Below are 57671 nucleotides of genomic sequence, written 5' to 3' on the forward strand. Positions count from 1 at the left end.
TCTACTTCCTGAACAATTTGAAGTTTTAGCGACAGGCTATAGTCTCGCTGTGACCGCCTTGAATAATTAGTCTTTTCTTCCATAACGACTCTTTTTTGTGTATCGCTATTTCAGGACGTGACAACTGAATCAATTAAAAGGCCTATGAGAGAGTCATAGGCCTTTTAATTTTTTTAATCTAAGCCGCCTTTGCGTGTCGGAGATCTTTTGGCTGGCCATGTGCCTGGCTCTCCTTTTGTATTAAGTGGTAAAATGCTTTTTTCCGTTGAAGTTCTGGCAGGGTCTTCACTGGCTTCATAGGCTAAAATTGCTGCCAGAATAGCATTATTTCGTACATCATCAAAAACAATCTTATCATAAGTATCACGGTTAGTATGCCATGTATAAGTGCCATACGACCAATTAAGCGAACTAAGTGAGAATCCTGGAGCACCGGCTGCTACAAAAGAAGCAAAGTCAGAACCTCCTCCTCCAGGTGCGCCAGGGAAACGAGTCTCTAATCCTTTTTTATATTCAGCAGGTACTTTTGACAGCCAACGGCCAATATAATCATAAGCATGTAAATATCCCTGCCCGGTAATATTTACTACTCTGCCTGTGCCATTGTCCTGATTAAATAACGCTTGCAGGTTTGAAACAATTTCAGGGTGGTCTTCTACAAATGCTCTCGAACCATTTAGTCCTTGTTCTTCACTACCCCAATGGCCTACTAAAATTGTTCTCTTCGGGTTTGGATAAAATTTCTTCAAAAGACGCATTGCTTCCATCATCACTATAGTACCAGTGCCATTGTCAGTTGCACCCGTACCACCATCCCAGGAGTCAAAGTGTGCAGATAGCATTACGAATTCATTTGGTTTTTCAGTACCTTTTATTTCAGCAATGGTATTAAATGTTGGTACAACGCCTAATTCTTTAGAGTCAGCACGAACACTAATTTTAGGTTTAATGCCAGATTCAGTGAGTCTATATAAAAGGCCATAATCCTCTAAGGAAATATCAATAGTAGGGATAGTTTTTGTATAGGCTCCAAAAATTTTATTAGCTCCAAATCCTCTTGACCAGTAGCACATTACTATGCCAACTGCTCCTGCTTTTTCTAAAGCTAACGGAAGCGTGCGGTTACTGAATCCTGTTTTATTAATGCGTTTTGTCCATGCATCAGTTTGTGAAGTACGGTCAGATTTCATTTTTTCAAATGAGTCTTTGGTTGCAAATTCTTCCCAGTTGTAATCAGGACGACCAGTAGGCTGGTTCATCGAAATCATGACAAATTTGCCTTTTACGTTCGGTAACCATTTCTGAAAAGCCAGAGAATCGGCCAGATCAGGAATAATAACTGTTTCAGCAACAACAGCTTGCCCTTTCGTTCCAGGGCTCCATGCCAATTGCATACCTTCTAAAGATTTAACCCGTGGAGAAACCATGTCAATATGGGATACGCCTCTTTCCCATCCACGCCATTCTCCCCACTTTTCGTTTCTGGCCGGGATTCCCATTTCTTTGTATTTAGTAACAGCCCAATCGTGTGCCTGCTGCATTTGTGGAGAGCCTACCAGGCGTGGGCCGATACCGTCCATTAATTCATGAGCAATTTTTTCGAGCTGAGAATTCTCATTGGCCTCCTTAATGATGTTGGCTATTACAGGATCTTTGGGTGTTTCTTTTGTTTGAGCAAAACCAAAGCTACCTGATAGCATCAGTGCAATAATGAGAGAACGGGTTGTTTTTTTCATGTAAGCGTTTGTTTGTGATGTTAATTGAGAATCCTAAATTAGGTAATTCTGGTTAATTTTAATTAAAAGTATCAAAAGATGCCTTTTTTTAGAGAAAAAAGAGACGATTCATGTAAAAATAATGATAAACGGCTGAATCAATTATCTCATTGGTTTGTAGGTTTCAAAACTCTTGTGGAACTTTGTAATTATGTAATGATGCCTCTGGTATCGTCTGTTCTCTTCATTTTTAAGCCTGTATTAAATGAATTTACAAGAAAACGTCCGGGAAGGACTTCGGTCTATACAAGGAAATATGCTTCGTACGGTTTTGACAGCATTGATTATTGCAATTGGTATTACTTCTTTGGTGGGTATCCTTACTGCCATTGATGGTATGCAAAGCTCCGTAGATAATAGTTTTGCTGGTTTGGGGGCCAATTCATTTGATATTAAAGGTCCAAGACCCTGGAGACGAAGAAGCGGGGGGGTAAACGATAAAGATTTTCCTCCTATCGATTATCGACAGGCGAAGTTGTATAAAACTCTGTTTCAGGGTAAAACTCCTGCTACTATCAGTATTTATACTAATGTTGCTGGAGCTGCTCAATTAAAATACAAGTCTGTCAAGACAAACCCAAATACACTGATACGTGGAATAGACGAAGATTTTTTAACTATTAAAGGTTATAAACTTCTTGCAGGTAGGGATATTAATAAAAATGACATCGACTTTACTAATAATGTTGTGATTTTGGGAAGCGAGCTGTCGACGTTATTATTTCCTAAAGAGAATCCGATTGATAAGGACATTACTTTACTTGGCTTAAGGTTCAAGGTAATCGGTGTTTTAGAGAAAAAAGGAAGCATTAATGGTGGTGGTGATGATAGGGTTGCATTGGTGCCTTTAGAGACCGGCCGACAAATAGCAGGAAACAGAACACTTACGTTTGATATTACCACCTCAGTACCAAATGTATCAGATATGGACTATATCTTAGGGGAGGCTGAGGCGGTAATGAGGAGGGTAAGAAAAGACCCTATAGGTAGGCCGATGTCATTTGAAATAGAGCGTTCTGACGCCTTAGCGAAAGATTTTGAAGAAGTAACAGGTTACTTAAGAGTAGGAGGTTTTGGAATCGGAATTATTACTCTTTTAGGTGCTTCTATCGCATTGATGAATATCATGATGGTTTCGGTTACAGAGCGTACACGCGAAATTGGTATCAGAAAGGCAATAGGGGCTACACCTTTCAAAATAAGACTTCAGTTTCTGATGGAAGCCATTGTTATCTGCATTTTGGGAGGTTTAGGAGGTATTATTTTGGGTATATCTGTCGGCAATGTGATTGCTAAAGTTATTAGTGATAAAAGTAGTTTTATTGTGCCCTGGGGCTGGATGATTATGGGAATCATTGTTTGTGTAGTTGTCGGAATTATCTCAGGGATTTATCCTGCCTACAAAGCCTCAAAACTGGATCCTATTGAATCTCTTCGTTACGAATAATATAGGTATTTAATGAATTATGAAGGGGGTAGAAGCCAATTCTATCCCCTTTATTATTTCAAGGATTTGCATAAGGAAAAGATAGTTTTATATATTTACCTTTGATATTCATTCAGAGGAGTTTATTCAAAAAATTTATATTGCCTTATTGCTACTATGGAACGGATTCAGATTATAACTATTATTGTTAATTTCTTTTTTCTTCTTTCTATTGCCTATTTAATTGTAAAAGGGAAACTACGGGAAGAATACGCAATTGTGTGGTTAGTATGTACGTTATTTTTAGGGATTTTTTCTATCTGGCGAAATGGACTTGAAGTTTTTTCGAGATTATTTGGCGTTTATGAAGCACCAAATCTGGTTTTTACAGGTTTTATTTTTATTATATTAGTTTATTTATTACATCTGTCAATAGTCAATTCAAAACTACAGAAGAATATGACCAAGCTGGCACAAGAAATTGCTTTACTGAAACAGGAAAATGAAGAGAATGCAAAAAAAGAATCATCTACAGAGCCCATGTCTGATTAAAAAGCTCTCAGGTAGAAAATAAATTATAAATCAAAAGCCCTGATAACAATTTATCAGGGCTTTAAAGTATTCTTATTACTAATGTTATTTCTGCGGTTGTGCAGGGGTTGTGTTAGCCGGGGTCTGAGCCGGAGCTTGTGTTGGTGCCGGAGTAGTGGCAGGACGGGTTTGTGTTTTCTCAACGTTCAGGCCATTGTCTTGTGTACCAGCTGTTCCGGTTTTGTCGATAAAAATCCCTGAAACTAATGCTCCAACAACAATGAAAGCAAAGAAACCCCAAGTAAGCTGCTCTAATAAATCTCCTGTGCGCTGCACGCCAAACATCTGTGAACCAGCACCACTAAATTCGCTTGATATGCCGCCACCTTTTGGATTTTGAATTAATACGATTAAAACTAATAAAATGGCAACAATAACCATCAAAACTAAAATTGTAGTGTACATTTTTTCAATTAAAATTAACTTTGAATAATATTTATTTTGAAACAAAAACCTCTTCTGTTAAAGGTTCTTCTTTTCTAATTCCACGATTTTTGCTGCAAAGTAACTACTTTTTTCGGGATTTTTTGCAATAAGTTTATGATAAACTTCTATGGCTTGATCAAAACGCCCCTGGCGGGATAAAATCTTGGCATAACTCTCTGTTAGCAGAGGCCCTTTCATGGTAGTGCTACGTTCACTCAGGTCTTCGACTTCTTCGGTAGTGATGTTTGTGCGTATAGGTTGAATACGGGGTTCTTTTTTTATAAATTGCTCAATAAGAGCCAATTGTTCTTCCTGAATATTACGTAGAGCAGGTTTGGCTATAGATTCTATCAATTCTTCTTCCAACTTTTCACGGTTTAGTTCTTCCTCAATGGAATCGGGCGAAAATTTAACTTCAACAGGTGTATCAATTAATCGGGCAGTAATATTGGCATTCCAGTCAATATCGTTTTCTATCACTTTACGAAGGGCATTTCTGCTGAGAGCATAAATAGCTGCTTTTCTGATAGCATCGTGGGCAATTTCGGGGGCTTTTGTATAAATTCCTTTAGCAATCATGGTATAACCCAGTTGAAAATATGGGTATTTTTTGGTCATATTCTCCATGAGCATAATATCGTTAAGACTTAACGACTGCGGATTGTTCAGGAAGTCGATAAAGTTATTCTTGTCAAGCATTTGTAAGCACGTTTATAAGAAACAATCAGGGGTATAGCTTATTGTCAGGATTCTTAATCAAATTTACGAATAAAACAATAAATTTGGATGATTTGTTTTAATAATTATATATAGAAAAGAAAAATCTCGCAGATATTTCGCTACGAGATTTTTTATATGAAAAATCAGAACTCAATCTTATAACAAGTAATGACTTAGATACTTAACGTACTTAAAACATTATTCATGTTTCTTACTGCGTCAGCCGATTTTGCAAAGGCGGCCTGCTCTTCTTTGTTCAGACGATAGTTAACGATTTTTTCCCAACCATTTCTTCCTAAAACTACCGGTACACCTAAGCAAATATCTTTTTGGCCATACTCGCCATTCAAAGATACTGAAGCAGGTACAATACGTTTTTCGTCACGGATAATTGCTTCAACCATTGAGCATGAAGCAATACCCGGTGCATACCAAGCTGATGTACCCAAAAGACCAGTTAAAGTAGCACCGCCAACCATTGTGTCGGCAGCCACTTTAGCTAAAGCTTCTTTTGAAATGAATCTGCTTGCAGGGATACCGTTCCAGGTGGCTAAGCGGGTAAGGGGTATCATGGTTGTATCACCGTGACCACCAATTACGTTTGCATGCAGGTCTCCTTGTGAAACACCCATTGCTTGTGACAGGTAATAACGGAAACGAGAAGAATCTAATGCTCCTCCCATACCAATTACACGTTTTTTGTTAACACCCATAGATTGCGCTACCTGCAACGCAAGGTAGGTCATGGTATCCATTGGGTTAGATACAATTAATAAAATAGCTTTTGGTGAATGAGTAAGAATCTGCGTAACTACGCCTTTTACAATACCTGCATTGATACCTATCAGTTCTTCACGTGTCATACCCGGCTTACGCGGAAGACCAGAGGTGATAACAACTACATCAGACTTGGCCGTTTTGGCGTAGTCATTAGTTGAACCTATAATTTTGGTATCGAAACCTTCTAATGAAGCAGTCTGCATCAAATCCATTGCTTTTCCTTCGGCCACTCCTTGTTTGATATCAAGCAATACTACTTCATCAACTATCTGTTTACGAGCGATGTTATCGGCGGTGGTTGCTCCTACAGCACCTGCACCAACTACGGTTACTTTCATTTGATAATAATACCCCTAATCCGTACCTAACGGAACTTATTTGGTTAGAAACTTATCATGCTTTGGGGTAGAATTTATTGACATGAAGTTTCATAAATATGTTAAATAGTATTATGTAATAATTGAGCCACAAACTTAATCATAATAATTTTGTTATATAACTTATATCATCAATGAATTTAAGCGGACAATAAATAATTGCCTTAGAATTCGTTTCAAATTTATTGGACAAAACCAATATAATACAAGGTTTAAGGTTGTTTTTTTTGTATTTTTCCTTAAAGTCTAACTTTTTTTTAGATTTTTTACGTTTATATTAAATATAACAGCTTTATAATCTCAAAATGGCATCAGAAACCGGAAATCTGCTTTCACGAGTATTAGAATCTGCATTTTATAGAACTGCTTTAGGGAAAGCTCCAAGATTGGCAAAAAATGCAGGTAGTTTGCTTAAACTTTTAAAAAATGCGCTTGTCAAAGTACAAGGATTAGGAGTGGGAGCAACTTTTGATGTACTTCGGGATAAAGTTGTTTTATTAGGAGGGTTATTGAAAGCTTATGCCACTGGCGAGTATAGAAATATTGAATTCCAGAATCTGTTAAAAGTTATTGCGGGTTTCGTTTACTTTATCTCCCCAATAGACTTGTTACCAGATTTTTTGCCTTTTGTCGGTCTTACCGACGATGTAGCTTTACTGATGTTTATTATTAAAAGTATCAGTGATGAGATTGAAAAATTTGAACAATGGAAAAAAACTGCTCTACTGCCAAACTAAAGGTTTAAGAGGAATTTAATTTTTTAATTGTTTGAATTTCGTTTATATTTGTATTAAATTATTGTAGAAAACATTTAAACTTATTACGTCATGTTTGGTCTTGGAACAACAGAGATGGTTTTGATTTTGGTAGTAGTCCTTTTCTTTTTCGGAGCTAAAAAACTTCCTGAGTTAGCTCGTGGATTAGGTAAAGGTATCCGTGAATTCAAAGACGCTTCTCGTGAAGTAAAAGAAAATATCGAAAAGGCAGCTTCAGAAGATACAAAATAATATTTTCTCATTCAGCCCTAACCATAGAACAATAGCATTCGTGTTTTTGCATGATTTGCTATTGTTTTTTTGTTTGCCTTCTACTTCCCTTACAATTGCCCTGAGCTTCTCCCCTTATTTCTATTTCGTTTTTTCGCATCTAAGATTAGTTTAACTTTTGGACACAATTCAGGAGGTAGCCTAATCATCATGTTTCTTTATTTATGTTTTTTTTCTTGAAAAAATTACATTTTACTGTTGGTGAATAGAATATCTTAATAAACCTTGTTTAAGATATTTTTGATTTTTTTTAGGCCACATAATTGTTTTTGAAACCAGTTTTTGATGATTTGTAAAAATAATTATTGTATTATTCTAATATTAAAAGATAAATAATTTAGATTAGTATCAGAATATTATTTGGTAATAGTATAATTTTCCAAAATTTATTTTAAAATACTTGACAAATACTTAATAATTATTTTACATTTGTACATCAAACAACAAAATCATGAGAAATAATATAGACAAAGAAACTTACATATGGGCAGTTAAAGTATTTGGTCTTCTTGGAGTCCTACTTTTATTAGTAAATATTTACCTTTACTTCTCAACGAATCCTGCCCATATAATGGCGTTTAAGTTTTCAAGTGCTGTCATGTTTTTGTTGTTAGCCGTAGTAGTATGGCTGAGAATGGAATATCTCAAAGTATTTAAGGTAGCTGTTTACAAAGCCCGCAGAGTTCCTATGTGGGCATCGATTGTTGTTTTTGTAGCAGTTGCGTTTGCAAGACTCTTCTAACAAACTATAAATTAAATAAGAAAATTAAGCAGGATTTTGTCTTGCTTTTTTTTGTTTATTAAGTAAGCGTTTTAATTGGTTAATAAATACTTCGTATTAATACTATCAATCTTTTCCATTTTTGTTAAGACCTGATTTAGTATAGCTTTTCTTACTTCAATTGTCAAGGTGCAACGGTTATCATAAGTCTGGTTACTGATTTTCAAGCCAAACTCTTTCACCACTCGCATCACATCATTCATTGCCTCAAAATCAAAACTAATTTCATATAAATCGTTTAAGGTTTTTTGTATAAGTTCTGCACCAGTTAATGCCTCGATTGTAGCAGATTTATAGGCATTAATTAAACCCGGTACTCCTAGTAGCGTTCCGCCAAAATAACGAACCACTACTACCAGAATATTCGTAACATCTTTTGACAATAGCACATTTAAAATTGGCCTGCCAGCCGAGCCAGATGGTTCTCCATCATCATTTACCCTGAATTGGCTTCTATCAATACCTAACCGATAAGCATAGCAATGATGATTGGCTTTAGGATGTAATCCACGAAGTGTATCTAAATACTTTTTAACCTCCTGTTCATTAGTAATTGGGTATGTGAAAGCTAAAAACTTACTTCCTCTATCTTTAAATAGCGCTTCTGTCGCTTGTTTGATGGTGGTGTATGTATCGTCGAAAAGCATAGTGGTCTGGAATAAATGCCAAAATTGCTAAAAATGCCTGAGTATTGGCAATAAAACTGCCTTTTTGTCTTTCTGATTTATTCAAAAAGTATGATTTCCTGTCAATTTTTCCGAAAAAAAACTGTCTGCACATTTTTTGTTGATGTATCTGCAAATACAAAATTGTTGAATCATGAACTTTAACCAATATACCATAAAAGCTCAGGAGATTATCCAGCAGGCTGTTCAGATTGCCCAGGGGAATATGCAGCAGGCTGTTGAAACCGGGCATTTGTTAAAAGCATTATTAGAGGAAGATGCCAATACATCATCTTTTTTATTGAATAAGCTAAATATCAATGGAAACTTATTTACCAATCGCTTAGAGAGCATTGTTAACGGCTATCCGAAAGTTAGCGGCGCACAACCATACTTGGGAAATGATTTATCGGCAGCCCTGGCAAAATCTCAGAGCTATCTGAAAGAATTTAATGACCAGTTTGTGAGTGTCGAACTACTTTATCTGGGTTTGGTGGCTGGAAAAGATGCCATTGCAAACTTAATGAAAGAAGTAGGCTTTAAAGAAAAAGAACTAAAATCCACTATACAAGAACTTAGAGGTAAAAACAATCCAGTGAAAGACCAGAACGCAGAAAACACTTATCAAGCCCTTGCACGTTACAGCAAAAATCTGAATGATTTAGCCCGCCAAGGCAAAATTGACCCGGTAATCGGCCGTGACGAGGAGATTCGTCGTGTGTTGCAGATATTGTCACGCCGTACTAAAAACAACCCGATTCTATTAGGCGAGCCAGGTGTAGGTAAAACAGCGATTGTAGAAGGATTGGCACAAAGAATAGTATCAGGCGACGTACCCGAAAACCTGAAATCAAAAACCATTGTATCATTAGATATGGGTTTATTGATTGCAGGAGCAAAATATAAAGGTGAATTTGAAGAACGTCTGAAAGCAGTTATCAAAGAAGTAACAGATTCAGAAGGAGAGATGGTACTGTTTATTGACGAAATTCATACTCTGATTGGCGCAGGTGCAGGTGGCGAGAGTGCAATGGATGCAGCCAACTTATTGAAACCTGCCTTATCACGCGGAGAATTGCATACCATTGGCGCAACCACTCTGGCTGAATACCAGAAATATATTGAGAAAGACAAAGCCTTAGAACGTCGTTTCCAATCAGTAATGGTAGACGAACCAAATGTACCTGATGCTATTTCAATCTTACGCGGTATCAAAGAAAAATATGAATTGCACCATGGTGTACGTATTCAGGACGATGCTGTGATTGCAGCCGTTGAGCTATCAGACAGATACATTTCCGACCGTTTCTTGCCTGATAAAGCCATCGACTTAATGGATGAGGCCGCTTCGAAATTACGTCTGGAAATGGACTCAATGCCGGAAGAACTCGATGAATTGAACCGTAAGATTATGCAGTTGGAGATTGAGCGTGAGGCCATTCGTCGGGAGAATAATAAAGATAAGGAAAGCATTCTGAATAAGGAAATTGCCGATTTGAGCGAAAGACGTAACGAATTGAAGGCCAAATGGGAAAACGAAAAAGGTTCAATTAATGAATTACGCAGTTTGAAAGAACAAATCGAGCAATTGAAATTAGAAGCTGACCAGGCTGAACGTGCAGGTGATTACGGAAAAGTAGCGGAGATACGTTACGGAAGATTGTTAGAAGCGAATAATAAACTGAATGAAATTCAAAAACAAGCAGATACTACGCATTCAACTCTATTGAATGAAGAAGTATCTGCCGAAAATATCGCTGAAGTAGTAGCCAAGTGGACTGGCATTCCGGTGGCTAAAATGCTACAAAGCGAACGTGAAAAATTATTATACCTTGAAAAAGAATTACACAATCGTGTAGCGGGGCAGGATGAAGCTATTCAGGTGGTCGCCGATGCAGTGCGTCGTTCACGTGCGGGCTTACAAGACCCTAAACGCCCGATTGGTAGTTTCTTATTCTTAGGGCCTACAGGTGTAGGTAAAACAGAATTAGCAAAAGCGCTTGCCGAATATCTATTTAATGATGATAATGCACTGGTCAGAATAGATATGAGTGAATACCAGGAGCGCCATGCTGTAAGCCGTTTGGTGGGAGCCCCTCCGGGATATGTAGGCTATGATGAAGGGGGACAATTGACAGAGGCTATTCGTCGCAAACCGTATAGTGTTGTTTTGCTCGACGAGATAGAAAAGGCTCACCCAGACGTTTGGAATATTTTGCTACAGGTGCTTGACGAAGGGCGTCTGACAGACAATAAAGGTCGTGTGGCAAACTTCAAGAATACCATTATTATCATGACCTCAAACATGGGTAGTAATATTATTCAGGAGAAATTTGCCGAAAACGAGGGTTGGAACTATCATTTAATTTTAGAGGAAACCAAAAACGCGGTTTTAGACCAACTAAAAGCCTTTGTAAGACCTGAATTCCTGAATCGTATTGATGAAATTGTCTTGTTTGAGCCTTTAACTAAGGAAAACCTACATAAAATTATCAGTATTCAATTCAAACAAATTCAGGCGCGTGTGGCAGAACAGGGGATCACTTTAGAAGCGACCGATGAGGTATTGGCTAAATTAGGTGATGAAGGATATGACCCAAGTTTCGGTGCACGACCTTTGAAAAGGGTATTGCAACGCAAAATCCTGAACGAACTCTCAAAAGACATCCTGGCGGGAAAAGTGCATAAAGATTCGGTGATTATGATGGAACTGGATAACGATGGCGAGATAATCTTTGAGAATGTGGGGAATGGTGCGTTGGAAATAGAATAGTTGGGTGCCGTATAATAATAACAAAGGCAGGTTCTTGCAAGAACCTGCCTTTGTTGTTATATTCGGTTCTTATTATCTTGATTATTTTTGAGTATCCCAAAACATCTTTTGAACACCTAAATTATTACCTGCTATGATAAGTTCTCCTATGTTAGATGTTATCATTTCGATGATATTCATCTATTTCCTTTTCTCTACACTAACCAGTTCTATAGAAGAGCTCTGGGCAAGTTATTATAAAAACAGGGGTGAAATGCTTAAAAAAGCAATTCAAAAAGTTTTGAATGACCCTCTGAATAAGCATTTTGGTGACTTAATATATATGCACCCTGCTATTGATATTCTGGGCGAAGCCAATAAAAGAAAACCTGCCTATATTGAAGGTCGTAATTTTGCTACCACACTGATTGAATTAATTTCGAGCGAAGCTCATCAGGTTAATTATATGCAAGATGAAGAAACCGGAAAAATGACTTTTGAAATTGAGCAATCAGGCAAGAGCCTTATAGAGAGATTTAAAGCCGGAGTAGATAAACTAAGATATAGTGATTTGACAGTACTTCTCTATACTTTCCTTCAGAATTATGAAAAAAAAATCGATTCAGACGTGAAATTTACTCAGGAAATGGACGAAAAACTTATTTCAAATATTGAGACCTGGTATAATAATTACATGGATCGGGTTACTGGTTGGTATAAAAAAGATGTTAAGAAGAGTATATTTTTAAAGTCTATTATCGTTGCACTAATTTTTAATGTTAATTTCTTTATCATTTTAAAGACGGTTTATACTAATACAAGTTTAAAGGGAGCAGCAATTGGTAGTGCTTCAGTATTAACAAAAGATAGTGTAAAGAATCTTCCTCCTGATTCTGTAAAAAATGAATTAAATAAACTATATGAAATAGGTTTGCCAGTGGGTTGGGATATGTCGGGATTAAAAGATACCACCTCGTCATTGAGTCTGAATTTTATTCCTACAATACATCACCAAATCAGAAATTCAGGAGGCTATACTTATTCAATTATTGGTTGGTTAATTTCGGCCGTAATTATCAGTTTTGGTGCGCCTTTCTGGTTTGATGTATTGAAGAAGCTGGTAAATGTAAGGAATGGAGGATTGAAGCCCTGATTAGAACTTCCAAATTGGGTTAAGAAATTTAAAACAGAATATCATGGAAAAAAACATTATTAATTGTCATACACACGCCTTCAATTTTACCTGTGTACCCGACGCTTTTTTAAGTAATTATGTACAACGAATTATTGCTCAGATTGCTGCAGGTCTGCTACGGGTAAGGTGGTTGTCAAGGCCTGTTTTGTTTTTGGTGAAAGCTTTGGCAAATAACAAAACAAAGAAAATGATTGATTTCTTATTAATAGGAACTTCAAAAAGTGTTGAAGATGTTTTTACTGAATTAAGAAAGGGTTATCAGGGTATCTACCCTAATGCCAGAATGGTAATTTTGACGATGAATTTCGATTACATGACTCAAAAGGGGAGTAGCGGTCTGTTTGAAACGCAATTGGCTATGATCAAGGATTTAAAGCGAAAGTATCCTGATGTCTGCCTTCCTTTTTTAGGAATAGACCCTCGAATGGAAGAGCATGGAGTAGAACTGATTTCGTATCTTCATTCTTACTTCAATAAAACAAATTATAGTGGTTTTGTTGGATTAAAACTGTATCCATCTTTGGGCTTTTATCCATTTAATCCTCAATTAGAAAAAGTGTATAGTTTTGCGGAGGAACATAGTATTCCTATGATGACACATTGTACTCCTGACGGGGCGTATTATGCAGACTCAAAAGTGCCTGAAAGTTTACAAATACCTGTAAGTTTCAATTACTTAACTCAATACTCTGATTTGCCGGATGGCGTATTTGAGGCTATTCAGGAACTGAGGCAAACTATAATGCATAACCTTGATAAAAAACCTGCGGATTTTTGTGATTTTTTCCTCCACCCGCTTAACTATTGGGATGTATTAGATAAATTTCCAAAGTTAAAAATATGTCTTGCACATTGTGGCGGAGAAGAAACGATTGTAGGAGGCAATAAAGGTACAACTGCCGAGAGATGGTATCAGAATGTAAAAGAAATTGTTACCCGCAAAGCTTTTGCAAATACCTATGCAGATGTTTCATTCGTGCTTTATCGTGATGATGTGATTGAAGCAATACGTAAAGATATGGATGCGAATCCTTTGCTTTCTCAAAAACTGCTTTTTGGTACGGATTTTTTTATGACTACCAGATATGTGAAAGAATTTGATTTGGTGGAAAATTTCAGAAAAAAAATCGGCGAAACATACTGGCATCAATTAGCTATTGTAAACCCAAGAAAATACCTGACTTCTGATTTCTTTAACGCACAATTGATTTAAATTCTTGATGATAAGTGGAGTAGGAAAATTGAATTTTCACTACACCTATTTTAAACACTAATAGTTATAATATTAACCTATAGATTTTTAATGAAATCCCCTTAGGCAAAATATAATTATCTGGTACTAAATCATTACTTATCAATTCAAAACCATTTCGCTCATAAAAGCGATGAGCCGCATGAGTAACCAATGGGGTGTCTAACAAAATTTCTCTAAATTCCTGATGTTTGGCTTCTTGTAATAAAATGTCAAATAATTGCTGAGCTAAACCAATGGGTTTGCCTCTATATTCTTTTTTAATAAACATCTTACGCAAAACAGATTGTTCATTATTAAGCCTTTCCAAACCAATAGTACCAACAACCTCGTCTTTTTTGTTAAGAGCTACCCACAGCCAGTTGCCTTTATCATTATAAAAAGCTTTCAGATTATGTAAATCAGGCTGTCTTTGAGCGGTTAACCCTAAATTAAACTCTCCATTCTGGATAGACAATACCATATCCTCTACTTGTCGCTGGTATTTTTCGTCAAAAATTTTGATTTCAATAGCATTTTCTCTCATTTCTTTGAAAGTCTCATAATATTGCTTTTTGAAATCATTATTATCCAGAAAATGCTCAAATTCCTCTAAGGCCAGAAGAATATTCTGTTGAGAAGCACGAATAATTTTTGCATTATTCTCTCTGAAACTAACCCACATTTCTTCCAATTGAGGTAGGTTTGCCCACGCTTTTTCAGACAGCTTTAAATGCCTTTTTCTGGCATCCTGTCCCGATTTTTCCGAAACTATCCAGCCAGCTTTTTCCATTTCTTTGGCTAGCTGAATCACACCTGGATGAGAAATATTGAGAATTTCCGCAATTTCCATTATTCCTTTTTCACCCTCCTTACTTAATAAATAAAACAGAGGAAACCACTTCGACTCAAAGTCAACACCCGAGTTTCGGTATATTTCCGAAACCGATTTCATCATGCGGTCGCTTAGTCGTTTTAAACGACTACCGAGTGCCAAAGCACCCAAATCTGATATTAAATCCATAATAGGTAATTAATTACGTAATTAGTTACGCAAATATTTGGAGAATAAATTTATAATGCAAATTTTTGTGAAAAATTAAAGAATGATGGAAATTATAAATGCTACAATTACCGATTTAAACACCTTAATGAGCTTATATGATAGCGCCATAGCGCATCAAAAAGAAGTAAGTGATTTAGTCTGGAAAGGCTTTAATAAAGCAATGGTACTAAAAGAAATTGAAGAAAACCGCCAATGGAAAATTATAATTGATGGGGAGATAGCCTGTGTATTCATGACAGCCTTTAATGACCCTCATATCTGGGATGAGCGAGATAAAGATTCAGCTATTTATGTACATCGCATCTCAACTAACCCTGATTTCAGGGGTAGGGGATTTGTGAAATTGATTACGGACTGGTCTATTAATTTTGCCAAAATCAATCAGATAAATTTCGTCAGATTAGATACCTGGCAGGATAATGCCAAACTACACCAGATATATCTTAATGCCGGATATACTTATGTTGGTATAAAACAGATAGTTCCTACAGAAGGCTTGCCTGTCCATTATTGGGGTGTTACCTTGGGTCTATTTGAAATCAAAGTTAATTGATAACTTTTAACTTATCGAAATGTCATATTTATCTAATAAGCCTGCAACGCCCTGTAAAGAGAATCTGGCTTTCTTAATCTTATTTCTTTCAGGATCGATTGAATAATTATAGGCAGTTCTGAAATCAGTTTTTTCCAGATTGGTATTATTAAAATTGCTTCTTGTTAAATCAGAATTGTCGAAAACAGCACTATTTAAATCGGCATCAGAAAAATCTACTTCATGTATAGTACAATCCTTAAATTGGGTCTTTTTAAGATTCAGGTTCTGAAAAGTTGAAAGATTAAGCAGGCAGTTTTCAAAATGCACTTCAAAAAGAAAAGGATTACATTCATCAAAATGAACACCCAGAACCTTACAAGATTTGAAATTCACATCTTTAAATGATGTATTTTTTGTGCGTGCCATACTTAAATTACAATCCTTAAAGGTACAATCTGAAAAAATATAACCCGACAAATGAACCTCAGCGAAATTGCAGTTGCTGAAAGTACAGTTTTCATATTCACCTTTGGCAAGGAGAGTAACAGCAAAATCAACTTTATCAAAAGAGAGTTCTTCAAAATAGGCTTTATTCATAAACTGATTATTTTCTTCGCATTAAGTTATCTAAAACAATAGCTGTGGCAATGCCCACATTTAATGACTCAGCATGCCCGAATCTTGGAATCGTTACTTTATCAGTTACAAATTTTTCAACCGCTTCGCCAATCCCATTCGACTCATTCCCTAAAATGATGTATCCGGCATTCGGGAAACTAAATTTATGTAGATTTGTGTGATTCAGAAAAGTACCTATTATAGCGGGCATATGCGTTGAAATCTGCTCAAAATAGGCTTGCAGGTTAGTATAAAAAGCCTGGATTCTTGTAAATGAACCCATCGAGGCAGCAATTACTTTAGGGTTATAGAGATCAACGGTTGTATCAGAACAAACGACTTTTTTAATACCATACCAATCGGCAATACGCAAAATCGTGCCCAGATTACCAGGGTCTCTAATATCATCTAAAACCAAAACAAATTCGTTTTCGGTGGTTTTTAAATATATATTGGGTTTCATTTTTACTATTGCTACCGCTGAATCATTACTTTTCAGCGTACTTATTTTCTCAAGTTCAGTTTGAGAAATTTGCTCAACTGATATTTTTTTTATTTTTTTTTCGTTTTCTTCAAAGAATTTAGATGTACATAGTACTAACTCAATCCCGAAATCAGAATCTATTAATTCAATGACACTTTTAGCACCTTCTACTAAAAAAGAATGGTGTTCTTGACGATATTTTTTTATTTGTAAGGATTGAACGTATTTTTGTTGCTGTTTAGAAAACATATCAATATTAATTTATGCGTTTTTATTATTTATCATCAAGACATACCGGAGCCCAAAAAACACAAACAAATGTCGTGAGTGATAAAATTAAATATCTGCTTCCATTCCTATTTATATTCTTCTTTTCATGTTCACGAGAGGTACAATTAGAACGAGACGAATATCGTTTGCATAGTCTGGCTTTCAAAGGTAATAAACAAATTTCAACTGAGGAATTAGAATACCTGATTCCACCTACTCAAAAGCCCAACCGACGGCCTTTTAATCTACCAGTTACACCCTATGTAGGATTATATAATTTAGGAAAAGCATTTTACGATAGTACTAAAATTAAAAAAAGACTAAATAAATGGGATATTAAACTCAAGACCTTACCCAGCACAGGAAATTTTGATGCAGATATAGAGAAAAAGAGAGCAAGGTATCAAAGAAAAAAAAGTATTTACCAGGACAGGTTAGACACCAAAGAAAACTGGTGGATGAAAAACGTAGGAGAACCACCTGCAAAAATTACAGAAGCATCCATTAAACATACATCTGAAACAATTCAGAAATATATTTATAATAAAGGATATTTTGATAATACAGTTACTTATCAGATTGATTCTACCACTAATAACAGGGGTATAAAACTCACATATCTGGTAGAGGAAAGGAATGCCTATTATATTGATAGTGTAAGATATGATATTAAAGACCCACGTATAGATAGCATCTTAAAGGTTACAATGGCTGCCACAATGCTGAAGGCAGGAGAAAGGGTAAATATGGACAATATTACCTTAGAAAAAGGTAGAATAGAATTATTATTGAAAGATGAAGGATATTATAATTTCATAGCAAAAAACTACATTTCGACTGAAATTGATACGACAGACTATATTAAGCGGAATTATAAAGTGAATGTAAAGATGTTGGTTAGGAACCCATTGTTAAGGGAGCAACATGAGCAATTTTATTTTGAATCGGTAAACTTTATTTCGGCTGATCCTTCAAATGACCAAACCATAGGAGGCGATACCACTCAAATCAGGTATAGCGGTATTAATTATACTTTTATTGGTAAGCGGTTTCCTACAAGATTGTTAGATAAAAAGATTCTGATTCGCCCTGATCAGCTGTTCAGAATTTCGTTGGTGAACGAAACTAATCGACAACTTTACGGCCTTGATCAATTTGCATTTGCCAATATCCGTTTTACGCAATTGCCTGATAACCGTCTTAGAACGGATATTATTGCACCTACTAACCCTAAATATACTGCCTCGTATAATTTCGATGTTAATAATATTAATGGCATCCTGGGTGGCGGGGCTAATGTTTCTTTGCGTGCGAGAAATCTGCTAAGTGCTTTAGAAACGACAGAATTAGGTTTAAGAGCTAATCTGGAAGGGCAACCGGGATTAGATACTACTGTTCAGCGAAGCCGAGAATTAGGGGCTAATCTTGCGTTTAACTTTCCTAAAATTATTTTTTTTAGTAGGGTTGCTAATCTTTTGAGTTTGAAAAGTCCACGTACGCAATTGGCTTTAAGTTATAATAATTCTGCTCAACAGCTTTATCGGAGACAGGTTTTCAGATTAACAGGCAACTACGCATGGCTCAAATCAAAATATGAAACCATTCAGATTTCGCCCTTTGATATAAACCTGATTAATACTCCTTATAAAAGTTTTGCCTTTGACTCAATTCTTACTTATGAAGCTCAACGGGGGAATAATCTAAAGGTTTTATTTGATCCTCAATTTGTTTCGAGTATCAATGCCACCTATATTTTTAATAATCAGGAGCAAGGTAAAAATATCAAAGCGAGGTATCTGAGAGTTTTCGTTGAATCAGGCGGTACAACTCTTAACTTTTTCCCAAATAAAAATAAAATCAATTTTATCGATCAGGTATTTCCATTAGATACTATTCAGCGAGCTTATTTCAGATTTGTAAAGCTGAATATAGATTTCAGGAAATATTTTCCGATTAATGCAAAAGATTCCTGGGCTTATCGCCTAAACGTCGGAGTTGCTCATCCTTACGGTGACAATCAGGCTTTACCATTTGAAAAGAACTTTTTTATTGGTGGACCTAATAGTATCAGGGCCTGGAGACCACGTTCTTTAGGGCCGGGTTCTGCACAAGGGGTAACAGTCGGCAATCGGTTCTTTCAACAGCCTGGAGATATTCTGTTAGAAGGCAGTATAGAATACCGCAAATATATGTTCAGATTTATTGGAAACTGGAATGCTGGTCTTTTTATCGATGCCGGAAATGTATGGAAATGGTATCAGATTAACTCTAAATACAATGAGGCCAATTTTGACTGGAATAGATTTTACAAAGAATTTGCCGTCGGTACTGGAGCTGGTATCCGTTTAGATTTGGATTATTTTGTCGCCCGTTTCGATTGGGGTGTAAAAGTAATAGACCCCTCAAGAGACTCGGGTGACCGCTTTGTTTTAGATAAAACCCGATTAGGTAGAAATAACGATTATTATCCTGTTTTTCACTTTGCCATAGGTTACCCTTTTTAACCAATAAAAGTGTTTAAAGCCATTACCCCAGCTAATCCTGATATTGATACAAGCGTTTCCATAATAGACCATGTTTTGAGTGTTTCAGTCATAGAAAGCTGAAAGTATTCTCTGAAAAGCCAGAATCCCGAATCATTTACGTGTGAGAACATCATACTACCTGCGCCAATGCTAAGTACCATCAGGTGTGGTTCGGTATGTGTAGACGCTAATAAGGGAGCTACGAATCCAGCTGTGGTAATACCCGAAACGGTAGATGAGCCGACAGCCACACGAATAATAGCTGCCATTCCCCAAGCTAAAACAAGCGGGTGTAAAGAAGATGCCTCCATCATGGATGCAATAGATTGATTTACTCCTCCATCAGTCAACACTTGTTTTAATGCACCAGCACCACCAAAAATCAAGAATAACATAGCTACTTCTTTGATGGAGTTTCCTAACAGAGTAGTTATTTCATTCATTGTTTTATTCTGCTTAACTCCCAAAGCGTAAATAGCAAATATTACTGAAATAAACATACTCACAATAGGATCTCCAACAAAGGTAACGACTTTAAATAGAAAAGAATCTTTGGCAAAGTATGGTAGAATAATGGTTGATAGGCCGATAAGCAGAATCGGTAATAAAACTGAAATAAAACTCATTGACGTTGAGGGCATTTGGTCATCTTTGAGTTCGGGTGCGATAAATGCCTTGTTTGGCATGGTCAGGTATTTTTTTAAAGTGCTGCCAAACAACGCGCCTGAAACTAAAATGGCTGGAATGGCTACTATGATACCATAAAAGAGTGTTAAACCCATATCTACATTAAACTGTTTGGCTATAGCCAAAGGTGCAGGATGAGGGGGTAAATATCCCTGTGTAACTGAAAGGGAAGCTAACATAGGTATCCCTATATAAACCGCTGGTAATTTATAACGATATGAAACGGTAATTACTAATGGAGCTATGAGCATAAAGCCCACAGAATAAAAGAGTGGTAAACCTACAATAAACCCTGTAATCATAAAAGCCCAGCGTACATAACCCGTACCAATAATATCTATCATTTTGGTTGAGATTCGTTGTGCTGCCCCACTTTGTGCTACTAATTTACCTAACATAGCACCTAAGGCAATAATAGCTACAATAGAGCCGAGAGTTCCACCGATACCTTGCTGAATAGCTGTTAAGATTTGATCTGGGGGCATTTGTAATGCCAAACCGATACCTAAAGCAACAGTTAAAAAAGAAAGAAAAGTATGAAGCTTGAAGTAAGAAATGAGCACAATAAGTATAGTAAGCCCAAAAATTGTGATGAGCAAAGGCATAAGGGCAATAGTTTTAAGGTTGAATGAGCAGCAAATTACAAAGGATTATTGAGAATAAGTAGTTTAAAAAAATGGATTGTGGTTATTTTAACAATAAATAATTGCGATTATTCTGACATTATGGCAGTATTGTCGTAAATTTGTGTCTTAATTAAGTAAGCCTCCTGAAAAGAACAAGAACTTTATTTTTTTCAATGAGGTTGTGTTTGATAAATCAAGGTCAATATCATGAGTTTAGTAACAAGCAGATTAGAGATTCTGAAAGAAGAAGATAAAAAAGATTTAGATGTAGCGCGCATTAGTGTAGATGAAGAAAGCGATGCCAAGCGTAAACTATATATAGAGAGCTATGGATGCCAGATGAACTTTGCAGACAGCGAGATTGTAGCTTCTATCTTGAGAGAAAATGGTTTTGCAACAACTTCTAAAATAGAAGAAGCAGAATTGATTTTGCTGAATACCTGTGCAATCAGAGAAAATGCTGAGCAAAAAGTCAGAAACCGTCTTCAGCATTTAGTACCCATGAAGAAAAAACGCCAGCAAGTAAAAATCGGTGTATTAGGCTGCATGGCAGAGCGTTTGAAAACCAAGTTTCTGGAAGAAGAGAAAATTGTGGATATGGTGGTAGGACCTGACGCCTACCGTGATTTGCCAAATCTGATTAATGAGGTAGAAGACGGGCAAAAGGCTGTTAATGTATTTTTATCAAGAGAAGAAACCTATGCTGATATTACACCCATTCGTTTAGATTCAAACGGAGTTACCGCTTTTATAAGTATAATGCGAGGTTGTGATAATATGTGTAGTTTTTGTGTTGTACCTTATACTCGTGGACGTGAAAGAAGTCGTGATCCATTTTCAATTGTAAAAGAAGCTACTGAACTTTATGAGCAAGGCTATAGAGAGGTTACATTGCTTGGCCAGAACGTTGACTCGTATAAATGGAAAGGAGTGAATGGGGAATTAAGCACCACCAATTTTGCTAATTTATTAGAAATGGTAGCGTTGATCAATCCTGATTTACGTGTACGGTTCTCAACTTCTCACCCCAAAGATATTACAGACGACGTGCTTTATACTATGAAAAAGTATGACAATATCTGTAAATATATTCACTTGCCAGCTCAAAGTGGCAGCAGCCGTATTCTTGAACTAATGAACAGAACCTATGACCGTGAGTGGTATATGGGTAAAATAGATAGAATACGTGAAATTTTAGGTGAAGATTGTGGTATTTCTCAAGATATGATTACGGGTTTCTGTACTGAAACCGAAGAAGATCATCAGGATACGCTTTCTTTAATGGATTATGTAAAATATGACTACGGATATATGTTTGCCTATTCAGAAAGACCAAATACACCTGCGGCCAAGAAACTGACCGACGATATACCGAATGAAATAAAAAACAGGCGACTAACAGAGGTTATCAACAAGCAGCAATCTCACTCATTGTCGCGTAATCAAATGGCTATCGGTAAAGTCCATAAGATTTTAGTTGAGGGGTTCTCCAAACGTTCGACAGAGCACCTATGTGGCAGAAATGACCAGAATAAAATGGTTGTTTTTCCGAAAGAAAATTTTCAAAAAGGCGACTATGTGAACGTATTAGTAACTGAATGCACAGCGGCTACCCTGATTGGTAAAGCAGTTGCAGAAGTTTTAGTTTAAAATTACAATGACCAACAACGCAGAAATACAATCAGTCAAGAATAGGTTCGGAGTTATTGGCAATGCTCCTGCATTGAATTATGCTTTGAGTATTGCCGTACAGGTAGCCCCAACCGACCTGACAGTATTAATAACAGGAGAGAGCGGTAGTGGAAAGGAATCTTTTTCAAAAATAATTCATGCATTAAGTAGTCGTAAGCACGGGCCTTTCATAGCAATAAACTGTGGCGCTATACCAGAAGGTACTATAGATTCGGAGTTATTCGGGCACGTGAAAGGGTCATTTACAGGAGCCATCGACGACCGCAAAGGCTATTTCGAAACTACTAATACGGGTACAATTTTCTTAGATGAAATAGCCGAATTACCTATTGGTACACAGGCACGTTTGTTGCGTGTATTAGAAAACGGTGAGTTTATTCCGGTCGGGTCTTCAAAAGTAAAGAAAACAGATGTGAGAGTAGTTGCGGCTACTAATGTGAAACTTTTAGAGGCAGTTGAAAGAGGGAAATTCAGAGAAGATTTGTATTATCGATTAAATACAGTTCCAATCTATGTGCCGCCGCTTCGTGAAAGAGGGTATGATATTGACCTGCTTTTCAGAAAATTCTCTTATGATTTTGCTGAGAAAAATCATATCCAACCTGTTGAGCTTACGGAAAGTGCTACACAATTGCTGATGAGTTTTCGTTTCCCAGGAAATATCCGTCAATTAAAAAATATTGCTGAACAGATTACTATCTTAGAAACAGACAGATTAGTTTCGGCAGAAGTATTAGCAAAATATCTGCCACGTGAACAGGTAAGTGGGTTACCTGCCTTGTTAAAAGGAATGAATGGAGGGAATGATGGGGGTATATCTGAAAGAGACCTGTTATATAAAGTTTTATTTGATATGCGCAAGGACATGACCGATTTGAAAAAATTAGTTCTGTCTTTAATGCAGGGAGGGCAGATAAACCCAGAAACGATGAAACAGCATAGTGAATTGTTTAATGGTATTCACACGGATGAGAGCGTTTCATTAGTACCTCAAACAATGTATGGCCCGGTTGCCAGTCCTTTCCAGTCATATCAACCAGTCGATGAGGGTGGGTTTATCAAAATTGATGACATTCAGGATGACAGGAATAATGTGGAGGATATTTCGCACGAAACGCAGGAAGATTCGTTTTCATTAGAGAAACAGGAAAAGGAAATGATTATCAAGGCATTAAAGAAAAATGGGTTTAAGCGTAAATATGCCGCTTCTGACTTAGGTATTTCTGAAAGAACATTATACAGAAAAATCAAGCAATATGATATTGAAGACGAATAAATTACCTGAGATAAAAGCGGGCATCGTATTAAAGAGATATTTGTTTCTATCTCTTTTTTTATGCGCATCAGTTATGCTTGACTCCTGCAAAATATATTCTTTTACTGGTACTACGTTATCCTCAGATTTAAAAACCATTACGATACAGAACTTCGTAATGAATACTGCCGGTGGCCCAGCTAATCTTACGTTGAATTTCACTGAAAAACTGAAAGAGTATTATCAACGAAATACGAGCCTGAAATTAAAGCCTAATGATGGGGATCTGTTTTTAGAGGGTTCAATTACCGGGTATGAACTTACACCTGTGGCAGCTACGGCCAGCGATAAAGCTGCCCTTAACAGACTAACCATTAGAGTAGAGGTAAGATTTGTGAATACCAAAAATGAAGATGAGAGTTTTGAAAAGGAATTTTCTTTCTATCAGGACTTTCCTCAGGAACAAACGCTTGCACAGGTAGAGGGGTCATTAGTGCCTAAAATTCTTGACCAACTGGTGCTAAATATCTTCAACGATACGGCAGCGCAATGGTAATAAGGTCTTTGGTTTTAATAGGATATTTTAATCTTTTTTTTGCACTTTTATAAGGTATTTTCAATCTATCAATGGTAAAATAAAAAATCTATATTACCTTTGTTCTTCGATTAACGAATCGAAACCCCTTCACAAAAAAAATGCCAAAAAATCCCAATATTAAGTCAGTTCTTATCATAGGCTCAGGCCCCATTGTCATCGGTCAGGCGTGCGAATTTGATTACTCCGGCTCTCAGGCAGCAAGATCCATTAAAGAAGAAGGTATTGAAGTGAGTTTGATTAACTCAAATCCGGCTACAATCATGACGGATCCTATCAATGCTGATTACGTGTATCTGAAACCATTAGAGAAAAAATCCATCATAGAGATTCTTGAAAAACACAAGTCGATGGGTAAACCGATTGATGCTGTTTTACCAACTATGGGTGGACAAACCGCACTTAATCTTGCGATTGATTGCGATAAGGGTGGAGTTTGGAAGAAATACGGTGTACAGATTATTGGTGTTGATATTAAGGCCATTGAGACAACAGAAGACCGTGAGAAGTTCAGACTAAAAATGCTCGAATTAGGCATTGGCGTATGCAAAGGCCGCACTGCCCGTTCGTTTCTGGAAGGAAAAGAAATTGCGCAGGAAATTGGATTTCCATTAGTTATTCGTCCGTCTTTTACATTAGGTGGTACTGGTGGTGGATTTGTGCATAGTCCGGAAGATTTTGATAAAGCACTTAATCATGGTCTACATGCTTCTCCTGTGCATGAGGTATTGGTTGAACAATCAATCTTAGGTTGGAAAGAGTTTGAGTTAGAGTTATTACGAGATAATAAAGGTAATATTGTTATTATTTGTACTATCGAGAACTTTGACCCAATGGGTATTCATACAGGAGACTCGATTACCGTAGCACCAGCCATGACCTTGCCGGACACCATTTATCAGAAAATGCGTGATATGGCCATCAAAATGATGAATGGGATAGGACAGTTTGCCGGAGGGTGTAATGTACAGTTCTCGCTGCATCCTGATACAGATGAAATCATCGCTATTGAAATTAACCCTCGCGTGAGTCGATCATCAGCGTTAGCCTCAAAAGCTACAGGGTATCCGATTGCAAAAATTGCTGCAAAAATGGCTATTGGTTACAATCTTGATGAGTTAATAAACCCGATTACCGGAAGTACTTCTGCCTTTTTTGAGCCTGCCATCGACTACGTAATTGTAAAGGTTCCACGATGGAACTTTGATAAATTTCATGGGGCTGACCGTTCATTAGGCTTACAGATGAAATCTGTAGGTGAAACGATGGGGATTGGTCGTAATTTCCAGGAGGCCTTACAGAAAGCTTGTCAATCGCTTGAAATTCGACGCAATGGATTAGGTGCAGATGGCAAAGAATTGAGAGATCAGGAGGCGTTAAAGAAATCTTTGGCTAACCCGTCATGGAATCGCTTATTCCATATCTACGATGCCTTTAAAGCGGGGCTTTCTTTCAAAACGATTCAGAATCTTACCAAAATAGATAAATGGTTTTTGAGGCAGATTGAAGAACTGATATTGTTGGAGAAGGAAATTGAGAAGTTTTCAATTGATGATTTACCAAAAGATTTATTGTTGGCTGCCAAGCAAAAAGGCTATGCTGATCGGCAGATTGCTCATCTGTTAACCTGCAAGGAAAGCCAGGTTTTTAATAAAAGAAATGCTTTAGGTATTAAACGGGTATATAAATGTGTTGATACCTGTTCTGCGGAATTTGAAGCAAAAACTCCTTATTATTACTCGACATTTAATTCAAATCAGGAAAACCCTGATAATGAATCGGTAAGCTCGAATAAAAAGAAAGTATTGGTATTAGGTTCTGGTCCAAATCGTATCGGGCAAGGGATTGAGTTCGATTATTCGTGTGTGCACGGAGTATTGGCTGCCAAAGAATGTGGTTATGAAACCATCATGTTAAACTGTAATCCTGAGACCGTTTCAACCGACCCCGATATTTCGGATAAATTATATTTTGAGCCTGTATTCTGGGAGCATGTATATGATTTGATACAGCATGAAAAACCAGAAGGGGTAATTGTGCAATTAGGTGGGCAAACTGCCCTGAAAATGGCAGAAAAGCTTACCAAATATGGTATCAAAATAATAGGTACTTCTTATGATGCTTTAGATCTGGCAGAAGATAGAGGTAGATTCTCTGAACGTTTAAGAGAGTTGAATATCCCTTATCCTTTGTTTGATACTGTTCGTAGTGCAGATCGGGCGGTTGAAGTTTCCCGAGAGTTGGGCTTTCCGCTTTTAGTACGCCCAAGCTATGTATTGGGAGGGCAAAGTATGAAGATTGTTATTAACGAACAGGAATTGGAGCAACACGTAGTAAAGATTCTGAATGATATTCCTGATAATAATATCCTGATAGACCATTTTCTTGAAAATGCCATTGAAGCTGAAGCGGATGCAATCTGCGATGGTAAAGATGTGTATATTATTGGTATTATGGAGCATATTGAGCCGGCAGGCATTCATTCAGGAGATTCTTATGCTCTTTTACCACCGTTTGATTTAAGTGAAAATGTAATAGCCCAGATTGAAGAATATACCAAGAAAATTGCAGTGGGCTTGAATACTGTGGGGCTAATTAATATTCAGTTCGCGATTAAAGATGAAAAGGTATATGTAATTGAAGCCAATCCAAGAGCATCTCGTACGGTACCATTTATTTGCAAAGCCTATCGTGAGCCTTATGTGAATTATGCAACTAAGGTGATGTTAGGCGAGAAAAAGGTAAAAGACTTTAAGTTTAAACCTTATAAAAAAGGTTATGCTATCAAGATACCGGTTTTCTCATTCAATAAATTCCCGAATGTAAATAAAGAATTAGGACCTGAAATGAAATCGACAGGAGAGGGTATTTATTTCATTAAAGATTTAACGGATGACTTCTTTTTACAAGTCTATTCAGAAAGAAATCTGTATTTGAGCAGATAATATTAAGAAATGTTAAAATAAAAGCCATTCTGAACAGAGTGGCTTTTATTTTTGTTTATTTAAGAGAGTAGGGTTTTCGTTATAGAAAACTTTGAAACCAATATTAAAGCGAATATGTGGCTGAGTTTTAAAAAGTTTATTAAATACTTTTTTCTTGTATTCTTCATACTCTTTATCGGATTTATTGCCTTCAATTTCGATGCTGCGGTATATGGCTTTCGTCAGGCTAAAGGACAATTGAAAATTATTTTTAATACGCGTCCTGTTAAAGAAGTCATGGAAGATAAAACTTTTCCTGACTCATTAAAGAAACGTATTGAACTGATTCAGGAAATTAAACGGTTTGCTGTTGATTCTTTAGGGCTTAATTTATCAGAGAACTATACCACATTTTATGATCAGCATCATAAGCCTATTTTATGGGTTATGACTGCTTGCGAACCATTTGAGTTAAAAGCGAAAAAATGGCGGTTCCCGATTGTAGGTGCTTTTAGCTATAAAGGATATTTTGAAAAAGAATTAGCAGATAAGGAAATAACTGAATTAAAAAAGCAAGGATTTGATACTCAATTAAACGAGGTATCTGCATGGAGCACTTTGGGGTATCTGAAAGATCCTATACTGAGTTCAATGCTTTATTATTCTGATGCCCGCTTAGCGGCCCTTATTATTCATGAACTGACACATGGAACACTTTTTGTGAAAAATAACCTTGAGTTTAACGAGAATCTTGCCGATTTTATCGGCGAATATGGAGCTATCAGGTTTTTAGCGTATAAACACGGCAAAGATTCGGGAGAATTAAAGAAGTATGAACTTTCAAAGAAATTTGGCGATTCCTATACTGAACATTTAATCAGAGGGGCAAAACTATTAGACAGTTTATATCGTAATTTTAATAAAAACTTAACAATTACTCAGAAAACTTCGGAGAAATTTGATTTAATACAAAAAATAATGGCTTCGACCGATACGTTGATGAAAGGAGAGATGCAATCTCTCAGAAAAAATCGCAATCGTACTTCTGAGGTAAACAATGCCTATTTTATCGGTTATCTGACCTATCAGAGCAAGCAAAATCAGTTTGAAGAAGAATTTAGAACAAAATTTAATCAGGATTTTAAAAAGTATCTGGCATACCTAAAAAAAGCGTATCCAAGTAGTATAGTTTTCTGATATTGGCATATTTTTTTATACCCTTTGTTTAGAATAATTAAGGATGAAATATATCTTAAAAATATTAATCGTTTGTTTTTTATTAATTACCTCGTCATTTACTTTAGGAGATACTTACCGTTTTATCCCCAATACAAGTTTTAAAGCGGGAGAATATTTTGAGTATAAGGTAAAATATGGGATATTACCAGTTGGAGAGGCAACGGTAGAGGTAAGTCCTCAGATATATTCGGTGAACAATCGCGCTTGTTACAGAATCAATGTTTTTGGTCGTACTACGGGTATAACAGACCTTTTTCATATTCGTAATACTTATCGTTCTTACTTAGATACTGCCGCTATTCTGCCACAGAAGTTTTTAATGAGTTTACAAGAGAATAGCTATAAGAAAGATCAGGTTATTTTGTTTGACCATTTTGCAAATTCTGCCTTAAGGGAACAAAATAATGAGAAGAAGTCTTTTAACCTGCCAAACAATATTCACGACGTAGTTTCGGGCTATTATTTTTTACGTACATTAGATTATTCAAAGATGAGAATAGGTGAAACTATATCATCGCCTATGTTTTTTGATGATGAAATATATTATATGAAAGTCAAGTACAATGGGAAGGGTACAGTAAAAACAAGATTCGGAAAAATTAATGTACTTAAACTAACTCCTATTTTGCCGCAGAATGAAATGTTTAAGGGGGAAGATGCGATAAAAATATGGGTATCAGATGACGGTAATCGCGTACCAATCAGAATTGAACTGGAATTCCCAATTGGTAGTGCCAGCATGGAAATTAAAGGTTATAAGAATACAAGATATGATTTTAACTGGCGGTGATTCGATAAATAAAATAATTGTCTTAACAATTAAAATATAAAATTATCTTTCTAATATTGCCTTAAAATAAGAAACAGGCATGAATATTCCTCTCTGGACTCCTTCTTCCACGTATATAGAGCAATCAAATTTAAGGAAATACGAATCCTGGTTACAGAATAGTAAAAATCTGATTTTCAAAGATTATCAGGCTTTATGGCAGTGGTCGGTTGATAATATTGCTGAATTCTGGGAATCAATTTATCAATTTTTCGAGATTCAAAGCAGCTCAGGGGTAATTCCGCCCTATCTGAATGTGCTAAACCAACCATCGAATGAAATGATTGGTACGAAATGGTTTGAAGGTGTAACTTTAAGCTATGCAGAGCATATCTTCCGTCATAAAAATATTGATAGACCAGCTATTATATACCAATCTGAAACACAACCTTTAACTGAGATTTCCTGGAAGAGCCTGGAAAGCAAGGTTTTAACAATACAAAATTATTTACAAGAAAAAGGAGTTCAGAAAGGTGATAGGGTAGTTGGGTATTTACCGAATACTCCAGATACAGTTGCTATATTTTTAGCAGTAAACTCTGTTGGGGCAATCTGGTCTTGTTGTTCACCTGATTTTGGGGTCGAGAGTCTGGCTGAACGCTTTCAGCAGATAGAACCAAAAATTCTTTTTGCTTGCGATAGCTATCATTATGGTGGGAAAATCTTCGATAAATTAAGTATTGTAAAAGAACTATCAAATCAATTACCGTCATTAATAGATACTATCATTGTAGATAGTACAGCCTGGGAACTTATAGTGTCGGCTAAACCTAAACAAAAGTTAAATTTTACGGCCGTTGAATTTAATGACCCGATCTGGATACTGTATTCATCTGGTACTACCGGAAAGCCCAAAGCCATTACTCATAGTACGGGCGGAAATCTGATAGAACATCTGAAAGCACTTGCTTTGCATCAGGATGTACAGGTGGGTGAACGATACTTCTGGTACTCAACAACCGGGTGGATGATGTGGAATTTTGCGCTTTCTTCTTTGGCATGTGGAGCAACCTTATGCCTCTACGATGGTTCTCCTGGATACCCGGATATTAATATTTTATGGCAATTTGCTAAAGAAGCAAAGGTAGACCATTTTGGTTGTGGAGCAGCATTCTATATCAATTATATGAAGCAGGATACCAACTTTTTTAAAGGTAACTTACTTAAGATTAAAACGTTGGGTTCAACAGGATCTCCCTTGCCATCAAAGGCTTTTGAGTGGATATATAAGCATATTTCTACAAATGTGCATTTAATTTCATTGAGTGGCGGAACGGATGTTTGTAGCGCATTTATGGGAGGCTGCCCGTATTTGCCTGTCTATTCGGGTGAAATCCAGTGTCGGATGTTAGGAGCTGACATAGAAGCATTGAATGATGAAGGAAAGCCTGTGTATGGGGAAGTAGGAGAACTGGTAATTAAAGAGGTAATGCCTTCTATGCCTCTGTATTTCTGGAAAGATGTAGAAAATCAAAAGTATAGAAGCAGTTATTTTGAAAAATATACTGGTGTCTGGACGCATGGCGACTGGATAAAGATTACCCAAAACTTAGGAGTTATTATCTATGGAAGATCAGATACCACTTTGAACCGCGATGGGGTTAGAATTGGCACAGCGGAAGTGTATAATGCGATAGAATCATTACCCGAAATAAAAGATAGTCTGATTGTTTGTATTGAAAAAACAGATGGGAGTTTTTTTATGCCTTTGTATGTAGTTCTGCATGAAGATCAGGAATTAAACGAGGAGTTAAAAAGTAAAATTAAGGCTCAGCTCAGAATACAGTACAGCCCAAGACATGTACCTGATGCAATTTTTGAGGTTCCTGAAATACCTTATACCATTAGTGGTAAAAAAATGGAAATGCCCATCAAAAAAATCCTGATGGGCACTTCTGTTGTGAAAGCGGTTTCTCTTGACGCTATGCGAAACCCTCAGTCAATAGACTGGTTTGTAAACCAAAATATCAATTAATATCTGCCACGATGATTACGGCTACGACTATTGTTATAATGACGTCTGTCGTTATGGTGGTGATGTCTGTTATATTTTGGAACTACAACAACTCTTGTTCTTGGCTGAACTCTATAATAAGGACGATGAACAACCGCAGGCCTGTCATAGTAGCGAACTGGTCGACCACTATACACACAACTTGAAAGCGACAAAGTAAGTAGGGCAAAAAGTCCTACCAAGGTTAGTGAACGAAATTTTGATCGATTTTTCATAATTTTTATAATCATTTTAATTCTTAGATTAATTAAAACCTAAATGGTTTAATTAATCTATCTATCTTACAATTAAAACGAGTATTTCCCTCACGATAATATATAGAAATTACTTAAATTGCTTATAAATCCTCCAGAAATAAAATTGAATTATGGCTCGTACTGAATCAACTATGCTTCCGATAGGGACATTGGCTCCTATTTTTATATTGCCTGATACTATTTCCGGACAATTACTTTCGATGAATGATTTACGTTCTGAAAAGGCAACAGTAGTAATGTTTATCTGCAATCATTGCCCGTATGTTCTCCATGTGAAAGATGAACTGGTTAAACTGGCAAGAGATTTTCAGCCCAAAGGAGTCTCATTTGTTGCTATAAGCTCAAATGATGCAGAACAGTATCCGCAGGACAGCCCGGAATCTATGAAGGTTTTTGCCAGAGAATCGGGCTTTACCTTTCCATACTTGTATGACGAAAGTCAGGATACTGCCCGTGCCTATGAAGCAGCCTGCACACCTGATTTTTATGTGTTTGACGGAGCATTGACTTTACGTTACAGAGGTCGCCTGGATGAGTCCCGACCCAAAATGGAAAACCCTAAGCCTGTAACCGGTAGTGATTTGAGAGGGGCTTTAAATGCGATATTAGCCAATCAATTGGTCTCAGAGATTCAGTATCCAAGTATGGGTTGTAATATTAAGTGGAAACAATAGGGGAAATATTCAATAAGCATCTATAATAATATCATTTATTTTAAGATTTAATACTACTATTTCCAGCATAACTATAATATGAGGCTGTTTAAACTTATATAAAAACTATACAATTGATGCTTGTTCTTAGCCTTACTTTTTGTCTTGATACAAAAAGTAACAAAAAAATCAAGAAAATTTAAACTCGCTGACGCTCAAACAGTAAATTTTCGGGCTAGGCTTCTAAAAAAAAGAAAAGTTTAAACAGGTTCTATGAATATCTGGAGTATATTCAAACGTTTGCAACCTTTTGTTAAGCCTTACCGGGGCTTGATTTATCTTGCTTTAATACTCACTTTATTAGGCTCAATCACTGCTCAGGTAAATCCGTGGGTATTGCGTTATACCGTTGACACTATTCAGGGAATGTTAGATAAACATCTGACGATTCAACGAGGCTATCCGCTACTATTAGAAATTACCTTGATTCTTTGTATCAAAGAGGTAATTAACTCCTTTATCACATTCGGACAGAAGTTCTATGGAGAAAAAATAAGGATAAATATCTCAACTGATTTATCTCAAGAGGTAGTTAACAGGATACTAAGCTATCAGATGGCATTTTATGCAGATAGTGAAAACCAGAAAGGTAAATTACAGACCCGAATTGATAGGGGAGTTGAAAGCCTGACAAAATTGGTACAAAACTTTTTTATTGATATTCTGCCACTCTTTGCCAATTCGATCATGGCACTAATCGTGATGTACACTGCAAATGTTTACGTAGGTATAGTCGCTACTATGATTTTACCTGTCTATTTCTGGATAAGCTATGTGCAGGCAGATAAGCTTCAAGGAGTAAGAAGAAAACTAAAGTTTCAACGGGAAAATAAAAGCAACGGCATTATTAACCTGATAGAATCAATAGTAGTCATTAAATCTTTTGTGAGAGAAAAATATGAAGAGACCAAGCAATATGGCCTGCAGATGAAACTCATGGATTTGCAATTGACCACCCGCAGAACCAACTTTTTATTTGATGCCATCAAGAGTTTTGTAGAACAGATAGGGGTGGTCCTGATTATTATTCTGACGGCCTATCTGGTTTTAGACCGACAGATTTCAATAGGGGCCATTATGTTTCATATTATGCTCTTTAATAGCGTATCTGCTCCTATCCGTCAGTTACACCGTATTTATGATGAAATGAACGATGCACTGACCTATTCAGAGGGCTTCTTTGATATTCTGGATAATAAAAGAGCACTTGAAAAAAGTGGTACTTTTCAGCCTGTTCATATCAAAGGAGACTACTTATTGAAAAATGTAGATTTCACTTATCCGAATGGAACAAAGGCATTAAATGATATTTCTATTGAAATTGAAAATGGCAAAACAACCGCTTTAGTCGGCCTTTCTGGGGCAGGGAAAAGTACTTTAATAAATCTATTAGTGAAATTTTATGCGGCCGATTCAGGACAAATATTATTAGATGGCATAGACTTAACTAAATATGATACCCAATTTCTTCGTGATGATATAGGAATGGTTTTGCAGAAGAATCATATTTTTAGAGGCAATATCGAAGAAAATATTCGCTATGGCAACATGATTGCCACTAAGGAAGAAATCATGGAAGCGGCTAAACAAGCTTCTTTACATGAACAGATTATGGAATTGCCGGACAAATATGAGTCAGACGCCCAACTATTGTCAGGCGGTCAGCAACAAAGAATTGCCATTGCCAGATTGTTTCTAAAAAATCCACCAATCATTATTTTAGATGAGCCTACCGCCAGCCTTGATGCCATTGCTACCGAGCAAATCAAGAATAGTCTGGACGATATTAAAAAAGGACGCACAGTTGTCATTATTTCACATAGCTTATCACAGATTATTGATTCAGATAAGATTATTGTGATGAAAAAAGGAAGAGTAGTAGAGCAGGGAGTTCATCAGGAATTATATGATAAAAATGGTGTCTATCGTGAAATTTTCAACGCCTCTGCCCGAAGCCTGAATCTGGAAAAAATAGCCAAGACTTTTGATATTGATGAGCAATAAAAATAGGCAGACTTTCGCCTGCCTATTCGTATAAATGTAAAATACTCCTAAACCTTTTTCGGATCCGGATGGATATAAGGCTTGCGATAAGGGCGTGCCAAAAGACCGTTGGCTTCCCGGTCGCCTACTATCTCGCGTTTTACCGGGTCATAGACAATTGGCCTGCCTATTTGCATAGAAACATTTGCTAATAGACAACTTGCTGTTGAAATATGACCTTGTTCAATATCTGCTACTGGTCTTCCTTTACTTTCAATAGCCGAAAGAAAATCTAACATATGGAGGCGAGTTGCAGGAGCTGCATTCAACTCTATTCTTTCTTCTGTTAAATCCTCCGGATATTTTTCTCTTTCATAAATTACATCTTTATGTATTTTATCGCCTTTACCTTGTGGAACAAAATCATAAGCCATTGTACTTGCCCATAATGTGCCTTTCTCACCATATAGGGTAAATGACCAGGGATAATCAGGATTATTTGGCGTGCCCCATGTACGGTGTTGCCAGACGCAATTCAGTTCAGGATATTCAAAAATTGCAGACTGTGTATCTTCGATATTAGATTTTCCCTCTTTTTGTACATAGATGCCTCCTGTTGAAGAAATTTTCGTTGGCCAGCCTAATTTCAACATCCAACGTACTGTGTCGAACATATGAATACACATGTCACCCATAATGCCGTTGCCATATTCTTTAAATGTCCGCCACCAACGGATATGCGGTAAGCCATCATACGGACGCATAGGAGCGGGACCAGTCCACATTTCATAATCCAGAAAATCTGGTACTGCTTCTACCGGAGGATTTCCATTGTTTCTCATATGAAAATAGCAGCACATTTCTACATGTGATACTTTGCCCAATAAACCGGCATCAACGATATTCTTTTTTGCTTCAATTAAGTGGGGGGTACTTTTACGTTGTGTGCCTACCTGCACTACTTTATTATATTTACGTGCAGCTGCGACCATTGCCTCGCCCTCCATTACATCTACACTGATAGGTTTTTGTACATATACATGGGCGCCTGCTTTTACTGCATCAATCATATTAAGGGCATGCCAATGGTCAGGAGTACCCACCAATACTATATCTAATTGGTTGTCAGCCAATAATTTTCGATAATCAGTATAAAGTTTAGGAACTTTGCCAGATTTCTGGCGTTGGCTTACGAGCTTTCCTGCCGCTTCAAGCATATTTTTGTCCACATCGCAAAGAGCTACTACTTCAACAGGAGCGACCTGAATGAGGCGGAATAAGTCACTTTTGCCATACCAACCTGTACCGATTAATGCGACACGATAAGCAGTTGGTGGATTGATAATGTCCATGCCTCTTGCGCCAAAAGTAGATAAAGCCAAAGAAGCAGACGCGCCTTGCATGAAGCGTCGTCGGTTAATATTAAAGTTATTCATTAGAAATAGAGGGGTTGACTTTGATGTTTTTAAAATCTACCAAGTTTAAGAATTTTTCTTAATACTTTTATAAATTTTAGCAGATACTTGCAAAAAATAATACTCAAATATAAGCCGGAATCGCAGACATTCAATGGCATTCTTTACAGATTACTGGCTAATATAGACTACTATACAATATTCTACAACAAATAGCTTAGATAAGTTGGAATAAGTTATAATTGTGGAATAATAAAAAAGGTCATAGAATTTCTACGACCTTTTCGCTCGGGGTTTGAATTTAACCTAAAAGATTTTATTGTTTCTTTACCAACTTATATTCTATTACTGGTTTACCGCGCTCACCACCATCAGATCCAAGCCCCATGCTCACAAATTTCAATTTATATATATTACCCAATGGGTCTTTCACGACATAGAAACGATCTTTTCTGATACCTGTAGTACCACCAGGTGCGGTTGAACGCCATTTGCTACCAATGGCATCTCTTGTTTTAACAAAGACAGTAGAAGCAATATTTGCTTCAACGTAATTAGCGTAGGTAACCGTACTTTCAAGAACTTCAGCTGCTTCTGCTCCGGCAACATAATTAAGCAATACGAAATCCTGAAACCAGTAAGGCGATGGAGGATTTGTGCCTGCGTTTGAAGTACTATATCCCCACTGAATATCCCAGTTAGTTTTACGAGGCTCTACAGTAGCAGTTTTACCGGTTTCTAAAGACAGGAAAGTAAAATTAACATCAGCATTTTTAGCAATATCAACTGTCTGGATAGTTGTTTCGCCAATTCTTGCAAATTGTACTTTATAGCCTTCACCATTGCGATTTACCTTTACTTTAAACCATTGCTTTTTAGCTTTGCTTCCCTGGAAACACACCAGATACACTTTGTTTTGAGATTCTGTAGCCGAAACCTCTGCAAAAGCAGTTTTAGTAAGGTCACCATCCCATGCGTCAGTTAAAGCTGCGGTGTTCTGATCTACTCCTGGAATGAATTCCAGATTTGGTACTGAAGAAGTATCAGCTAATGTTACGGCAGTAATATCTGTTTTAGCAGTAGCTGCAGCAGAAGACTCATAACCCGGATTTAGGATTACCCTAAACTGACCACCTTGATAAAATCCTAAATTCCAGCTTCTTCTGTCAACAAGCGTAGTAGCGTTAGCGCTTAGGTCTACATAAACAGCATTCGTATAATTTGATTCTGAGGTTTTACCCTCGAGCGTCAAGGTACTTCCGGTGGAAGTAATAGCGGCGAAACTTAATTTTAATTCAGTATTTGTTCCTGTTAATACAGGGCTACCGACTGCATTTATTTTCAAAGTAAGTGTTTCATCACCATTCAAAAATACATTTGCTTTTTTCTTTACCTTGAAAGAAACCCCAAATTGTCCTGATGGAATTGTCACATTGACCACATTGTTAACAGCTGCTGGCTCTGTCACAAACTCCTTATCATAAGTAACCAATGCTGGAGTTAATTGAATACTTATCGGAATTGCTATGTCAGTGGAGCGACTTAATGATATCTGGATGGTTGCTTCTTCACCATCAATGCCTTGTTGTGTGGTAGTAAATCCTGCTAAGTTGTCAGGCAATTCTACTTCTTCTTTGCATGCTCCCAGCATTATAATGCCGCATACAATCAGAAATTTGTTGAATAATCGATTCATTGGGTTTAAACTTTGGTTTGTATTGGATAAAAATATTAATGCTTTGTTAATTGTGCGGTCAAGCCGAGAAAATAAGAGCGCCCATAAGACATAGGTACAGATCCTCCACCCGAACTGTGTGCTCCTCCGCTGTCAACTGCGCTATTAGTTACCCTTGTGACATTAAACAGGTTTTTGATGCCTGCAAGGAGCGAGAAATTTTTGTAAAATACCTTATTAAATGTCAGGTCAGATGTATGGAAACCAGCAGTTTCAGCGAGCCGTGTTTGGACTCCTGACTCTATTGAAATAGCTTGATAGCCCGGTTGCTTACCAGTAAATTTGTAGAATAAGCTTATGCTTGTGGCAATTTTAGTGAAAGTATAACGGATGTTGGTATTTACTTCGCTCGACCATGTAAACTCAGGCAGGCTTTCAGTAGTTGAAAAACGATTGAAACGGCCTATATAAGAATATCCCAATGTAGCTTGCAGATTTTCCCAATAAAATGTATTATTAAAGGTAGTACCAGTTGTTTTGTACAGGTCTACGTTAAGGTAGGTAGAGACCTTTGGATCATTAGGGTCAACGCCAATTGAAATAAGGTTATTAAATACGTTATAAAAGACTCCTAAAGTAGAGTTCAGTCGAAGTTCAGGTTTTTCAATGAGTTGATAAGATAGAAAAGCATTGAAACTATTTGAGTTTTCCGCCTTCAGATTTGTATTTCCTCTGATCGAATGATTACTATCAAAAAAAGTAAAATATAATTCACGAAGGGCAGGTGACCGGAATCCACGCGCATAAGCTATTCTTAAATCAAGGCCGTTTGCTAAAGTAAATTTTGTATTGATAGAAGGAATTACTGGTGGCGCATCGTAAATAGAATTTCTGATGAGTCGTAATCCTGGGCGAATGTTGATATTGGAATTGAGTTTTAATTCAGAAGAGGCAAAATAAGCAAACTCATTAATGGTTGGAGTCCCCTGTATCCTCGCTCCAGCACTTGAATTGATATTGGCTTCTAAGCCATGTTGTAATGATACTTTCGGCGAGAACTTGTGCTGACCTGTTAAGCGTGCAAACGTAGTTTGAAAAATGGCTTTATCCTGTGAGCCATCAATTAAAGACAAGGTTCTTCGGTCTCTTACCAGATCAATATCAGTAGTTTGAGTATTTCGGCTATAATCTGTGTAAGAAGCAGCCAGATTCAGGCTATTTGAGGCATTGAATTGGTATTCGCCCTGCATCTGATGAAACCAGCGGGTTGTAATATAATATTGGTCAGTTGCAGAAAGATTATTGGTTTGTGTACTAACGTAGGTGTTTCCCAAACTTTTTAGTGTTTCATTAGTGCCATTAAAGCGATACCATCCATTAAATTTCTGCGTTCGGTAAGAAATGCCTACCGTAGTAAGATACTGTTCTTTGGGCATCCATTCTTTAGAGCGTCCGGTTGAAAGCCCTTGCCAGCCTCCGAAGAAGTTACGGGTGAAGTTCCCCGATATCTGTAAGCCTTTTTTCTGCCAAGCTAAACCTAAAAATTCATTATGAGTACCTTCTCCCTGAAAAGCCTGATATTCGTTGCCTGACGTTTCTTCCTGGGCTCGTGCAGTAAGTATCCAATTAGCGCCATCTTCACCCTTTTTGGTAATGATATTAATTACCCCTGCGAGGGCATCAGAACCATAGGTTACAGACATAGGTCCTTCTACAATTTCAATTCTATCTATAATATTAATATCTATCTGTCCGATACTTTCACGAGTTGCACCTCTGTCTACCAATGGAACACCATCTAACAATACTTTTACATTCTGACCGGACATACCCATTAGTTGCACATCAGTTGTTCCTAAAGTCAAGTCATTTGAGAAACGCATTCCCAATTCGGTATTCAACACGGTCTGGATATTAGTGGCTCCACGCAATTTTATTTGTTCATTGGTAATGGTACGAACCTGATAAACAGAATTCCTGACAGATTGTGGTCCGAATTGCCCAGTGACTACTACATCTTGTAAATCATTGGATTTTTCATTTAAAGTAATATTTCCAAGCGAAACAAGTTTTTCACTTTTTATATCTATTTCTTTCTCAAAAGACTGAAAGCCCATAAACTGTATAACCAAAATTTGCTTCCCTGGAGGAGAATTGAGAGAAAAACTGCCGTCAGCCAGAGTCAACTGACCCAAGTGAGTATTTTTAATCGCTACTGAAGCACCTGCGATAGCCCCATTGTTATCAATTACCCTTCCTTCAACTTTTCCTGAACGTTCTTGGGAATAAATAGTAAAAGCTATCGCGTAAGCAAATATGAACAGATAAAGAAACCTCATTCTATATTTTATTTTTATTTAGACTTAATATAAATAACATACAAATGTAATAGTTTATTTAGACTAATTCCAAATAAAATTCTTACTTATTTATAAATTCTATAATTAGTCTCAAGAAAACGGCTAAAATCAGAGATCGTATAAAGGTTTGTTAATTCAGTAATTTAGGAAGTACACTTGAGTGGAAAAACAACGGCATCGCTCCAGATGAAGCGATGCCGTTGTTACAAAGGTTTTGTGAGGACTATAAATTCTTGTTTGTTTGACTGCAATTCATGGTGATTAACGATTTTTTGCTAACGTTGCACCACGGTTAATTTGTGTTTTGATAACAAAACTTTGAGATACTTTTTCAGTTGGTGTTTGAATAACGAAAGTGTACTCACCATCAACTAGATTATTAAGGTTAAATGCTTTGGCGTATTGAGCATCGCCTGATGCGTATTCGTTGTAGTAAACAATGTTATCGTTATCTACCAAAAATATCTGCGCTTTTTGTTTTGTCGGATTTTCGAATGACAATTTGAAACGTAGGCCACCTAAATTCTGAACATTAAGGTTGGCCACATTCTCTGATGCACTTACTTTCCCGTTTGAAGTGCTTTTGTTTGTTTGAGCAAAGCTTGTGCTTGCTGATGTTGCGATGATTGCGATTGCTACAATTAGTGCTTTCATAATTTTCTTTGAATTTTGTTTTCTATTGGAGTAAATACTTAAAAGATTAAACTAAAAAAAGTTATACCATTTATTGCCTCCACTGAAAACCTTTGTTGATGCAAAGTTATGTAACTAATTGAATACAAGTCAATTAATAAATTGTTAATTCGTGAAAGTTGTTTTAATAATATACCTCAATATGAGAATAGTGCAATGTTTTTAGGAAAACTACAAGAGAAAGTTTAAATAATCCTATCAAAAAAGTAGACTAATTTTTCGGTCAGAATTTTATTTGGGTAGAAATGATTAAACTGAAGCTATGAATAGTACAAAAAGCTAAAAAACAGTAGAAAATGCCTATTTTTAAGTCTATAAGTAAATAAATAATTTATCAGGGATAATTCATAAAAATTTATTTCTTTCGCATAAAAATTGTGTTGTCAAAAACATGCTTAGCATTAAGAATTTTCTGAAAAGTTATAATAATCATAGGATTTTAGAGATAGAGGAGTTAGAAATTCCGGAAGGTATTCATTGGTTTAAGGGTAATAATGGCTCTGGTAAATCGACACTTTTCAGATCGATTGCTGGTATTTTACCCTATAGAGGTGAAATATTATTCAACGGTTTGGACTGCCGTAAAGATGTAGTGGCTTACCGGTTATTAGTAAACCTTAGTGAAGCTGAGCCTATGTATCCTGACTATTTAAGTGGGTACGATTTACTAAAATTTATTGCCGACGCAAAAAGAACTCCGACGGAACAGTTAAATCATTTAGCTGAGAAATTGAGTGTAAGCCAATACTGGAAATCACCAATCGGCACTTATTCGAGCGGTATGCAAAAGAAAATATCTTTGCTTTCGGCGTTTTTAGGCAACCCGAGGTTAATAATGCTTGATGAACCACTGATAACTATAGATGACCGCAGTGTACAAGTTGTTTATGATTTAGTAAAAGATTATTACGAAAACCTTGGTGTAAGTTTTTTATTATCCTCACATCAGGATTTTCGTTTCGAGAAATTAGCCATTAAAAATATGTATCTTGTACAGAATCAGGCCGTAAAACTGCAATGAAAAGTTTATTCAGAATATTTAATCTGACAATTATTAAAGAATATTACAGACAGAATGCAGTATTCATCTTTGCAGTCATGCTCTTTGCCTTTGGTTTTTTAAGAGCTGTTGAGCATATTACATTCATAAAAAACGCATTAAAATATTCTTCTTTATTGGGGTTTATATTTGTAGCATGGGCATTGCATGCCCTTAAAGTTATTTTATTTACCTTAAGATTGCTTGAATCTAAGCAAAATGAATTTCTGTTTCATGCAAGATTATTTTCTCTACCGAAAAGATTTCTTGCATTTTGTCTTTTACAATTCAGTCTGATTCAAATGACTTTTCTATATTCACTTGCCATGATAAAATTTGGTATTGAAGACAAGAGATGGTGGCAAGTTGGGTATATTATAGTTTTTAATATAGCGTTAATATTAATAGGCGCTTTATTTTATGAATACAGAATAAGAAGACCAAATTCGGAGCAGATAAGAAATAAACCCATTCAAAAATTTATTTCGCGCTTTCAGACTCCAGCTTACTTTTTTTTTGTCAGATACCTTTTTTCGAAACAACCGGTTTTGTTGTTATTAACAAAATTATTTTGTTGCCTTGTGCTCACAGGTATTTGTAATCTTTACCCAACAGATGATTATGATGAAAGGCTACTGGCTTTAGGAGGCTTATTTGTGGCGGCCGGGCATACAGTATTCTGTCAGCAATATTTCATATTTGAAAATAGATTTTTATTAATTACCAAGAACCTGCCACTCGGTTATTACAAGCGGTTATTAAATTATTTATTGACATATTTTATACTTTTATTACCTGAGATAGTTGTATTAATCAGAAACTTACCCGATGGCACAAGCTATCTGTTTATAAGTTTTCTGTTAATATTCGTCTTATCATTGATATTCCTTAATCATCATGTTCAATATATCAACAATATTTCACACGATGCTTTTATGCAAAGATTGTTTTTTACAGGGATTCTCTTTTTAGTATTGATAATGTTTAAGATTCCTGTAATTTTGATGGCTCTTATTAATTTTTTAATCGCTGCATTCGTTTTCAGGAAGCATTATTTTTTGTCAGAATTCAATCCATAACACTATGATTCGCATATTTGCTTTATTATTATTTATCACTGCCAATACATTTGCCCAGGGTCCATTCAGAATATCAGCGGAGGTTCAAGATCCGACAGAAAAAAGAGCTATTTTAGTCCTTCACCGTGATTGGGTAAGCGCTGAAGAAGAATATGAATTAACTTTGAATAACGATAACAGATTTAGTTTTATCACCACCCTTAAAGACCTTGCCTATATAGATTTTTATTATGGAGATCAGAGTCTGCATTTCTGGATTGTAGAGCCTAACGATGAGATAACACTTAAATTTAATCCTAAAAACTTCTGGAAAACCTTACAGGTAACCGGGCAGGGTTCAGAAAAAGGGAAATATTATACCGAGCATCAGAATAAATTTGAAATAGTTAATGACTGGGAATTACAAGTTGAAACTTGGAGAAGACTTCCATTGAAAGCTTATTTTGAAAAATTAGATGAAGAACAGGCAAAGCAGATTGATTTTTTAGAGAATTATCAGAATTTATCTCAGAACTTCAAAGATACCCGTAAAGCAGATATTACAGGTACAATTCAGAATTACAAAGTTGAAACTCTCTCAAGCGAAAAATATGCCTCCTGGTCCCAAGATAGTATCAGAAATAATCTGAAAATGGGAGAAATTCCACCAGTTGCACAAGCGGCTTCTTTGGAATATGGCAATACTTATCTTAATCTGATAGATTTATTTATTGCCAAAGAAGCGGTTCGGAAGAAAAAAAATCTGACTGAAGCCGATGAATATAATTTTATAAAATCGCTCTATTCTAAAAAACAAATTTCTCAGGAATTAGCCGAACGTGTATTGGGCTTTAAACTGCAAAATGCAATTGAAGCTAATGGTGCTATTGGGAAGATTTTGACTCCGGCGTATGATTATTTGGCTTTTGTCCAGAATAAGGCATATAAAAACTATATCAACCAACTCATTAATCTGCAAAGAACTTTAGCTAAAGGCTCACCTGCCAAAGATTTTTCTTTAAAAGATATAGATGGTAAGGAAATTTCATTAAAGGATTATAAAGGGAAAGTGATATATCTTGATTTCTGGGCAAGCTGGTGTGGACCTTGTATTTTTGATATGAAATTTGCAGAAAAGATAAAAGAGCATTTTAAGAATAAAGATGTGGTATTTATTCAGATTTCGATTGATAATGAAACTGAGTGGAAAGAAGCTGTGAAATTGTATGAGTTGAAAGGCATTAACGTTCGGACAGATGATAATAGTGCGATAGTAAAGAATTACGCTGTTTCTGGAGTTCCTTCTTATTTTCTGATAGATAAAAATGGCAATTTCGCTGTCTCAAAAGTCGTTGATCCAAGCGATGAAGAGGGTAAAACATTAATACAGCAGATTGAAGAAGTATTAGCCAGAAATGAATAGTTTACCGGGAACTTATTAACCTAATGAAGTCTTTATAATAACTCTTACAAATAGGGATATGCAAGGTTGAGTCTGGTGAAAAAGGCTTGTTATCAGAAGAAGGAAAAAAGGCCATGGAAATTTCTAATTTTGTAAAAAAACGGAATGGATTATTGGTTAAGGATGCCACGAAAATCTATGGTTTTTACCACCAGGCTGAGGGCATGAACGAATCAGAAATGACAAAATGGTTCTTTGGAGTCAATTTCTATTCGAATGAATTTCAGAAATTGTCAATTTTCCCTGCTGATTTATAAAGATGGATGCTGTATTGATAGTAGCACAGAAACAACGATATGTGTAAAATAGAATTGATCGAGCAAAAGCCAATGGTTTTAAGAAGGTGGTGGTTGATATGTAATGTTTTATAGTTTGAGTAATATTTAAAAGTAAACCTTCTTGTACAGGTTTGCTTTTTATTTTAAAAAGCGAGATTAAAAATTAATTTATTCGATAGAAAAGGTAAGAATAGTTTGAGCCATCAAGAAAATGTGAAATACTTAGGTATTTTTAATGAGAAATTTAGGCTTAAACCATCAATTACTCCCATTTTTTAGCGTTCTTTGCGGTATATATAGATGTAAAACTTTTTGTATGCTACACTCAATGACTGGTTTTGGCTCGGCAACCCTCGAGAATGCCAAAATCTCTGTTACCGTCGAAATAAAATCGCTCAACTCAAAATTTTTTGATATTTACTGCCGTATCCCAAGAGGTTATTCAGAACGTGAAGTCGAAATAAGAAACATACTTACGCAGGAGTTGGAAAGGGGCAAAGTAGAATTTATGATGACCATTACTGCTAAAGATGAAGCTGCGGCATCTACTGCGGTTAATCGTGCGCTGGTGAAAGCGTATTTTAAAGATTTAAAAGAAACTTCTATTGAATTAGGGTTTGAACCAAGCCCAACAGAAATACTTAGAATGGCAACCATGATGCCTAATGCGTTTAATACTGATGGTTTAAGTGAGGCAGATGCGCAGGAAGAGTGGGGTTTAATTAAAAGTGCAGTTACATTAGCTATTGCCAAATGTAAGGAATTTCGCCTGCAAGAAGGTAAAAATACCGAGAATAAATTCAGAGAGTATATTGAAAGTATTGATGGCTTGTTAGCACAAGTAGAAGAGCAAGCACCTAAGCGTATTCCGATGGTGCGTGAGCGAATTGAAAAAGCCGTATCAGAATGGATTCAAAATGAAAACTTCGATAAAAACCGCTTTGAGCAGGAATTGATTTATTATGTTGAAAAATTTGACATTTCGGAAGAAAAAGTACGCCTAAAAAACCACCTTGAATATTTTATTAAAGAGCTGAAAACGGCTTCTAATGGTAAACGCTTAAATTTTATTGCTCAGGAAATCGGCAGAGAAGTGAATACGATTGGTTCTAAAGCAAATGATTCGATTATTCAGCGATTAGTTGTGCAGATGAAAGACGAATTGGAAAAGATTAAAGAACAAACAATGAATATTGTTTAAAATTCTCTTTACTTTTGTGCCAAATTATTAAGAAATTACAGGTTTTTTTACTGATTTCATATATTTTTTACCAATACTCTAAATTATTATGAGCCAAATTGTTCGAGTACACGCCAGACAAATTCTTGATTCAAGAGGAAACCCTACTGTTGAAGTAGATATCCTAACCGACAACGGTTATTTGGGACGTGCCGCTGTACCTTCAGGTGCCTCAACAGGTGCACATGAAGCAGTTGAATTAAGAGATGATGATCCTAAAACTTACGTAGGTAAAGGTGTATTGAAAGCCGTTGCGAACGTAAATAATACAATAGCCCCTGAAATTTTAGGAGCAAATGTTTTTGAGCAAGGATTGATTGATAAAATCATGATTGAGCTTGATGGCACGCCAAATAAAGGCAATTTAGGAGCCAACGCTATTTTAGGTGTTTCGTTGGCAGTAGCCAAAGCGGCTGCTTTTGAAGCAGGTTTATCATTATTCCGTTATTTAGGCGGGGTAAATGCTAATACTTTACCAGTGCCAATGATGAATATCTTAAATGGTGGCTCTCATGCAGATAACTCAATAGATTTCCAGGAATTCATGGTAATGCCGGCTAAAGCTGATTCTTTTTCACGAGCGCTTCAAATGGGTACTGAGATTTTTCACAACCTGAAAAAAGTTTTGAAGTCGAAAGGTTATTCAACTAACGTAGGTGATGAAGGTGGTTTTGCACCAAACATAAAATCGAACGAAGAGGCTATCGAAATTGTATTGCAATCAATCGAGAAAGCGGGTTTCAAACCGGGCGAAGATGTATTTATTGCAATGGATGCGGCTGCTTCTGAATTCTACAATGCAGAAACAGGATTGTACACCTTCAAGAAATCAGATGGTAAACAATTGAACTCTTCTGAAATGGCAGGATATTGGGAAACCTGGGTAAATAAATATCCGATTATCTCTATTGAAGATGGTATGGCAGAAGACGATTGGGGTGGCTGGGCTGAACAAACCAGATTGATTGGTGACAAATGCCAGTTAGTAGGCGATGACCTGTTTGTAACCAACGTAACACGTTTACAGGAAGGTATAGACAAAGGTATTGCTAATGCTATCCTTGTTAAAGTAAACCAGATTGGTTCGTTGACTGAAACCATCAATGCAGTTAATTTAGCACATAGAAACAAATACAAGAGCATCATGTCTCACCGTTCAGGTGAAACAGAAGACTCAACTATTGCTGACTTGGCAGTAGCATTGAATACAGGGCAAATCAAAACCGGGTCGGCTTCACGTTCAGACCGTATGGCTAAATACAACCAGTTACTTCGTATCGAAGAAGAATTAGGCGAATTGGCTTATTTCCCTGGGTTGAAGTTCTGATACCTGATAAATAAATAATCAAAAAGCACCGGGCAATAAAAATTGTTCAGGTGCTTTTTGTTTTTTTGCTTTGAATATTTATTTTTGACACAAATTCGTGCTTTAACTATTTCCTAATTCAAATCTTTGGGCTAAACATTACGTTTATTCAAAGAGGCCAATCTTTATATGTCTATGAAAATCTACATCCCTGCTTTTCTTCACAAGTACCGTTTTTATGTACTTACTACTTTCGGTTTATTAATCTGGATCGCTTTTTTTGACGGCAGTAATTTTATCGCTCAGTTTCGACTCTGGCAAAAGTACCGTGAACTCGAAAATGAAAAAGAATACTATGTGGATGCCCTGAAAAAAGTGAAGCAAGAAGAAAAAGAAGTAATGGGCAATGCCGATGCAATGGAGAAATTCGCCCGTGAAAAATACCTGATGAAAAAGACTGGAGAAACTGTTTTTGTGATAGTTGATGAAAATAATCAATCTGTCGAAAAAGAAGAGTAATCAAAAGAGCCTTCAAGCACGCACTTAAAGGCTCTTTAATTTATCTGATTTCTACTCTTGCTGTCTTTTGACCGGAGGCGTTTCGAATAGCCACTTGTTGTGCTAAAGCCTCTGCTGTAGATTTGAATGCTTCGCTGGTTATAGGTTCGTTATCCATCATAACCGGACGCCCCTCATCACCACCTTCTCTAATGCTCTGAACAATTGGGACTTGTCCTAATAATGGTACATTATATTTATCTGCCATGTCTTTTCCTCCATCTTTCCCAAATAAGAAATACTTATTGTCGGGCAATTCAGCAGGGGTGAAGTAGGCCATGTTTTCTACAATGCCTAATATTGGTACATTGATTTGTGGTTGGCGGAACATCGAAATACCTTTATTTACGTCAGCTAATGCCACTTTCTGGGGAGTAGTAACTACAACTGCACCAGTAAGCGGAACCGTCTGAACCAGTGTTAAATGTATATCACTTGTTCCCGGAGGGAGATCAATTAATATATAATCCAATTCGCCCCAGTCTACATCGCCAAAAAATTGACGCAATGCCTGACTTGCCATAGGTCCACGCCAGACAACAGCACTATCAGGAGGGGTAAGAAAACCAATAGATATCATCTTTATGCCATATTGCATAATAGGTGAAATCATATTTTTGCCATTTTTCTGTGAAATCAATGGCTGCATACTTTCTGCTCCAAACATCAAAGGAATGGAAGGCCCGGAAATATCGGCATCAATAATACCTACCTTTGCCCCTGATTTTTTCAGTGCCATGGCTAAATTGACGGTGACTGTCGATTTACCAACACCACCCTTACCGGATGAAATAGCTATAATATTTTTTACACCATCTAAGAGGGGAGCGTTATTTCTGATAGAAGTAACGTCTGCCGTCATATTGATAGTTACCTGTATATCTTTACTAAGCAAATTATGAATGGCGTCTACGCAGCTTTTTCTGATAAGCTCTTTTAATGGGCAGGCTGGGGTAGTGAGAACGACTGTAAATGAAACTTGATTGACTCCGACAACAATGTCGCGAATCATATTAAGCGTAACCAGATCTTTTTTTAAATCCGGCTCTTCAACCGTACTTAGGGCTTGTAGTATTTTTTCTTTGGTGATAGTAAATTCTCCCATGCAATGGTAATTAATTCGTAAATACTTTGTCGTACCTCTCTAACAACAAGGAAAGCAGATTTTTAGTTTATTGTTTTTCCTTTTAAGACTGCTATTTCAGAGCCTTCGGCTAATAGGACAGAAGTAGGAGTAATGTTTTTTAAAAAAGCAAAATTATCCCCATAAAGTTCACTGAAATGGCATTTTATAGAATAATCTCTTAAAGGATAAACATTCCAGCGTGGGTGTGTTACCTCATACTCGTTAGTCTTTTTATCAGAATATCTGGCATAGCCCCAGTAATGTTCAGTAATAAATTCTTCTTCACTATCAGGCAAAATGGCATGTGATTGATTACTTGCACTGGCTTGCAGGTAATTCCAGCCACTTCGTGATTTCCAGGAATATTTTACAAATAGCTGCGAATCGCTTTCGGATATTTCGTGCTTACATCGATGCGTTGCATAATTTTCGTTATAGACTGTATTTGCTACAAGCGTAATCATAAACTTGGGCACAATTTCTTTTATAAAAACCACACCTCTTTTCCACTCTCCATTATCATTATAGCGCACATAAAACCGCAGATTCACTTCTTCAAAATTCGTGTGAAAAGGAAATTTAATACCCAACACTTTGGTCTCTACAAAAAGGAATCCTACCAGACTTACATAGCAGCGGTTATTCCACAAATCTAATTCAGTTTTATAGGGCAGATACTTTTTTAGAATTTCCGGTGAAACCTCATAATTAACCATGAGTAGTTTTCTCCATTGGGCATCCAAAAAAGTAGTTTTTCCAGAAGATTTCTCTTGCATTGCCGAGACTAAGGATAGATTAATACAAAAACTGACATATCTCCTCACAAAGATAAGTAAGGATATGTCAGTTTTTGTAATTGTATAGTAAAAATTAAGCCGCTACCAATTGAGAACGCACCTTTTCTTTCTCGCTTGATACATCAAATTTATCACTGAACCCATCTAATTTCTCCAGCAAGTCTGCCAAGAACTTTTGATGAGCGGGTGTGTCGGTCTGGATAGGACGGTGATTTAATGACATTCTTACCTTATACCATTCTTTCAGAAAGCTATTGAGATCTTCAGTAAAATAAGTTTCAGAGAATTTTTCAAAGATGTACTTTTCTGCTTGCTCGTTAGGGTGAATCATATCAGCTTTATAGAAACGGTAATCCCGTAAATCGTCCATCATGATTTCATAACTTGGGAAATAATGAACATCGGGGTAGTCCTGTTCCATGTGATAACATGCGGTACGAAGAATACTTTTACTGACGGAGTTGAGCTGTAAGGTTTCTCGTGTATGCCTTACCGGACTAACAGTCAGTAAAATTTTAATTTTATTATTGTGCATTTTTAATAACTCATACATTGAGCGGAAACGCATAATAATATCTTTTATACTTAGTATATCTTTCTTGAAGTTAGAAGCAGGTGCTTTGTGGCAATTGGCTACTGCAAGTCCATTTTCTTTCAGTTGATGTACAATGGCAGTACCTAATGTAATAATCAAGAAGTTAGCTTTTCTTAAAAACTGCTGCGCTTTTTTATTGGTTTGATTCAATAAACTTTCTAATTCTTCTCTTGAACCGGCAAAAAACTTTGAATGGTAATCGTAATGCTGCCAAATACCTGAATTTTCTACCATCAGATGTTTGTAAACAGGTTGATTTTGCAGACTATTGCTGACTAATTTGAAAATTGAAGAAGGATTAAAAACAGTCCCGTAGGGATTACATAAGCATTGAATCTTATTATCAGCTAATTGACTTCCAATGACCTCGGAAAAACAAGAACCAACAGTCATTATTCTGGAGTCAGTGCCGATACGGAAGCGAGAAGGACTCACTTCAATTTCAGTACGGAATTCCATTTCTTTATACTTTATTAGGGGTTAGTTTTAGGGACAGTTAAGTATTTGATAATCAACTATTTGCGAAAGTATATTTTTCAATTGATACTCGCAAACTTTTTCTGAAAAAAAGATTAAAAATAATATTCAGGAGAAGATTCCTTAAACTATTGTATATATACTAAGAAATAATTGCAAAATTTATATTATAATCTATTATCCAGAACCAGTCTCAGTCAATTCCCATATCTCTCTGTACCAAACTACCTTTTTATTAATAGATACTTTAATTAATAGCGAATTTTCACAACTATTTATTGCATTCCACTACTCAAGAATTGATTAAATGGCAAAAGCCTCATTATTTTATTTAGAATAAAGCCATAAAAAAATCCATGGCTTTAATTAGATGTAAGATTGACTTTTAAGAATTATAATTTCAATTTATAAGTAAGTTGGAATGTAAAGTCATCTAAATCTTTATCCGAAAACTCTTGAGAAATAAATCCTCCGATTGTGAAAGTATTCTTTTTATTGATTTTGTAGCTAACTTCCGATTTGTATCTGATCTCATCGAATTCTTCTCCCATTCTATAAAATAAGTCAGCCGATATAGCCGGGGTAAATTTAGTTTTGTTCGGGTAAGAGAGTTCGGCTCTATTTCTCAGATAGCTTTTGTCATTTTCGAGCGTACCATTATCGTCCTTAAATTGATTCTGATAACGTAAGCGGTAAGCAAACTTCAGGAATGCAATTTTATGGTCATAGATAAGATTTGCATAAAAACGATGATAGGGTTTAAAAATGTGAATCTCTTCTCCTTTATCATACTTCCTACGCGTAATGAAACGGTAAAATGTCATAATTTCCCAATGCTTATTGAATTTATACCCCGCACCTAATTCAGCGATGTAAGCATTTGAAGTAGTAAGATTATTATTTATACGCCATTGAATATCTGCCTCTAAAGATATTTTCTTGGTAATACTTTTGCTTGCATTAATGCCCGCCCAGAGATTAGTACTTCTTTCCTGTGAAAATCCAAAAAGGGGTAGTAAAAGAGTTATAAGAAAAAAGTAATTTTTCAATGATAGAAACAACAGAAATTCACAATTAATAAATGGGTTTTGTATGTGTACACGAATTGGCAGTTTTTTCATTTTTTTATGTAAATGGTTGTTATTACTTCATAGACGATAGATGACTATTATTGGTAACAAAGTAGACGAAATTTGCTTAATTATTCAGATTATATAATCCCGATCATCATATCATTATAAAAATAATCCTTATTGATTATCTACACAAATGGCATAGTAATATACAGATTATCTTTTTTCTGCTTTTACTTATATCATTCTGTATTAGTTTAAGGTTTGATATTTTGTACCTTAAACTCTCCTAAATGAAATTCCTTAAACGCTACTCGATATGGCTTCATATTATTGGTTGGATAGTTTTTGTTATTATGCCTTTTTTGACAATACCTAATGGTAATTTTAATGCTTTTCGCCAGGCTAATTTTCAGTCATTTGTTATTTCTCAATTAATTAATGACATTATGCTGATAGCTATTTTTTATTTCAATCTGAATTTCCTTACACCAACACTGTTTATCCGGAAAAATATTGCAGCCTTTGTCTCGTATATGGTTGCCATTTTTATTTTGATGCTATTGCTTAATAAATTTACTTTTGACACTTTCGTAAAACCTAATTTTCAAAGATTTCCCCGATCTGATATACAAGTGTTTCAGCATAGAGAATCTCCAAGATTTTTATTTATTCCCTTCCCATTCTTTTTCAGAACAACATTGTCTTTTTCTTTAGTCATATTAGCGAGTTCACTATTAGCTCTTATAAAAGAACATGGTATTCATAAAGAGGAGAAGCAGCAGATAGCATTAGAAAAAACCGCAGCAGAATTAGCGGTATTAAAATTACAAATCAGCCCGCATTTTTTGTTTAATACACTTAATAATATCCGTTGGTTAGCCAGACAAAAATCAGATAAGACAGAAGACTCTGTTGTAAAATTGTCTCAATTGTTAAGATACATGATTTATCAGGCCAAAAATGATAAAGTATCATTAACGCAGGAAATTAATTACCTGAAGAATTATATTGAATTACAGAAAATGAGACTTGCTGAAAAGAATGAAGTAAGGTTTACCTATGTGGGAGATATTAAACAGTGGAACATCGAGCCGCTTTTGTTTATACCGTTTGTAGAAAACGCTTTTAAATATGGTTTACACAGCCAACAAGAAAGTCTTATTGAAATAATTCTTAAAGTTGAAGGTAGTACACTCAACCTCTTTGTTAAAAACCCCGTCTTTGCCAATAACTCCCTTTCAGATGCAGAAGATTCAGGTATTGGTATCCAGAATGTTGAAAAACGTTTAATGTTACATTATCCTGAAAGACATGAGTTGAACATCGTGAATATAGGAGGATATTTTAGTATAGATTTAACCATAATACTAACAGATGTTGAACCAACCGAGTAACGAAAAAGTCAGGTGTATAGCTGTTGAAGATGAACCATTTGCCTTACAAATAATAGCAGATGATATTAGGAAAATACCATTTCTTGAATTAGTAAAAGTATTTTCTAATGCCATTGATGCCCAAAATTTTTTAAATGAAAATACGATTGATTTAATTTTTCTTGATATTCAGATGCCCACCCTTACGGGCATTCAGTTTTTAAAAAAACTTGAATACGTGCCAATGGTGATTTTTACGACTGCTTATGAGCAATACGCACTTGAAGGCTATGATTTAAGTATCCTTGATTATTTGTTGAAGCCAATACCTTTTGAGCGTTTTTTAAAGGCAGCAAATAAGGCTTATGAACTACATTTGCTAAAACTAAGAGAAATAAAACCAGTTGAAAATGAAGAGCGTCTATTTTTCTTTATCCATTCTGAATACAAGCAGATAAAAATATTTTATGATGAGATTTTATATATTGAAGGCTTAAAAGATTATGTAAAAATATTCACCAAAACTTATGCTAAACCTATCCTTACCAGACTGAATCTGAAAACAATTGAAAATAAGCTGGCTAACGATCAGTTTTGTCGGGTACATCAGTCATATATTGTTTCATTAGATAAAATTGTATCTTTTCAAAAGACAAAACTTATGATTGCTCAACAGGAAATTCCGATAGGAAGAAGTTTTATTGATACATTCAGAACAAAATATCAGGATAGCTAAACGGTAATAGCCAATACTTAATCTACACAAATCTTATGATTCTCTACACTTCACAAAAGACAGGCATCTGAAATTGTGGCGTTTGCGTCCTTAGCAATGAACAGACCAAATCGCCTATATGAGAAAAAGACTATCCTACTTTTCATTAATTGTAATATGGATTTGCCTTGCAGAGGAAGCCTATGCACAGAATTCAAAAAAATCGACTGTAAATAACCCGATAATCAAAGATGAATTTTTTAACAACATTCCTTTAGCCAATGTTCTGGCAGAGATGGAAAAAAAGTATCCAATTAAAATAGTATATGATAAGATTGAACTAAAACCCTACAATATTACCTATTGGTTTGCTAATGAAACCTTTCAGGAAGGGTTGAAGGCTATCTTCAAAAAACTGCCATTGAAATTTTATCTGGATGAAAACGATGTAATACATATAGTAGGTAAAAGTAAAAAAATTGAGACAATAGCTGATTTTAAATTCGAGGGACAGCCAATTAAAATCGATTTTACATTAACCGGCAGGGTAGTTGATGCTACCAATGGAGAGAACCTGCCATTTGCTACTGTAACTATTAAAAACGCCAAAACTGGTAGCCAGACTAACGTTGATGGATATTTTACTTTGCTAAAAGTGCCGTCAGATACAGTTACACTTGAAGTAAGCTATGTAGGTTTTGTTACCCGCCAGTTTCATTTGAATCCAAAACTAAATATGGAAGATTTGAAAATTGAGATAGACCCGGCTACGGGCATACTGGAAGAGGTAACTATTACAGAAAAGAAAACAGAAGTGCTAAAAGCAAATGAAGTAGTGGGTATGATTAAAATGACTCCACGCAATATTGCCAGATTACCTAATGTTGGTGAAAGAGATCCTTTCCGGGCTTTTCAGCTTATGCCGGGTGTGAGTGCATCAAATGAATCGTCTTCAGGTTTATATGTAAGAGGAGGAACTCCAGACCAGACTCTGGTTTTATATGATGGCTTTACCGTTTATCATGTTGATCATCTTTTCGGCTTCTTTTCTGCCTTTAATTATAATGCTATCAAAGATATTCAGCTTTATAAAGGTGGGTTCGATGCCAAGTTTGGAGGAAGAATTTCGGCTGTTGCAGAGATAACAGGGAAAGAAGGCAACAAAAAAGAATTTAATGCTGGAGCCGATGTGAGTCTGCTAAGTGCCAACGGATATATTGAAACACCAATTGGCGATAAATGGACTTTTTTAATAGCTGCACGTCGTTCGTGGAAGGGGCCACTTTATAAAAAACTATTTGAAAGATTTACTTCCGAAAATACCAACCAGAATACACCAATGGGTAACTTACCTGGCGGCACAGGTCGGAATCCGTTTGGTTCTTTCGGTCAAGAGCAAGTAGCAAGTTCTTATTTCTATGATTTAAATTCAAAACTTACTTTTCGTCCTACTAAAACTGGTATCCTTTCACTGAGCCTTTACAATGGTACTGACAATATGGATAATTCGAGTAGTTCAAGTCTGACAGGTTTCGGCCGGCCGGGAGGAGGGGGAGGATTTGGAGGAAGGGGTTTTAATACTGCGACAAATGATATTTCTAACTGGGGGAATTTAGGAGGAAGTCTGAAATGGTCAAGACAATGGAATGAGAAGTTCTATAGTAATGCTTTAATTAGTTATTCAAACTATTATAGTAACCGGGATAATAGTCGTTTGATGACCATTACCAGAGATAGTGTAGATACAGATGTGCGAATAGGGCAAATTGAAGATAATAGTTTAACTGACATTACTGCCAAAGTAGATTTTGAATGGAAGCCAATACCGAATAACCAGTTTGATTTTGGTTTACAGGCTACGAGAAATACTATTAGATATACGTACAGCCAGAATGATACTATTAAAGTTCTTGATAGAGATGATACAGGAAACCTTTATACGGCTTATATTCAAGACCAGGTAAGGGTTTTTGATGCCAGACTACATATTAATCCGGGTATCAGAATGACGTATTTTAGTGTGACTCAAAAGAGTTATTTTGAGCCGAGAATCTCAGCCAATTTCAATGTTAGTCCTAAACTTAAACTAAAAGGAGCGGCAGGCATCTATTACCAGTTTGTGAAGCAAATTAATCGTGAAGATATTTCACAAGGGAACCGGAATTTCTGGGTATTATCTAATTCTACAACACTTCCTGTTACACGTTCAAAGCACCTGATAATTGGGGGTAGCTATGAAACTTCCGATTACTTGTTTGATGTTGAATTCTACCAGAAAAAAAGTACAGATATTACGGAATACACGCTAAGATTTGTACCTCAGCTAAACAGGATGTTGGCGGCCAGTGAAACTTTTTTCAATGGTGATGAAACTATTAACGGTGTAGACGTTTTAGTACAAAAGAAATTTGGTGATTTTAATGGCTGGATAGGCTATACTTTAGCAGAAGCTAAACGCAGTATTGCAGCTTTTTCAGATAAGCCCTATTATTCAGACCAGGATGTAAGGCATCAGTTTAAAATCATAGGTTCGTACAAATACAAGAAATGGGATTTTGCGGCTACCTGGATTTATTCAAGCGGCCGCCCTTATACTTCTATTTTAGGAGCCTATCAGGTTACACTTTTAGACGGAACTGTCAGAAATTTCACTAACCCATCTGATAAAAACGCTAATCGTTTCCCTGCTTATCATCGGATGGATATTTCAGCAACATACAATTTTAGCCCAAGATTTAATATAGGTTTTTCAGTTTTCAATTTATACAACCACACCAATGTATGGTATAAGAGATTTCAGGTAATTACGGATGATGATTTGACAGTATTACAAACAACAAATGTTAATTACCTTGGTTTTACCCCTAATGTAACGGTATCGTGGAAACTCAAATAAGCCTTTAAGACAATGATAAAGATATTTAATATTCTATTTATTTTACTGATTCAGACCTTTATTTCCAGTTGTACGGATACAAATGATGTTGTAAACCCGGGAGAGAAACCTATAGTAGAAGCTTACCTTGCACCCGGACACTCGGTTAGCCTGAAAGTTTTTACTGAAATACCTTATGCCGAAACATCGGAAGGTGTTTCGGAGCCTATAGATGGACTCACGATAAAGATTACAGGTAGTAACGGGAAAATATTCAGTCTGAAATCTATTGGAAGTGGTTTATACACTTCAGATAGTAATGAAATAATAGAAGGAGCACCAAGCAAATATAAAATGGAGTTTGAATATAAAGGCAGAATTGTTAGTGCGGAAACAGAAATTCCTGAAAAACCCGCTGGCTTTAATATCAGTACTCATCAGATATACCGAACACAGGTGGATTTATCGAATGGGGGTTTCCCCGGAGGACCGGGCGGAGGCTTTGGTGGAATTGATAATACACCTGTTGAATTATCATGGAGTAATCCTGAAAATGTTTATCACTTTATAGCGGTAGAAAATACTGAAAAAGAACCACAACAAATTATTATTCCACCAACCGGATCTGAGTTTCCTGCTTTCAGATTCAGATTTACGAACGAGCCTTTGTTAGGAACTCATAATAATATTCAACCCCAAAGTCTTGAATATTTCGGAAATTATGATGTGATATTATATCGGATTAATCCAGATTACTCGGCGTTGTATCAGTCAAGTGGTACAACAACTCAGAATTTAAGTACGCCTCCTTCAAGTATAACAAATGGTTTAGGGATTTTTACGGGTATTAATGCTGATACATTAAAACTCAATGTAGGGAAAAATTAAAGCTTTTTAATAGGTATATAGATAGATACTGGGTTGGTAAATAGCGTTGCCAGCCCTTTTATCTTTATGAAATTATTAAGAAAAGGTTCTGGAAATTAATGGTAGTTTTTTATAAGAATTGCAAATCTATGATTTACTTTGTGAAAGATACAGAAAAAAGATTTTCTGTTGATAGATTCAATTTTCAACCAATAAAACCTGCACCAATTACTATGAAATTAAGTTTTATTTTTCTCATTTGTGGCTTCATGTTAGCTTCCACAGCTTTTTCCCAGAAAAATACGCCCATTAATGTGGCAACCTACAACCTACGATATAATACAGCTAATGATGGAGTAAATGCCTGGCCCAACAGGAAAGAATTTGTAAAGGCGTTAATCAATTTTCATGAGTTTGATATTTTTGGAACACAGGAAGGCTTACGCGGACAATTGAATGATATTGCAGAATTGAAGGATTTTACTTTTTTAGGAGCAGGACGTGATGATGGCAAAGAGGCTGGAGAGCATTCGGCTATTTTTTACAGAAAAGAAAGATTCAAAGTCTTAAAATCCGGGAATTTCTGGTTGAGCGAAACACCGGAAAAAC

Annotated in this window: 48 protein-coding genes (1 of these 48 running past the window's edge); 31 read left to right on the forward strand and 17 right to left on the reverse strand. The window is 36.2% G+C overall.

The features are described 5' to 3' along the window. Positions 1–173: 173 nt before the first annotated feature. Entirely contained in the window at positions 174–1736 is a 1563-nt protein-coding gene (locus H1R81_RS22750) for a M20/M25/M40 family metallo-hydrolase (RefSeq protein WP_181843057.1), read from the reverse strand. A gap of 244 nt (positions 1737–1980) precedes the next feature. On the opposite strand from H1R81_RS22750, the gene H1R81_RS22755 reads away from it, so the two are divergent. Both H1R81_RS22755 and H1R81_RS22760 read left to right on the forward strand, forming a co-directional pair. Next, the gene (locus tag H1R81_RS22755) at positions 1981–3222 is read left to right on the forward strand and encodes an ABC transporter permease (RefSeq protein WP_181843058.1); all 1242 of its coding nucleotides are present in this window, start codon (positions 1981–1983) and stop codon (positions 3220–3222) included. Positions 3223–3378: 156 nt separating this feature from the next. Further along, positions 3379–3753: a DUF2304 domain-containing protein gene (locus H1R81_RS22760; RefSeq protein ID WP_181843059.1), complete on the forward strand. Its 375-nt coding sequence runs from the start codon at positions 3379–3381 to the stop codon at positions 3751–3753. Positions 3754–3837: 84 nt separating this feature from the next. On the opposite strand, the gene secG is transcribed toward H1R81_RS22760, so the two are convergent. The 3 genes from secG to H1R81_RS22775 form a co-directional block, all read right to left on the reverse strand. Next, entirely contained in the window at positions 3838–4197 is a 360-nt protein-coding gene (secG, locus tag H1R81_RS22765; protein ID WP_181843060.1) for a preprotein translocase subunit SecG, read from the reverse strand. 57 nt (positions 4198–4254) lie between these two features. Beyond that, positions 4255–4917 (reverse strand): hypothetical protein, encoded by a 663-nt coding sequence (locus H1R81_RS22770; protein ID WP_181843061.1) that lies wholly within the window; start codon positions 4915–4917, stop codon positions 4255–4257. A 194-nt stretch (positions 4918–5111) separates the two neighbouring features. Beyond that, a complete protein-coding gene (locus H1R81_RS22775; protein WP_130020099.1) occupies positions 5112–6056 on the reverse strand; it encodes a malate dehydrogenase in 945 nt (314 codons plus the stop codon). Positions 6057–6400: 344 nt separating this feature from the next. Here H1R81_RS22775 and H1R81_RS22780 point away from each other — a divergent pair, with 344 nt between their 5' ends. The 3 genes from H1R81_RS22780 to H1R81_RS22790 all read left to right on the forward strand — a co-directional run bounded on the left by H1R81_RS22780 (position 6401) and on the right by H1R81_RS22790 (position 7883). After that, the gene (locus H1R81_RS22780) at positions 6401–6832 is read left to right on the forward strand and encodes a YkvA family protein (RefSeq protein WP_181843062.1); all 432 of its coding nucleotides are present in this window, start codon (positions 6401–6403) and stop codon (positions 6830–6832) included. A gap of 90 nt (positions 6833–6922) precedes the next feature. Beyond that, positions 6923–7102 carry a twin-arginine translocase TatA/TatE family subunit gene (locus tag H1R81_RS22785; RefSeq protein ID WP_181843063.1) on the forward strand — a complete coding sequence of 60 codons (180 nt, stop codon included), beginning with the start codon at positions 6923–6925 and terminating at the stop codon, positions 7100–7102. Between the two features lie 490 nt (positions 7103–7592). Beyond that, on the forward strand, positions 7593–7883 hold the full coding sequence (locus H1R81_RS22790; RefSeq protein WP_181843064.1) for a hypothetical protein: 291 nt from the start codon (positions 7593–7595) through the stop codon (positions 7881–7883). A 71-nt stretch (positions 7884–7954) separates the two neighbouring features. Here H1R81_RS22790 and H1R81_RS22795 read toward each other — a convergent pair whose 3' ends face one another. Further along, the gene (locus H1R81_RS22795; RefSeq protein ID WP_181843065.1) at positions 7955–8569 is read right to left on the reverse strand and encodes a YigZ family protein; all 615 of its coding nucleotides are present in this window, start codon (positions 8567–8569) and stop codon (positions 7955–7957) included. Positions 8570–8741: 172 nt separating this feature from the next. On the opposite strand from H1R81_RS22795, the gene clpB reads away from it, so the two are divergent. The 3 genes from clpB (at position 8742) to H1R81_RS22810 (ending at position 13747) form a co-directional block, all read left to right on the forward strand. Beyond that, complete coding sequence (gene clpB / locus H1R81_RS22800; RefSeq protein ID WP_181843066.1) at positions 8742–11360, forward strand: ATP-dependent chaperone ClpB; 2619 nt, start codon at positions 8742–8744, stop codon at positions 11358–11360. 133 nt (positions 11361–11493) lie between these two features. Next, a complete protein-coding gene (locus tag H1R81_RS22805) occupies positions 11494–12492 on the forward strand; it encodes a hypothetical protein (protein ID WP_181843067.1) in 999 nt (332 codons plus the stop codon). Positions 12493–12535: 43 nt separating this feature from the next. Further along, a complete protein-coding gene (locus tag H1R81_RS22810; protein WP_181843068.1) occupies positions 12536–13747 on the forward strand; it encodes an amidohydrolase family protein in 1212 nt (403 codons plus the stop codon). A gap of 64 nt (positions 13748–13811) precedes the next feature. Here the strand turns inward: H1R81_RS22810 and H1R81_RS22815 are convergent, their stop codons facing one another. Next, positions 13812–14789: a bifunctional helix-turn-helix transcriptional regulator/GNAT family N-acetyltransferase gene (locus H1R81_RS22815; RefSeq protein WP_181843069.1), complete on the reverse strand. Its 978-nt coding sequence runs from the start codon at positions 14787–14789 to the stop codon at positions 13812–13814. An 82-nt stretch (positions 14790–14871) separates the two neighbouring features. On the opposite strand from H1R81_RS22815, the gene H1R81_RS22820 reads away from it, so the two are divergent. Then, positions 14872–15384 carry a GNAT family N-acetyltransferase gene (locus tag H1R81_RS22820; protein ID WP_181843070.1) on the forward strand — a complete coding sequence of 171 codons (513 nt, stop codon included), beginning with the start codon at positions 14872–14874 and terminating at the stop codon, positions 15382–15384. A gap of 6 nt (positions 15385–15390) precedes the next feature. Here H1R81_RS22820 and H1R81_RS22825 read toward each other — a convergent pair whose 3' ends face one another. Together H1R81_RS22825 and H1R81_RS22830 are read right to left on the reverse strand one after the other, a co-directional pair. Continuing rightward, entirely contained in the window at positions 15391–15963 is a 573-nt protein-coding gene (locus H1R81_RS22825) for a pentapeptide repeat-containing protein (RefSeq protein WP_181843071.1), read from the reverse strand. A 7-nt stretch (positions 15964–15970) separates the two neighbouring features. Then, the gene (locus H1R81_RS22830; protein WP_181843072.1) at positions 15971–16717 is read right to left on the reverse strand and encodes an RNA methyltransferase; all 747 of its coding nucleotides are present in this window, start codon (positions 16715–16717) and stop codon (positions 15971–15973) included. Between the two features lie 14 nt (positions 16718–16731). Here H1R81_RS22830 and H1R81_RS22835 point away from each other — a divergent pair, with 14 nt between their 5' ends. Further along, the gene (locus tag H1R81_RS22835; protein WP_181843073.1) at positions 16732–19242 is read left to right on the forward strand and encodes a BamA/TamA family outer membrane protein; all 2511 of its coding nucleotides are present in this window, start codon (positions 16732–16734) and stop codon (positions 19240–19242) included. Here the strand turns inward: H1R81_RS22835 and H1R81_RS22840 are convergent. Beyond that, a complete protein-coding gene (locus H1R81_RS22840) occupies positions 19239–20555 on the reverse strand; it encodes a gluconate:H+ symporter (protein WP_181843074.1) in 1317 nt (438 codons plus the stop codon). The genes H1R81_RS22835 and H1R81_RS22840 overlap by 4 nt on opposite strands. A gap of 228 nt (positions 20556–20783) precedes the next feature. On the opposite strand from H1R81_RS22840, the gene miaB reads away from it, so the two are divergent. The 9 genes from miaB (at position 20784) to H1R81_RS22885 (ending at position 34098) form a co-directional block, all read left to right on the forward strand. Further along, positions 20784–22226: a tRNA (N6-isopentenyl adenosine(37)-C2)-methylthiotransferase MiaB gene (gene miaB / locus H1R81_RS22845; protein WP_181843075.1), complete on the forward strand. Its 1443-nt coding sequence runs from the start codon at positions 20784–20786 to the stop codon at positions 22224–22226. A gap of 7 nt (positions 22227–22233) precedes the next feature. Continuing rightward, positions 22234–23544 carry a sigma-54-dependent Fis family transcriptional regulator gene (locus H1R81_RS22850; protein WP_181843076.1) on the forward strand — a complete coding sequence of 437 codons (1311 nt, stop codon included), beginning with the start codon at positions 22234–22236 and terminating at the stop codon, positions 23542–23544. Next, entirely contained in the window at positions 23525–24079 is a 555-nt protein-coding gene (locus tag H1R81_RS22855) for an LptE family protein (RefSeq protein WP_181843077.1), read from the forward strand. The genes H1R81_RS22850 and H1R81_RS22855 overlap by 20 nt, the downstream gene beginning before the upstream one ends. Before the next feature lie 140 nt (positions 24080–24219). Beyond that, positions 24220–27063, forward strand: coding sequence for a carbamoyl-phosphate synthase large subunit (gene carB, locus H1R81_RS22860; RefSeq protein ID WP_181843078.1), 2844 nt, complete (start codon positions 24220–24222; stop codon positions 27061–27063). A 114-nt stretch (positions 27064–27177) separates the two neighbouring features. Next, positions 27178–28239: an aminopeptidase gene (locus H1R81_RS22865; RefSeq protein WP_181843079.1), complete on the forward strand. Its 1062-nt coding sequence runs from the start codon at positions 27178–27180 to the stop codon at positions 28237–28239. A gap of 43 nt (positions 28240–28282) precedes the next feature. Further along, entirely contained in the window at positions 28283–29071 is a 789-nt protein-coding gene (locus tag H1R81_RS22870; protein ID WP_181843080.1) for a DUF3108 domain-containing protein, read from the forward strand. A gap of 79 nt (positions 29072–29150) precedes the next feature. Beyond that, positions 29151–31085, forward strand: coding sequence for an acetoacetate--CoA ligase (locus H1R81_RS22875; protein WP_181843081.1), 1935 nt, complete (start codon positions 29151–29153; stop codon positions 31083–31085). A 406-nt stretch (positions 31086–31491) separates the two neighbouring features. After that, the gene (locus tag H1R81_RS22880) at positions 31492–32055 is read left to right on the forward strand and encodes a thioredoxin family protein (RefSeq protein WP_181843082.1); all 564 of its coding nucleotides are present in this window, start codon (positions 31492–31494) and stop codon (positions 32053–32055) included. A gap of 252 nt (positions 32056–32307) precedes the next feature. Further along, complete coding sequence (locus tag H1R81_RS22885; protein ID WP_181843083.1) at positions 32308–34098, forward strand: ABC transporter ATP-binding protein; 1791 nt, start codon at positions 32308–32310, stop codon at positions 34096–34098. Between the two features lie 47 nt (positions 34099–34145). Here the strand turns inward: H1R81_RS22885 and H1R81_RS22890 are convergent, their stop codons facing one another. The 4 genes from H1R81_RS22890 to H1R81_RS22905 all read right to left on the reverse strand — a co-directional run bounded on the left by H1R81_RS22890 (position 34146) and on the right by H1R81_RS22905 (position 40181). After that, positions 34146–35513 carry a Gfo/Idh/MocA family protein gene (locus H1R81_RS22890; RefSeq protein ID WP_181843084.1) on the reverse strand — a complete coding sequence of 456 codons (1368 nt, stop codon included), beginning with the start codon at positions 35511–35513 and terminating at the stop codon, positions 34146–34148. 295 nt (positions 35514–35808) lie between these two features. Further along, complete coding sequence (locus H1R81_RS22895; RefSeq protein ID WP_181843085.1) at positions 35809–37188, reverse strand: HmuY family protein; 1380 nt, start codon at positions 37186–37188, stop codon at positions 35809–35811. Positions 37189–37223: 35 nt separating this feature from the next. After that, a complete protein-coding gene (locus tag H1R81_RS22900) occupies positions 37224–39506 on the reverse strand; it encodes a TonB-dependent receptor (protein ID WP_220275293.1) in 2283 nt (760 codons plus the stop codon). A 282-nt stretch (positions 39507–39788) separates the two neighbouring features. Next, positions 39789–40181 (reverse strand): hypothetical protein, encoded by a 393-nt coding sequence (locus H1R81_RS22905; protein ID WP_181843086.1) that lies wholly within the window; start codon positions 40179–40181, stop codon positions 39789–39791. Positions 40182–40611: 430 nt separating this feature from the next. Between H1R81_RS22905 and H1R81_RS22910 the strand changes: the two genes are divergently transcribed. The 7 genes from H1R81_RS22910 to H1R81_RS22940 all read left to right on the forward strand — a co-directional run bounded on the left by H1R81_RS22910 (position 40612) and on the right by H1R81_RS22940 (position 47122). Continuing rightward, positions 40612–41241, forward strand: a complete 630-nt coding sequence (locus tag H1R81_RS22910; protein WP_181843087.1) for an ATP-binding cassette domain-containing protein — start codon at positions 40612–40614, stop codon at positions 41239–41241. Beyond that, the gene (locus H1R81_RS22915; RefSeq protein ID WP_181843088.1) at positions 41238–42338 is read left to right on the forward strand and encodes a hypothetical protein; all 1101 of its coding nucleotides are present in this window, start codon (positions 41238–41240) and stop codon (positions 42336–42338) included. Before H1R81_RS22910 ends, H1R81_RS22915 begins: the two co-directional genes overlap by 4 nt. 4 nt (positions 42339–42342) lie before the next feature. Beyond that, complete coding sequence (locus H1R81_RS22920; protein ID WP_181843089.1) at positions 42343–43740, forward strand: TlpA disulfide reductase family protein; 1398 nt, start codon at positions 42343–42345, stop codon at positions 43738–43740. A gap of 113 nt (positions 43741–43853) precedes the next feature. Further along, entirely contained in the window at positions 43854–44036 is a 183-nt protein-coding gene (locus H1R81_RS22925; protein WP_181843090.1) for a hypothetical protein, read from the forward strand. Positions 44037–44373: 337 nt separating this feature from the next. Beyond that, the gene (locus tag H1R81_RS22930; RefSeq protein ID WP_181843091.1) at positions 44374–45258 is read left to right on the forward strand and encodes a YicC/YloC family endoribonuclease; all 885 of its coding nucleotides are present in this window, start codon (positions 44374–44376) and stop codon (positions 45256–45258) included. Between the two features lie 88 nt (positions 45259–45346). Continuing rightward, a complete protein-coding gene (eno, locus tag H1R81_RS22935; protein ID WP_181843092.1) occupies positions 45347–46624 on the forward strand; it encodes a phosphopyruvate hydratase in 1278 nt (425 codons plus the stop codon). A gap of 174 nt (positions 46625–46798) precedes the next feature. Continuing rightward, on the forward strand, positions 46799–47122 hold the full coding sequence (locus tag H1R81_RS22940; RefSeq protein WP_181843093.1) for a septum formation initiator family protein: 324 nt from the start codon (positions 46799–46801) through the stop codon (positions 47120–47122). Between the two features lie 40 nt (positions 47123–47162). On the opposite strand, the gene H1R81_RS22945 is transcribed toward H1R81_RS22940, so the two are convergent. The 4 genes from H1R81_RS22945 to H1R81_RS22960 all read right to left on the reverse strand — a co-directional run bounded on the left by H1R81_RS22945 (position 47163) and on the right by H1R81_RS22960 (position 51277). Continuing rightward, the gene (locus tag H1R81_RS22945) at positions 47163–48266 is read right to left on the reverse strand and encodes an Mrp/NBP35 family ATP-binding protein (RefSeq protein WP_181843094.1); all 1104 of its coding nucleotides are present in this window, start codon (positions 48264–48266) and stop codon (positions 47163–47165) included. Positions 48267–48328: 62 nt separating this feature from the next. After that, complete coding sequence (locus H1R81_RS22950) at positions 48329–49063, reverse strand: YqjF family protein (RefSeq protein ID WP_181843095.1); 735 nt, start codon at positions 49061–49063, stop codon at positions 48329–48331. A gap of 94 nt (positions 49064–49157) precedes the next feature. Further along, positions 49158–50138: a GSCFA domain-containing protein gene (locus H1R81_RS22955; RefSeq protein ID WP_181843096.1), complete on the reverse strand. Its 981-nt coding sequence runs from the start codon at positions 50136–50138 to the stop codon at positions 49158–49160. A gap of 410 nt (positions 50139–50548) precedes the next feature. Continuing rightward, positions 50549–51277, reverse strand: a complete 729-nt coding sequence (locus H1R81_RS22960; protein WP_181843097.1) for a DUF2490 domain-containing protein — start codon at positions 51275–51277, stop codon at positions 50549–50551. A 245-nt stretch (positions 51278–51522) separates the two neighbouring features. Between H1R81_RS22960 and H1R81_RS22965 the strand changes: the two genes are divergently transcribed. The 5 genes from H1R81_RS22965 to H1R81_RS22985 all read left to right on the forward strand — a co-directional run. Next, positions 51523–52626, forward strand: coding sequence for a sensor histidine kinase (locus tag H1R81_RS22965; RefSeq protein ID WP_181843098.1), 1104 nt, complete (start codon positions 51523–51525; stop codon positions 52624–52626). Beyond that, a complete protein-coding gene (locus tag H1R81_RS22970; protein WP_181843099.1) occupies positions 52607–53341 on the forward strand; it encodes a LytTR family DNA-binding domain-containing protein in 735 nt (244 codons plus the stop codon). Before H1R81_RS22965 ends, H1R81_RS22970 begins: the two co-directional genes overlap by 20 nt. A gap of 118 nt (positions 53342–53459) precedes the next feature. Beyond that, positions 53460–56216, forward strand: a complete 2757-nt coding sequence (locus H1R81_RS22975; protein ID WP_181843100.1) for a TonB-dependent receptor domain-containing protein — start codon at positions 53460–53462, stop codon at positions 56214–56216. Between the two features lie 12 nt (positions 56217–56228). After that, positions 56229–57083 carry a DUF4249 family protein gene (locus tag H1R81_RS22980; protein WP_181843101.1) on the forward strand — a complete coding sequence of 285 codons (855 nt, stop codon included), beginning with the start codon at positions 56229–56231 and terminating at the stop codon, positions 57081–57083. A 212-nt stretch (positions 57084–57295) separates the two neighbouring features. Beyond that, on the forward strand, positions 57296–57671 hold the start of the coding sequence (locus H1R81_RS22985) for an endonuclease/exonuclease/phosphatase family protein (RefSeq protein WP_181843102.1). The gene runs 467 nt beyond the window's last position; only the first 376 of its 843 coding nucleotides appear in the window; the start codon lies at positions 57296–57298; its stop codon lies off the right edge, out of view.

Origin of the sequence: Emticicia sp. BO119 (assembly GCF_013912375.1) — a bacterium.
Taxonomy (GTDB): domain Bacteria; phylum Bacteroidota; class Bacteroidia; order Cytophagales; family Spirosomataceae; genus Emticicia.

What these genes read in the sequence shown, in the direction of transcription:
- H1R81_RS22750 (WP_181843057.1), bottom strand. Translation starts at nt 1,736, where the DNA reads ATGAAAAAAACAACCCGTTCTCTCATTATTGCACTGATGCTATCAGGT.
- H1R81_RS22755 (WP_181843058.1), top strand. Translation starts at nt 1,981, where the DNA reads ATGAATTTACAAGAAAACGTCCGGGAAGGACTTCGGTCTATACAAGGA.
- H1R81_RS22760 (WP_181843059.1), top strand. Translation starts at nt 3,379, where the DNA reads ATGGAACGGATTCAGATTATAACTATTATTGTTAATTTCTTTTTTCTT.
- secG (WP_181843060.1), bottom strand. Translation starts at nt 4,197, where the DNA reads ATGTACACTACAATTTTAGTTTTGATGGTTATTGTTGCCATTTTATTA.
- H1R81_RS22770 (WP_181843061.1), bottom strand. Translation starts at nt 4,917, where the DNA reads ATGCTTGACAAGAATAACTTTATCGACTTCCTGAACAATCCGCAGTCG.
- H1R81_RS22775 (WP_130020099.1), bottom strand. Translation starts at nt 6,056, where the DNA reads ATGAAAGTAACCGTAGTTGGTGCAGGTGCTGTAGGAGCAACCACCGCC.
- H1R81_RS22780 (WP_181843062.1), top strand. Translation starts at nt 6,401, where the DNA reads ATGGCATCAGAAACCGGAAATCTGCTTTCACGAGTATTAGAATCTGCA.
- H1R81_RS22785 (WP_181843063.1), top strand. Translation starts at nt 6,923, where the DNA reads ATGTTTGGTCTTGGAACAACAGAGATGGTTTTGATTTTGGTAGTAGTC.
- H1R81_RS22790 (WP_181843064.1), top strand. Translation starts at nt 7,593, where the DNA reads ATGAGAAATAATATAGACAAAGAAACTTACATATGGGCAGTTAAAGTA.
- H1R81_RS22795 (WP_181843065.1), bottom strand. Translation starts at nt 8,569, where the DNA reads ATGCTTTTCGACGATACATACACCACCATCAAACAAGCGACAGAAGCG.
- clpB (WP_181843066.1), top strand. Translation starts at nt 8,742, where the DNA reads ATGAACTTTAACCAATATACCATAAAAGCTCAGGAGATTATCCAGCAG.
- H1R81_RS22805 (WP_181843067.1), top strand. Translation starts at nt 11,494, where the DNA reads ATGATAAGTTCTCCTATGTTAGATGTTATCATTTCGATGATATTCATC.
- H1R81_RS22810 (WP_181843068.1), top strand. Translation starts at nt 12,536, where the DNA reads ATGGAAAAAAACATTATTAATTGTCATACACACGCCTTCAATTTTACC.
- H1R81_RS22815 (WP_181843069.1), bottom strand. Translation starts at nt 14,789, where the DNA reads ATGGATTTAATATCAGATTTGGGTGCTTTGGCACTCGGTAGTCGTTTA.
- H1R81_RS22820 (WP_181843070.1), top strand. Translation starts at nt 14,872, where the DNA reads ATGATGGAAATTATAAATGCTACAATTACCGATTTAAACACCTTAATG.
- H1R81_RS22825 (WP_181843071.1), bottom strand. Translation starts at nt 15,963, where the DNA reads ATGAATAAAGCCTATTTTGAAGAACTCTCTTTTGATAAAGTTGATTTT.
- H1R81_RS22830 (WP_181843072.1), bottom strand. Translation starts at nt 16,717, where the DNA reads ATGTTTTCTAAACAGCAACAAAAATACGTTCAATCCTTACAAATAAAA.
- H1R81_RS22835 (WP_181843073.1), top strand. Translation starts at nt 16,732, where the DNA reads ATGCGTTTTTATTATTTATCATCAAGACATACCGGAGCCCAAAAAACA.
- H1R81_RS22840 (WP_181843074.1), bottom strand. Translation starts at nt 20,555, where the DNA reads ATGCCTTTGCTCATCACAATTTTTGGGCTTACTATACTTATTGTGCTC.
- miaB (WP_181843075.1), top strand. Translation starts at nt 20,784, where the DNA reads ATGAGTTTAGTAACAAGCAGATTAGAGATTCTGAAAGAAGAAGATAAA.
- H1R81_RS22850 (WP_181843076.1), top strand. Translation starts at nt 22,234, where the DNA reads ATGACCAACAACGCAGAAATACAATCAGTCAAGAATAGGTTCGGAGTT.
- H1R81_RS22855 (WP_181843077.1), top strand. Translation starts at nt 23,525, where the DNA reads ATGATATTGAAGACGAATAAATTACCTGAGATAAAAGCGGGCATCGTA.
- carB (WP_181843078.1), top strand. Translation starts at nt 24,220, where the DNA reads ATGCCAAAAAATCCCAATATTAAGTCAGTTCTTATCATAGGCTCAGGC.
- H1R81_RS22865 (WP_181843079.1), top strand. Translation starts at nt 27,178, where the DNA reads ATGTGGCTGAGTTTTAAAAAGTTTATTAAATACTTTTTTCTTGTATTC.
- H1R81_RS22870 (WP_181843080.1), top strand. Translation starts at nt 28,283, where the DNA reads ATGAAATATATCTTAAAAATATTAATCGTTTGTTTTTTATTAATTACC.
- H1R81_RS22875 (WP_181843081.1), top strand. Translation starts at nt 29,151, where the DNA reads ATGAATATTCCTCTCTGGACTCCTTCTTCCACGTATATAGAGCAATCA.
- H1R81_RS22880 (WP_181843082.1), top strand. Translation starts at nt 31,492, where the DNA reads ATGGCTCGTACTGAATCAACTATGCTTCCGATAGGGACATTGGCTCCT.
- H1R81_RS22885 (WP_181843083.1), top strand. Translation starts at nt 32,308, where the DNA reads ATGAATATCTGGAGTATATTCAAACGTTTGCAACCTTTTGTTAAGCCT.
- H1R81_RS22890 (WP_181843084.1), bottom strand. Translation starts at nt 35,513, where the DNA reads ATGAATAACTTTAATATTAACCGACGACGCTTCATGCAAGGCGCGTCT.
- H1R81_RS22895 (WP_181843085.1), bottom strand. Translation starts at nt 37,188, where the DNA reads ATGAATCGATTATTCAACAAATTTCTGATTGTATGCGGCATTATAATG.
- H1R81_RS22900 (WP_220275293.1), bottom strand. Translation starts at nt 39,506, where the DNA reads ATGAGGTTTCTTTATCTGTTCATATTTGCTTACGCGATAGCTTTTACT.
- H1R81_RS22905 (WP_181843086.1), bottom strand. Translation starts at nt 40,181, where the DNA reads ATGAAAGCACTAATTGTAGCAATCGCAATCATCGCAACATCAGCAAGC.
- H1R81_RS22910 (WP_181843087.1), top strand. Translation starts at nt 40,612, where the DNA reads ATGCTTAGCATTAAGAATTTTCTGAAAAGTTATAATAATCATAGGATT.
- H1R81_RS22915 (WP_181843088.1), top strand. Translation starts at nt 41,238, where the DNA reads ATGAAAAGTTTATTCAGAATATTTAATCTGACAATTATTAAAGAATAT.
- H1R81_RS22920 (WP_181843089.1), top strand. Translation starts at nt 42,343, where the DNA reads ATGATTCGCATATTTGCTTTATTATTATTTATCACTGCCAATACATTT.
- H1R81_RS22925 (WP_181843090.1), top strand. Translation starts at nt 43,854, where the DNA reads ATGGAAATTTCTAATTTTGTAAAAAAACGGAATGGATTATTGGTTAAG.
- H1R81_RS22930 (WP_181843091.1), top strand. Translation starts at nt 44,374, where the DNA reads ATGCTACACTCAATGACTGGTTTTGGCTCGGCAACCCTCGAGAATGCC.
- eno (WP_181843092.1), top strand. Translation starts at nt 45,347, where the DNA reads ATGAGCCAAATTGTTCGAGTACACGCCAGACAAATTCTTGATTCAAGA.
- H1R81_RS22940 (WP_181843093.1), top strand. Translation starts at nt 46,799, where the DNA reads ATGAAAATCTACATCCCTGCTTTTCTTCACAAGTACCGTTTTTATGTA.
- H1R81_RS22945 (WP_181843094.1), bottom strand. Translation starts at nt 48,266, where the DNA reads ATGGGAGAATTTACTATCACCAAAGAAAAAATACTACAAGCCCTAAGT.
- H1R81_RS22950 (WP_181843095.1), bottom strand. Translation starts at nt 49,063, where the DNA reads ATGCAAGAGAAATCTTCTGGAAAAACTACTTTTTTGGATGCCCAATGG.
- H1R81_RS22955 (WP_181843096.1), bottom strand. Translation starts at nt 50,138, where the DNA reads ATGGAATTCCGTACTGAAATTGAAGTGAGTCCTTCTCGCTTCCGTATC.
- H1R81_RS22960 (WP_181843097.1), bottom strand. Translation starts at nt 51,277, where the DNA reads ATGAAAAAACTGCCAATTCGTGTACACATACAAAACCCATTTATTAAT.
- H1R81_RS22965 (WP_181843098.1), top strand. Translation starts at nt 51,523, where the DNA reads ATGAAATTCCTTAAACGCTACTCGATATGGCTTCATATTATTGGTTGG.
- H1R81_RS22970 (WP_181843099.1), top strand. Translation starts at nt 52,607, where the DNA reads ATGTTGAACCAACCGAGTAACGAAAAAGTCAGGTGTATAGCTGTTGAA.
- H1R81_RS22975 (WP_181843100.1), top strand. Translation starts at nt 53,460, where the DNA reads ATGAGAAAAAGACTATCCTACTTTTCATTAATTGTAATATGGATTTGC.
- H1R81_RS22980 (WP_181843101.1), top strand. Translation starts at nt 56,229, where the DNA reads ATGATAAAGATATTTAATATTCTATTTATTTTACTGATTCAGACCTTT.